The sequence below is a fragment of the Flavobacterium xueshanense genome (genome assembly GCF_900112975.1).
In the GTDB taxonomy this organism is placed as follows: domain Bacteria; phylum Bacteroidota; class Bacteroidia; order Flavobacteriales; family Flavobacteriaceae; genus Flavobacterium; species Flavobacterium xueshanense.
Map to the genome: position 1 here is coordinate 1 of NZ_FONQ01000021.1, position 54,090 is coordinate 54,090.

Consider the following 54,090-nt stretch of genomic DNA (forward strand, 5'->3'; position numbering starts at 1 on the left):
AAAAGGTCAATGAGCCTGATTTCGTTGTCTTTCCCTATGGCATCATCTATCGATGAGGCAAAAAGCGGGAGTTGGTTTCTGTTGGTTCCGTTGATAAATTTCATACTTAAATATACAAAAAATCAACGAGTTGCGCAAGTTGTTTGAGCGATTTTTAGTACAAATTATTTAACAGGAAGAAAGGAGGTTATTAGACAGTTTGACGTATCGTGGCTTTGCGAGGATTTTCGGCAAAGTATGCGGAAATCTTCGGATTCAAGACCTAAAAACAACAGACACAAACTATTAATTAAATTAATCACGATGCCGAAAATCTTGCAAAACCACTGTTATGCGTTCGGCTTTTTAATCACTACAAATTATGAAAGCAACATTAACTTATTTTAAGAACTCAAATACAGGAGAATTGATATTTAGACAAATATTTTCTGAAACTGATATTACTGGAATCCCTGATTATTTTTATGATAAAAATAGAAAATCAATAGACAGACAAGATTTAAACGGTTTTGTTGAGATTTCAGAAAAGAAATTTAATCGAGAATCTAAGTGTTCCAACGAAGCTGACGCATAACTTGTATATAGGTCTGACGACGTCCGACTTATCCACCCTAAATTGGGTTGATAGGTCTGATAAACGTCAAACTTTATTTATTTTCAAATATATAAATAAATCGCTGAAAATACTTATAAAAAAAAACAGTAATTCATTTATTTTCAAAGATATATTATTTCCATGCAGGATTATTACGGTAAACCGTAAGCGGAGTTATTTATTGCAAAATCCCTAGCCCCGACAGCAGTGGAAAGCCTATGCCGGTTGAAAACCGCTTTTTTCTGGTGGTGGCAGAGCGACCAAAGGAAGCTCCTGACAGCGGCTAGAAAAAGGGTTTGAAACCAAATAGCTTGCAGCGTAGGGCGGGAATTGCTCCTGAAAAAAGATCTTGAAATAAATTCAGGATAAAAAAAAATTCCCCAACTACTTTCGTAATTGGGGAATTTAATTTGAGGTATCGAAACGGTTATTAGTTCACAATAACCCATTGTCCAGAAGCGATTAGGCTTTCGGCTTTTTTGTATTTCATTTCTTGTGTTTGTCCGTTAGCCACGTTTTGAATCGTTACGTTGTCATTGCGATTGATTTTTGGCATATCTCTCACGATAGTTTCGGTAACTTGTCGTTGTTGCGTTTGACCAGCTTCACGATTTGCAGTTTCGCTACTGATGATTTCATCTTTCGAAGTAGTGTAATCTTCTACCGGAGCAACTTCTTTCGCTTCTTGAATTTGTTGGTTTTCCTGAGCCGGTAAATCACCTTTGAATAAGAATGAAATTACCTCTTTGTTGACATTGTCAATCATGGCTCTAAACAAATTGAAGGCTTCCAGTTTGTAAATTAGCAACGGATCTTTTTGTTCGTGAACTGCAAGTTGAACCGATTGTTTCAATTCGTCCATTTTACGCAAGTGTTTTTTCCAAGCTTCATCTACAATTGCCAAAGTGATGTTTTTCTCGAAATCAGCTACCAGTTGCGCACCTTTTGTGTCATAAGCTGTTTTTAAATCAGTAACCACATTCAACGATTTTATTCCATCCGTAAACGGAACAACGATGCGCTCAAATTGGTTGTTTTTATCTTCGTAAACGCTTTTTATGATTGGGAAAGCTTCTCTGGCACTTCTTTCCGTTTTCTCTGTATAATATTCTAATGTTGCTTTATACACTTTTCCTGTTAACTCCATTTCGCTCAGCTTAGTGAACTCACTTTCGGTAACCGGTGACGTGATTGAGAAATAGCGAATCAATTCAAATTCAAAGTTTTTGAAATTATTAGTTGCTTTATTATCATCAATGATTAGTTCGCAGGTATCATAAAGCATGTTGGCAATATCTAATTTCAAACGTTCTCCAAACAAAGCGTGACGACGACGTTTGTAAACTACTTCACGTTGTGCATTCATAACATCATCGTATTCCAATAAACGTTTACGAACGCCAAAGTTATTTTCTTCTACTTTTTTCTGAGCACGTTCGATAGATTTTGTCATCATCGAGTGCTGAATCACTTCACCTTCCTGTAATCCCATTCGGTCCATTACTTTAGCGACTCTTTCAGAACCAAACAAACGCATTAGGTTATCTTCAAGAGAAACGTAAAACTGAGAACTTCCGGGATCACCTTGACGTCCTGCACGACCACGTAACTGACGGTCAACACGACGTGAATCATGACGCTCTGTTCCTACAATTGCTAATCCACCAGCGGCTTTTACTTCGGCAGATAATTTAATATCGGTACCACGTCCCGCCATGTTCGTTGCAATAGTTACCACACCGGGTTTTCCGGCTTCTTCAACAATTTGCGCTTCTTGTTTGTGCATCTTTGCATTCAATACGTTGTGTGCAACGCCACGCATTTTCAACATTCGGCTTAATAATTCCGAAATCTCTACGGAAGTTGTACCAATAAGAACTGGTCTTCCTGCTTTAGATAATTCACTTACGTCTTCGATAACGGCATTGAATTTTTCACGAGTTGTTTTATAAATAAAATCCTCTTTGTCTTTTCTGGCCATTCCTCTGTTCGTAGGAATTTCTACAACGTCTAATTTATATATTTGCCACAACTCACCCGCTTCAGTTACTGCGGTTCCAGTCATTCCTCCCAGTTTGTTGTACATTCTGAAGTAATTCTGTAACGTAACGGTTGCAAATGTTTGAGTAGCCGCTTCGATTTTTACATTTTCTTTGGCTTCAATCGCTTGGTGCAATCCGTCAGAATAACGACGACCATCCATGATACGACCGGTTTGCTCATCAACAATCATGATTTTGTTGTCCATGATTACATATTCTACATCTTTTTCGAATAAAGCGTAGGCTTTCAAAAGTTGTGTCAAAGTGTGAATACGCTCGCTTTTTACACCGAAATCCTGAAACAATTTTTCTTTTTCTTCGGCTTCTGTGTCTTTATCTAATTTTTTCTTTTCGATAGCGGCAATTTCAGTTCCAATGTCCGGAAGTACAAAAAAGTCAGCATCAGTATCTCCGGAAAGGTATTGAATTCCGTTATCCGTCAATTCTACCTGATTGTTTTTTTCTTCAATAACAAAATACAATGCCTCATCAATCTTGTGCATTTCTCTTTTGTTATCCTGCATGTATTGATTTTCAGTTTTCTGAAGCAATTGTTTAATTCCTTCTTCACTCAAAAATTTAATTAAAGCTTTGTTTTTTGGCAACGCTCTGTAGGCTCTTAGTAATTGAACTCCACCCTCTTTAGTTTTTCCTTCCTTGATTAACTTTTTTGCTTCGGATAAGAAACCGTTTGCCAACTGTCTCTGGATACTTACTAAGTTTTCAATTTTCGGTTTCATTTCCATGAATTCATGACGATCTCCTTGTGGAACCGGACCTGAAATAATTAATGGAGTTCTGGCATCATCAATTAAAACTGAATCGACCTCATCGACAATCGCGAAATTGTGTTTTCGTTGCACTAAATCCTCTGGCGAATGTGCCATATTATCTCTTAAGTAGTCAAAACCAAATTCATTATTGGTTCCGTAAGTGATATCAGCGTCGTAAGCTTTTTTTCTGCCTTCTGAACTTGGTTGGTAATTGTCAATACATTCTACAGTCATGCCGTGGAATTCGAACAATGGCGCTTTCCAGGTGCTATCTCTTTTTGCCAAATAATCATTTACGGTTACTAAATGCACACCGTTTCCAGTCAATGCATTCAAGTAAAGCGGTAAAGTTGCCACCAATGTTTTTCCTTCACCTGTTTGCATTTCAGCTACTTTTCCTTCATGCAAAACCATTCCGCCAATTAATTGGACATCATAGTGAATCATGTCCCAAGTAATTTCTTTACCTGCAGCACTCCATGAATTTGCCCAAATAGAAGTATCACCATCTAATGTGATGTAGCTTTTTATTGCCGAAAGTTCACGGTCTTTTGGAGTTGCCGTCACCACTATTTGCGTGTTGTCTTTGAAACGTCTTGCTGTTTCTTTTACCACTGCAAAAGCTTCCGGAAGAATTTCCATCAATGTTTTTTCCGAAATATCGTAGGCTTCTTTCTCAAGTGCGTCAATAGCTACGTAGATATCTTCTCTTTTGTCAATATCTACAATGTTTTCCACTTCTTGTTTCAGAGCTTCAATTTTCGTGTCTTTTTCCGAACGAGCTTGTTTTATTTTGTCTTTAAAAAAGATCGTTCTCTCTCTAAGTTCATCATGTGATAATGTTTTTAGAGGTTCTTCGAAAGTTTTTATTTTGTTGAGATAAGGTTGTAAAGCTTTGACATCTTTTTGAGATTTATCCCCAACAAAGACTTTAATAATACTATTTATAAAACTCATGATATGTTTTTATTTCTAATTGTGTAATTCTGTAAATTTAAACCAAAAAAAAGCCTCTTTTGAGACTTTTTTATTGGTTTACCTTTTAATATTCATCCTCATTCCAAAGATAATCTTCGTCCGTAGGATAATCTGGCCATATTTCTTCCATTGATTCATATATTTCGCCTTCATCCTCGATAGATTGAAGGTTTTCTACCACCTCTAATGGAGCTCCTGCTCTAATAGCGTAGTCAATAAGTTCGTCTTTGTTAGCAGGCCACGGTGCATCACTAAGATAGGATGCTAATTCTAATGTCCAATACATCTGTTGTCGATTTAGTTTTGTGCAAAAATAAATTTTTTACTGAAAAATACAAGTAAAAAATGATTTATTTTTAGTTAAAGTTAAGAACGTTTTATTTAGTATTCAGTGTTCGGTCCCGACGCTTCGGGATTAGTGTTCAGCTTTAAACTGTAAACTTACAACTGTAAACTGCCAGCTACTTCCTCGGAATCCATTGAACTTCGGCAGCTTTCAAGTCATGAGACAACTTTCGTGCCAACACAAAAAGGTAGTCAGAAAGTCGGTTCAAGTACTTGATTGCGATTTCAGCAACGGGTTCATTGTGGCTTAAATGGACCGCTAAACGCTCTGCTCTTCGACAAACACAGCGTGCAATATGACAATATGACACGGTAGTATGTCCGCCAGGAAGTACAAAATGAGTCATTGGCGGTAATGCCTCTTCCATAGCGTCAATTTCATTTTCCAATAATTCAATATCAGATTCGATAATTCCCAAATTTTTCAAACGAAGTTCCCCGTTTTTCATCACTTCTTTTTCCGGAGGCGTTGCTAAAATAGCACCAACAGTAAACAAACGATCCTGAATTTCGATAAGAATTTCTTTGTAATGCGCATTCATTTCCTGATCGCGAATCAAACCAATATGAGAATTTAATTCGTCAACAGTTCCGTAACTTTCTATTCGGGCATGGTCTTTTGGAACTCTGGTTCCGCCAAAGAGTGCTGTTGTTCCTTTATCCCCGGTCTTTGTATATACTTTCATCCGTCGAAGGTTTATTTGATTTTTAAAAAAAACAAATTTAAGCTATTAATTTTATTATTGCTTCAACAAATCGTTCCAGTGAATTTTCACTTAGATCAAAATACAAATCGGGTTCTATGCATTCAATTTCCATTAAATAGAGTTCGTTTTCAATAAGGATTCCGTCAACTCTTGCGTACAGTAGATCCTTTGGTAAGGAATCAACAATTTTTTGTGCTTTTTCAATTAATTCCTTATTGGGTTGAACCAAAGTATATTTTCCTCCAAAGAGGGATTGTACCCTAAAATCGCCTTCAACGGGTTTTTTATTTACCGCGTGTGAGAATTTTTTATTGAAAAAGATAAAAGAAGTTTCACCCAATGTTTGAATCTCCGGCATGAATTCCTGCAAAAGCAACTCTTTCTCAGCCGCAATAGTTTTGTATTTCTCGCTTATGGCTTGAATTTCGGAAATTTCGAAAACTTCGGTAAGATAAGATCCTGCCGAAAATGCCGGTTTTATTACGGCTTTTTTCCAGTGTGGAGGAATCAGTTCAGCAAGATTGAGGTGTTCCGTCTTGTCAATGAAAACGGTTGGCAAAATGGTGATTCCTTGCTGTTCCATTTCACGCAAATAGAACTTATGGATGTTTTGCGTGATTATTTTAATTGGGTTCAGCGTTTTTATTTCCAGTTGCGCTATTTGGTCAAGCCAAATTTTAAACTCGGTTTCTTTTTCGAAATAGTCCCAAGTATTGCGAAAAATTAAATAATCAAAATCAGTCCAATTGATGGTTTTGTCACTCCAAATAGCGGCGGTGGCTTCTATATTATGTTTGGCCAAAGCCGGAATTATTTTTCGATCTTCGGGATTTAAATCGGGAAGTTTTTCGCAGGTGAGTAAAGCGATTTTCATTTTTGAGTAGGTATTATTTGGAATGTTAGATGGTATCGTGTTTGGGATTTCCTAGCCCGGATAAAAGTGGAATCCTCTTTCTTGACATTCAGACGAAGGAAGAATGGCAAGAGAGAGATAGAGCGGATAGCCGGAAAAAGCTCCCGAAAAAAAAACTATTTGGTTGTATCGCTTTCAATAAGTCCGTCACGCAAACGAATGACTCTGTGAGCATATTCAGCAATTTCCTCCTCGTGTGTTACCAGGATTACGGTGTTGCCATTGGCGTGAATGTCTCCAAAAAGTTTCATGATTTCGAGCGATGTTTTGCTGTCCAGATTTCCGGTTGGCTCATCGGCAAGGATGATAGAAGGTTTGTTGACCAAAGCGCGGGCAATGGCTACACGCTGGCGTTGTCCTCCCGACAGTTGATTGGGCTGGTGGTCCATTCTGTCGGCAAGATTTACCTGTTCCAAAACTTCAGTGGCGCGTTTGTTTCTTTCGGATTTAGAAAAACCGGCATAAATCATCGGTAAAGCCACGTTGTCTAAGGCGGTTGTTCGGGGTAAAAGGTTGAAAGTCTGGAAAACGAATCCGATTTCTTTGTTTCGAATTTCAGCTAACTCATCATCTTTCATCTGACTGACGTCTTTTCCGTTCAGAATATAAGTCCCGGAAGTTGGCGTGTCTAAGCAGCCTAATAAATTCATTAAAGTTGATTTTCCAGATCCTGAAGGTCCCATTAATGCTACATATTCGCCTTTATTTATTTCTAAATCAATGCCTTTAAGAACATAAACGATTTCATTTCCAAGTACAAAATCTCGTTTGATATTGGTTATTTTGATTAGCGGGTTTGCCATTAGAATATATGATTTTTGACCTTCGACTGTGCGCAGGCTGCTATTAAATTAGATTTTAAAAGTACAAAAACTTTTGAATTATTAATAAGTAGTCCTTTTTAAAATTTGTTACACAATCTGACTGCCGAAATTTCAGACTTTAGATTTGTTTTTTTTGACATGTTGCCGTGATAGTGGATTTTATAAGTTCATGTGTACATAAAATTTGGGTTTAACATTTTACATAATTTCAGACTCAATTTATAGAATTCACACTATTATAATTTTTATTTCACAATTAATTAAATAACTTACATAATTATTGGTTATATGTTGAATATAACACAATGTTATTTACATTTGTTTGATAAAAATTAATCAAATCGATATTATGAAAAATACTAAACTAGCATTAGGATTAGCGGTAATCGCTATTGGATTTACATCTTGCAAAGATGAAAAAGCGGAACAAGCAGAGAAAAAAGTTGACACGTATGTAATGTATGTAGATTCATTAGGTAATGTTACTGCTGAAGACGCTAAAAGTAACTGGGAAGGAATAGAAGCTGCTTACCTAATAAGAAGCGGAGAAGCTGAAGCAGCTATCGCAAACATGAAGGATAATGTGGAGGCGCAAGCACGTCTTGATGCAAGTAGAGCCAAATATGAAGCTTTGAGAGCTAAATATGAAGCTCAAAAAGCGGAGGCTGAAGTAGCTGTAGCAGCGGCAGCACCTAACCCAAAACAACAACTACGAAATGCATTGTTTGGTGAAGGAAAAATGGGTGAGGACATGAATTTTAATTGGGTAAATGCAGCTAACATTCACAATGTTTACCAACAATTTGTGCATACTGCTGAGGATAATAAAGACAGATATTCTCGTGAAGACTGGGATGAAATTAAAGTAATGTATGAGGCCCTTGACAGCAGAAAAAATACTGTTGAAAAAGAAGGACTTTCTTCTGAAGATAATAGAAAAATTGCTGGTTTGAAAGCAAAATTCGGCCCAATGTATACATTGAACAGAATGGGAGCTAAATCAGGAGAAATGAAAAGAGCTAAAGAATAGCGAATAATGAATTCAATATTAAAAATGACAGTCAGCGATGGCTGTCATTTTTTTTACGTTAAATTCTTATTATAAAATGTTCTTTGGGTTGTTCTCTTCTAAAAAACACCAATCCCCAATGAAACGTATCAATAGTTACTGTCACTTTGGGATGTTTTTTTATGATTTCCCACGCTTCTTCCATTTGTGATGACCAATGAATGTCATCGAATATCCAAACGGTTTCGTTCGTAATTGTCGGAAGTAATTCTTCGAAATAATCTAAAGTCGCTTTCTTGGAGTGATTTCCGTCGAAGTAAATTAAGGAAAAGTGTTCAGTGTTCAGTTTGAAGTGTTCAGTTGTATCTGGTGATGAATTCCGTTTCTCTAAATAAGAATTAAACGTAGTTACAATAGATTCTACATTGTTACAATTGAATTTTTGGAATTGTAATTGAGCAATTTTTGCAGTTTCTGGACAACCTTCTAAAGTGATTATTGTTGCTTCTCTTACAGAGCTTCGGGACCCTAAGGAAAGTGCTGAAGTCGCTAATCCCAGTGAAGTTCCGATTTCTAAAATAGTTGAAGGCCGAAAATAATTGGTGACTCTAAATAATAATTCGGCTCGCTTTGAAGTAATTCCCGCTGTTTTGGCAATTTTGGAAATAATTCTAGTATTCGATTTAAAAACTTTCGAACCCGCCCCAAAATCAGTGACTTTAATCAGATTGTTGTTTGCTAAAAGCGATTTTCTGTAATTCTTTAAAATCTTATATTCCGGTTTTGTCTTTTTGTCGTAAAAACATTTCGTCAATAAACTAAATACAAACGGAGAATGTACAGCATGCTCATTTTTTGAGTGCCAAAGGAATTGTAAATACGATTTTATTTGGAATAACATAAAGATAGTTGCAAAGTAGGCGCGAAGATAGTAAGATAATAGTCGAATGTCAAAAACGCAACAACATCATCTTCATGCTTGGATTTGCGAGTTTATGAGTTTAGAACTTTACGACGTTAAAAAGTCTATATTTGCGCCCTTAGAATTTGCACTAGAATAAGACCCATTTTTTACAATAATGATTGAACAGATAGAACATAAAAGTGCCATAAGCTCCGAAGAAATTGACCGATGCATCGCTATTTTGGCACAATTGAATACCGATACGGACCAAATATTTGATATTCCAAAAGAACAACGAACAGCTTTGATCAAAGCGGCGGGAATGTTTTCCAGACCCGATCGTGACGAGCTTTCCCGGAGAAAAAAAGACGGAAAAGTGGCTGCCAAACGCAAAATGGAAAAGCGGGACCGAACCGCCCGAAAGGAAACCGGAATTCGACATGCCCGTGAAGCTAGTATTTTTGTGGCACCCAAATTATTGGCTTCACATGACCTTGCCCACAAAGAACAATTAGAACTGGAAACGCCACGAAATTGTTACGTTTGTAAAACCGAGTTTACTAAAATGCACCATTTTTACGATACGATGTGTACCGAATGTGGTGATTTCAATTATGCCAAACGTTTTCAAACCGCAGATGTAAAAGGACAAGTCGCCGTTATTACAGGTTCTCGTCTGAAAATTGGATACCACATTACGTTGATGTTGTTGCGTGGTGGAGCCACAGTTATTGCAACAACTCGTTTTCCAGTGGATTCCGCTTTGCGTTTTTCTAAGGAAGTTGATTTTATCGATTGGGGACATCGTTTGAAAATTCACGGATTGGATTTGCGGCACATTCCCAGTGTAGAGATTTTTTGCAATTTTATTGAGCAAAAATACGAGCGTTTGGATATTCTGATTAATAATGCAGCGCAAACTGTGAGACGTCCAGCCGGATTTTATACGCATTTAATGGAAAACGAAGAACGTTCCATCGCCTCTTTGCCACAACAGGCTAAAGAATTATTACTGGATCATACCAATTGTCTGGATGAATTAAAAGTATTGACTTCAGGAGCTTCCTCCAATCAAAATATGCCAGTGACTTGGCACGGACCAGAACCTGGTATTGGGTTGCGGGCTTCCGCCAAATTATCCCAGATTCCGTATTCATTTGATAATGCCTTGGTGGCGAATGAAGTTTTCCCTGAAGGAGAACTCGATGCCGATTTGCAGCAAGTAGATTTGAGAAAAATCAACAGCTGGCGTTTGCGATTGGGACAAATAGAAACTACAGAAATGATCGAAGTGCAGCTTGTGAATTCGGTGGCGCCTTTTGTATTATGTAACCGCCTTTCGGAAGTAATGAAGAAAGACAATACTGGAAAAAAACACATCATCAATGTGTCGGCAATGGAAGGGAAGTTTCATCGCTTTTTTAAGGAAGACCGTCATCCGCATACCAATATGGCCAAAGCCGCTTTGAATATGCTGACGCACACTTCATCTGGAACTTTGGCAAAAGATGGGATTTTTATGAATGCGGTAGATACCGGTTGGGTAACCGACGAAGATCCCGCAGAATTGGCCAAAAGGAAACAGGAAGAAGAGGATTTTCAACCGCCATTGGATATTGTGGATGGAGCAGCACGAGTGATGGATCCGTTGTTTGACGGAATCAATACAGGAAAACATTGGTGCGGGAAGTTTTTGAAAGATTACAATCCAATTCCTTGGTAATTATTAGCTTTCAGTCGCAGTTTTCAGTTGAACAGTCGTAAGTTTTTAATTGAACAATCTTTTATCAGATAAAAATAATAGGATTGTTCTTAATTCTTACCAAGTCTTTTTTTTGCCACAGATTTTACAGATTCACACAGATTTTATAAGCATTTTTAAAAGAATCTGTGAAAATCTTATGTAATCTACGGCTAATTTTATCGCTTTGGTATTAGTCACGGAAAGACGTAAAAAACCAAACCCACAACAGAATGTAATTTTGTTGTGGGTTTTTGTTGATTGTTATTTGCGCAGTCAAAGACATTTACACACCTAACCAAGAACTATTGTAAGTTTTGAAGAGCGGGCGGAACTTAAAAAAGAACAATTGGCAGCTCATGTTGACGACTACCATCTTTAGCACTTGATTCAAATAAAACGAGGGTTAATTTAGAATTCTCTCGTTTTTTCTGGACAGCAATTGTAAAGTCAAAGTTGCCCCACTCGGGAGCTCCCGCATCAGTCATTTGAAAACCTTTCATTAACTCGTCGTGTCCGTCTTCAATAATCCAGTTAAAATTTGCCTCAAAGATTTGCCCTTTTCCGCGTACTCGAAATTTATTTTCGTCTATCCGTTCCACAGTTACTTCTTTGAAACGTTCATTAGAATATTGCTTAGGAATCAGATTTTCTGACTTTTCAGCCTTTACTACTTTCGTGGTTTCAGGAGTGGTTATTAAAGTGTCATTCACAACAATAGTGTGTTGAGTTTCGTTCTTCTTGCATGAGAATAAAAGTAATGCCGATAACAAAATTGTCCATCTCATAATTGTGTTTTTAGCTTTATTTTTCAGTGCCTTGAGTGTTTGTATAGCTTGCAGTCCGATTCCTTGGTAAAAACTTCACATTTGTAAAATAAAAAAACTTAGCAAATTAAATTCTGTTGTGGTTATTATTTGTGGCTGATGCTATAGACAAGGAAAAATTTTCAGCGCTATCGAAACATTAATATATCAGATATTATGATTAAAAATGCTAATTCTACTAAATCTTTAGAATCTCCAAATGCCTATTAATACGAGTCTTACTCCTTTTTATCTAATATTCTTTTAATCGGCGTCAGATATTTGGTTTGGAAATGCTCCTTTATTTTTTCATTTTCTTTGTATGAAAAATCTTTATTGACATCTTTCCAATTTCCAATATCTAAACCTTTATTTAATGCTACAAACGCTAATTTAGTATTAGTACTATTACCGCGTATGCAAATATTCAGAATTACATTTTGATCCGGGTTATAAAAATAAATCAAAAACCAATGATTTTTTGATTCTTTGTCAATCAATTCAAATTCTCCTTCATTGCGAACAGAAACTTTTGGCGTATTGAATTCGGAATATTCTTTTTTAAATTGTTTTATAGCATCTTTTACCTCTTCTACAGAATAATTTAACTGATAGATTTCTGCATCAGCATAACTACCCGCCGAAATTATATTCAATTTTTTCTTTACTTCATATAAAAAGGAATTATTCAGTATTAAAATTGTAGATAAACTAAATAAGACTGCTATGGTAATTACGAGTTTTTTTGTCATTATTATTTAGGGTTTCTGGTAACTTGTATTTAGGGTCTTACAAAATCATCCCACTCTTCCCAAAACTAGATGGCTTGGTCTGACAAACATAAGACTTTATTTCTCTCAAAATTATATAAATAAACTACAAACTGTTAAATGGACTTTAAATTATTTCTAATTTTTCTTACTAATTTAAAGTTGGTTTTTGCTAAAAAAACAAACCCACAACAAAATCAAAATTCTGTTGTGGGCGCAAAATAAATAGCACTAATGTTCGGTACTGCAAACTGTGACTGAACACTGAATACTAATTCTATCCTTCAATCTTCGCAGAAAGCTCAAACCAGCGTTCTTCTTTCTCTTCAATTTTATTGATGATGTTTCTCAATTCGTTCGCTTTCTTTTCAATGTCAGCTTCGGCAATTTTCCCTTCTGAGAATAATTGTTCAATATTCGCTTTCTGAATTTCTAAATCCTTGATTTCTTTCTCGGTTTTCTGGAATTCTTTTTGCTCGTTGAACGTCAAGTTTCCAGTTGGATTATTTTGTTTCCAGTCTTTCTTGTCGGCTTTGTTTTCCTCTTTTTGAGCAACATCAGCACTATCTTCATAAGCTCTAAAATCAGAATAGTTTCCAGGAAAATCTTCCACAACACCATTACCTCTGAAAATGAATAAGTGATCCACAATTTTATCCATGAAATACCTATCGTGAGAAACTACAACTAAACATCCAGGATAATCCAAAAGGAAACTTTCCAAAACATTCAGCGTCACAATATCCAAATCATTGGTAGGCTCATCCAGAATCAAGAAGTTTGGATTCTGAATCAAAACTGTACACAAGTACAAACGTTTCAATTCTCCACCGCTCAATCTATCGACAAAATCGTATTGTTTTTTAGCATCAAATAAGAAACGTTCTAACAATTGCGAAGCCGAAATCAATTTTCCTTTCATCAAAGGAATGAATTCTCCATATTCCTTAATCACATCAATCACGCGCTGTCCCGGTTTAGGGTTGATTCCACTTTGGGTGTAGTAACCCACTTTTATGGTTTCGCCAATCACCACTTTACCACTGTCAAGCGGAACGTTTCCGGTCAATAAATTTAAAAAAGTCGATTTTCCAGTTCCGTTTTTCCCAATGATTCCAATTCGTTCGCCACGTTGAAAATCAAAACTGAAATTATCCATGATCACATGATCCTTGAATTTTTTGGAAATTTTGTGAAGCTCGATAATCTTGCTTCCCATACGTTCCATGTTGATTTCCAGTTCTACTTTATTTTCACGACGGCGACTTTGTGCTTTTTCCTTAATGTCATAAAAATCATCCTGACGCGATTTTGACTTGGTTGTTCTCGCTTTTGGCTGGCGGCGCATCCATTCTAGTTCTTTCACAAAAAGATTCTGCGCTTTATCCACACTCGAGTTTTCGGATGCGATGCGTTCTTCTTTTTTCTCTAAATAATAGGAGTAGTTTCCTTTGTATTGGTATAATTTTCCGTTATCCAGTTCGATGATTTCATTACAAACACGCTCCAGAAAGAAACGGTCGTGTGTCACCATAAACAACGTAATATTTTCTTTGGTAAAATAACTTTCCAACCATTCAATCATCTCTAAATCCAAGTGATTCGTCGGTTCATCCAGAATCAATAAATCAGGACGATTGATTAAAATGATAGCCAATGACAACCTTTTTTTCTGTCCACCAGAGAGATTTTTTACTTTCAGTTTAAAATCTTCTAACTTTAGTTTGAACAAAATTTGCTTGTACTGCGTTTCAAAATCCCACGCATTGTGCTGATCCATTCCGTCAAAAGCTTTTTGGTAGGCTTCTTCATCTTCCGGATTTTCTAATGCTTTTTCATACGCTTCAATCACTTTCAAAGTCTCATTATCCGATGCGAATATGCTTTCTTCAATAGTCAGTTCTTCCTGCAAATTGTTATTTTGCGAAAGGAAGGCCATTTTTATGCCTTTTCTCAAAACAACTTGACCAGTATCGGATTCTTCAAGACCATTAATGATGCTCATAATAGTCGTTTTTCCAGAACCGTTTTTGGCTATGAAGGCAATTTTTTGATCTTTATTAATTCCAAACGAGATGTCTTTAAACAACGTACGTTCACCAAAAGATTTCGAGATATTTTCTACAGAAAGGTAATTCATGGGTTTAAATAGCTTGTAAACAGCGTTTTTGTATATTTAAAAAGGTCTAAGTCTTTAATTTAGTCTCTAATGCAAATTAGATGTTAATTATTAGTTTTTTGCAAATATAGCTTATTTAGAATAAACAAAAAAGATAGCTTTACGCTATCTTTTACATTGGGCTTTCAATAACTCACTTACCTTATATCTCTTCGGTTTGGACATGCTAACTTAGCCATCACAGAAAGTTAAGAAATAATCTTAATTTTAACCTATGAAACAAGTGCGCAAAATTTATGACAAAGCTTTCAAAGAAAAAGCGGTCCAATTGAGTTATGAGAGAACAAACATATCAGAACTGGCCAGAGAGCTGGGAGTAACAGCACCACAGTTGTACAAATGGCGCAAAGAGTTCGAGGAGTTTGGAGAGGGAAGTTTTCCTGGAAAAGGGAATTTAAAATTAAGTCCCGAACAAGAAAAGATTCACGAACTGGAGAAAAGACTTAAAGATGCCGAGTTAGAGCGAGATATATTAAAAAAAGCAATCGGCATTTTTTCCAAGAGCGGTCGATGATTTATAGTTTCATTAAAAACAATGAAGAATTATTTCCGATTGAAAAAATGTGCAAAGTTCTACAAGTGAGTAGTGGAAGTTATTACCGATGGAAAAAACAGACAATCACTGCAAGACAGCAACGAAAAATCGCCATAAAAGAAAAGATAACATTGATTTATTTTAAATCCAAACAACGATACGGAAGTCCTAGAATAATATTAGAACTTTGGAGTATTGGTTATAAAATTTCAAGAATTACAGTAGCAAAATATATGAAACAGCTAGGCTTACGAAGTAAATTAAGCAAAAAATTCAAATTAACAACCAACTCAAATCATAATTATTTAATCGTCGAAAACATATTAAACAGAGAGTTTACTGTAAAAATGCCCTCAAAAGCTTGGGTTTCGGATATTACCTACATCCAAACCAAAGAGGGATTTGTATACCTGACAAAGATTATGGATTTATATGACCGAAAAATTATAGGTTGGAGTTTGAGCGATGGAATGAGTACAGATGAAACTACGCTTGGAGCTTGGAAAATGGCGGTTAAAAACCGAAATATTGAGGAAGGTTTGATTTTTCATTCCGACAGAGGTGTTCAATATGCAAGCAAAAAGTTTGTAAATGTTCTTGATTCCTATAAAAAAATAAACCGTAGTATGAGTCGCAAAGGAAATTGTTGGGACAATGCAGTAGCGGAAAGCTTTTTTAAATCCTTGAAAACTGAATTAATTTATGGAAACAAACTGATTTCTAAGGAACAAATGAAACTAGAAATCTTTGAATACATTGAAATTTGGTACAACAGAAAAAGGAGACATTCAGCTTTGAATTATGCAACTATTGAAGAATTTAACAATCAAATTAATTACAAAAATGTAGCTTAACTTAATGTGCAGTTTTCGTTTGCATATCCAGGTCAATTCTTTTTTGATTTCGCAAACATCAGCGATTTCCTTAAGATAGGCATTCATTTTTTGGTTTGTCAAAATAGGGAGGAGGCGTTTCTCATTTTTGCAAACAGGATGCTCGGCATATTTGTCGATGATTTCTTGTGCCATTGGCAATAATGGAATTTTGGACGCGGTATCGGTTTTTTGCCGGTTTTTGAATATCCACTTATCGCCATCTATCCCCAAGGCAATATTGTCTAACGTTAATTGTTTCACGTCGATATATGCCAAGCCTGTAAAGCAGCTGAAAATAAAAATATCGCGAACGAGTTCCAATCGCTCAGAGAGAAATTCTTTGTTGATCATTTGCTCTATTTCGGCTTCAGACAGGAAATCGCGAACGACTTCTTTGACTTTTGCTTTGTAATTGGAGAAAGGATCCTTGTTGAGCCAACCATTGGCCAAACACTGGTTGATGATCTTGTGGAAGTTCTTGATGTATTTAACGGCGGTGTTATTGGCACATTTTCTCTCGCTGCGCAGATAGAATTCATATTCCATGATAAATGGATGATCAATTTTTTCGATATTGATGTCTGTAATATTGTATTTCCAGAAGAGGAAATTTTTGGTATGCTTTAACGAAGTTTCATAGCGCTCCAATGTTCCAGGTGCATATTCTTGACCCACTAATTCCTTAATTTTGCGGTTGTGTTCCTGGAAGATTGGGATTAACATTCGCGCCCGTTCTTTTTTGCCTTGAAACTCATTTTTGAAACTCTCAAAGGTAATTTCAATCTGGTTCATAAAAAGTTTTTTCTCGGTTTCGTAAACGATGGCTCTCATCATGTCAAGACGACCATTTATCAGCCGCGCTTCTTCGGTGTTGCCTTTCATTTTAGATGCTTCAGGAGACCATTTGCGTTCTTCTACAAACAATCCGGTACTCACGTCAAAGCGTTGGCCGTTGATAGTGATACGTTGGTAAATTGGCATTTGTGCCTGTGCGTTGACTTTAGATTTTCTTAAATAGTAAAGTACTGTGATTTTTGTTTTCATAGTGGCAACCTTTAAATTGATAATTAAATTAGTTTAAATGTCAATATAAGTCAAGATGTTCATTCTGTGAACGGCATGTTTTACTAGGGTTGAGCCAAAATTCGGTGCACTTTTTTTTACCAGAAGTACAAGTGCACCGATTGTGCACCGATTTTTTGAGAACTAATGAATAAATTGGTTATTCGGTGAAAAGAAAAAACCCCTTAAACAGTGATGTTTAAGGGGTTTTAGTTCATTTTGAGAATTCTCTCGCGGAGAAAGAGGTTCTTCCACCTACCTTAAAACGCTAACGTTTGCTATACTTCCCAGAGGTTACTTTTATAGGGTAATCCACAGAGTAACTCTCATTTTGTTTTACTATTAATTTATGTTAATATTTATTTTGTTTTACAAATATATAAATTAATCAATCACATATTAAATTAGTTTTAAAATTGTTCCAACGTGCTGTAGGGAATCCTTGGGAATCCCGTGCTAACTCTTATAAAAACTCAGAATTTTGCATTGTTAATTTAAAAATGTAAAAAAAAATGAGTAAGACAAGTATCGAGTGGACACAAGACAAATTGGATAGAGCACTATTTGAATATAGTAATTCAATAACCTATATTAACCAAGCAAAAGCTTATGGTTATAAGTTTTCGTTATCTATTTTTCAAGAACTTAGCAAAATGCACCAAAGAAAAACGGACAAAGTAGGTGTTTGTTTCCAAACCAATTTTCTAAACGAATTAATAAAAGACTTTTTAGAAAATGAAAGACCAATTGAAGCAACTTTTTTAAAGCTTCATAAATGGTTTAGAGAATTAATATTGACCAAAAAAGATGCAATCGACTGGGAAAAAGTAATGATGGCAAGCCCTGAAAATCTTATTGAAATATTACGAAGCCATTCGTATATATTACCTAATAAAATCTATTGGCAAATAGTAAGTGATTGTTATACCCGTTCGAATTTAGCTCACAGTCATATGCATATAATCTTGGATTATTTAAGTGATAAACGACCCGATAAAGATTATTTGATGGATGAAGAGGAAAGGGAGTTTTTTATTAACCTACCTGATGAAGTAACCATTTATCGAGGTTGCACTAAAAAAGAAATTAGATCAGGTAACTTCCGTATTAGCTGGACACTCGATAAAATAGTCGCTGAGTTTTTCGCGTACACTTATATAAATCCTATACATGAAGTTAGAAACGAAGAAAAAGACATATCAAAGTTTGATGTCATTGAAAAGACTGTAAGTAAAAAAGATTTACTTTGTTACTTTGGCGGTCGTGAAGAAGCCGAGGTTTTATATATACCAACTAAATAAGACATATATGAGTGAACTAATACATAAATTTATGTATTAGTTCACTCATATATGTCTTATTTAAATAACGTGGTTAATCTGTCTTAATCCATTTTTTTTCATAATTTCGATAATTCACAAACATTCATTCATTAAACTTTTGTGCTTAATCTGTGCTGTTGTATATGGCTTTACTGATGAAAGACTAGGTTGAAGTCTGTCAACTTCTCTTCCAGATTGCTTTTTTGGTAGATGCTCCAATTGGGTGGTCTGTAGTCGTTCTGATTTTATTTGACAACTCTTTTTTTCTATTATCATGTTTAGTCCAATTTTTTGCAAACACAAGCATTTTATCTAATATCTCAATTCTCTCTTCATCTTCATTATTAGATAACGAATTATGATTTGAAATTTCATTCATTAATAATTTAGAATTTTTTTCTTTTCATGAAAAAGTACCATGTAGAGCCGCAGGTAAAATATTATCTAATGTTTTTAATGTAATTATTACAATGATCGATAGCACAACTTTTTTAGATCCAATGTGCGTATCATTATTTGACAATTATTATGGCATTGAAATGTGTAGAAAAAGGAATTAATTTAGGACTTGATGATAATATAAATCATATGAAAATGTCAAATTATATTTTTAAAAAATTGGATCCAATTAACTATTAACTATGTTTTATATAAACAACTTAAACTTTTGAAACTCTTCTTTTCTATGGGTGTGGTTAAGTGAATAAATATGGGACTAAAATTGGTTTATCGCAGATTATGATACAGGAGTTGATTTGGGTATTTGCGTAATGTACCGTAGCTTTCAAGATGTTTGGGACTAAATTAAGCCATTATTCGAGTTTGCCAAATCATCCTAAAAACAAAAACGACTTCCCATTAAGGCAATTACCCAAATCCGTTGTAGTAGCTGCTATAGGCGGGTTTTAGATAAATTTTCTTTTTAAATGATGTCTAAATTCTCCAGTTAAATTTGCAAATGTCTAGAAATGTTTGTTGGCAGCTGGCATTAACTTAATATTAAATTATTTCCATTCATTAAGCATTGTCAACAATTTTTCCATTAATTCAAACCAAATGTTTTTTCTTAATTCTTGTTCCGATTTTTTATCAAGGTTTTGATTCTCGTTAATATATTCTGTAATTAAAGCATCAACTATAGCTTCTGAAGATGTGGTATAAGGGTCTTCTTTATTTATGTAATTTTCAATAGATAAATATGCTGTTCTACCTGAATTCCATGTTGTAGTTCGCCCTTCTATTTCTTGTAGATCATTATCTATTTTAGTTTGTAAGTCACTCCATTTATTGCTTTCTAAATCTTTTCCGTCAAGAGCATTTTTATGTAATTTAATTAAATCATGGAAATATTTTTTATCTCTTTCTTGCTTTGGAATCATATCGGTTAAAATCATAAGTTCCCATTTGTGAAACATTAAAGAGTAATCAATACCGACATTGCATGATTTTAAAAAGGCAGGATAAAAGTACTCTTCATAGTTTTCTCTAAAACCACTAAAATCATCTGAATTATGATGGTTGATAGTAAATAGTAGATTTCCTAACCAATTAGGTAAACCTAAATTATTAGGGAAATTTTCGTAATCTTCTAAAAAACAGTCAGGGTTGGTGTAAGTTCTATTTAGATTTAATATCTTTTCTGCTATTTCCTGTGCTGATTTCGGAGCTTTTTTCATATTCAACCAGCCATATATTGTAGCTAAATTTTTTTCTTTTATTTCGTGATTACTTTTAAATGACAATAGCATAGTTATGTTTAATAAATTAATTCCTAATTTTTTTAGTTCTTCAATGTTGGCAAAATTGCTTTAGATTCCTGAGTCTGCTAAGCGCTTGCTGCCAACATCAGTTTGTCTAAAAATCTAAAATAAGTCTCTGATAATTCCATATTTGAGATTTTTCAAAGATAGGAGTCCGAGAACAAAAACTCAAATTCGAGGTTATTAGACAGTTTGAAGTTCCCGCGCTACAAGCAGTTTGGGACTAAATAAAGCTCATTATTCGGATTCGCAGAATCTTCCAAATACAAACCAATTTTTCCATTAAGACTAATACCCAAATTGATTGTAGCGTGTGTTAGCTGTATTACCTTTAAGTATTATAGATACTCCATTATTTCAAAAGTATCATTTAATATTTCGTCTAATGATTTATCGTGTTCTTTTAATATTGATTCTTTGTTTATAGAATTACCAATACAAATTAAGTTTGTATCCGTTTTAAAAAATTTGTCTATGTAAAATTCAATTTTTGTGTCTTTGGATTTATTGTCAGCAACTGAAATTATTGTTTGAGTATCATTTGGGCGATTTTTACAGATAAAATCTAAAATTTTTTCTTTGTTATTTCCGTCTAAATCTTCTTTAAAAATACTATCTAAAATCAATGGAAGTCTATGAATATTTTCTGTTTCATTTATAACTTTATTGAATGCAAAATGATAGCTTAATACAGCTAAATGTAATTCTACTCCTTGAAATGGAAAACTAGATAATTCATAAACATAGTTAAATCTACTGTCTTCAGTTTTAGGGACATCAAGTTTTATGTTGTTTACATTATAGAATTCTTTGAATTTTTTATTTTTAATAAATCTTTCACTTTGAATGTCATCGTCGTCTTTAAAAGATTGTAGTTTTTCTTTTAACTCATTTATTTCTATGGCTAATTTTCCAATATTTTCATTTATTGATGTGTCTAATTTAATGTTAGCTTGAGTCTTTATCCATTCGTCAAGTGTAATGTTTTTGTCTGAATAGATAATATGTTTATGATAATCTTTCGCTAATAAACTTCTTAATTCCTCAATTTTTTTATTTGTAGAATTGAGGTCAGATTGAATTTTTTTATTTTCAGATTGAATTTTCGCTTTAATTTTTATTGTGTCATTTTCTTCTTGATAGTATTCATAAATCTGCTTTGTATCAATAGGTAATATTTGTTGACAAATTGGACAGTTGTCTTTACCAGGGAATTGATGATTATGATTTCTAGAAACTTTTGAAATGACTGATAATCTTTGGTTGTTATAAGTCAAGTGGTTTGATTGCTTAATATATTTGTTTTCAAGCTCTAGCAAACTTGCCTTTCTATTTGTTAGCTCATTTATAAATTTTTGTCCTTTGCCTTTAAAAGAATCATCAAGTAATCTTGAACTTTCAATAACGGTATCATTTTTTTCGAAATTTAAATAGAAATTATATTTTTGATTTTTATCTGCTAATTGAATTTCTAGTGCTTTTCTCTTTTCTTTATCTTCAAGTTTCGTAATACCTAGATAATAATCTAAAAAATCTTCCTTAAAATTTTTGTAGAAGTCTAAATTACTAAAAGATTTTCTTAAATAAACCCAACCAACATCCTGTGAAACATAATATGGTAAAAATATTGTTTCTATCGGTGCTTTTGATATCCCATTTTTAGTTTCAAGTAATAAATCGAAGTTTAGTAAATTATTGAAGAATTCCTTAAGTTTATAATGTTCTACTGAACTATTTCCACCTATTCCGCTGTATGTTGTAACTTTATTTGTTAATGAATCTTTAATAAATAAGGTTTCGTCTTTTCTAACAAATGTATATTCAATATTTTCGTTATCTTTTTTAATCGTAATATCAAGTCTTGTGAAGATATTTTCGGATAATATTTTTATGAGTTTAGTTTTGTTATCGTTAATGCCAAAAGTGAAAAATATTAATTGAATTAAAGTGCTTTTACCAGCAGTATTGGCTCCATATATTACATTTAGTTTTTTACCAAATTCGGCAAGAAAGCTTTTATTATTAACTTCACTATGAATAAAAATTTTATTTATGGTTAAATATGTTTTCATTTTTGCATAAGTATTAGAAAGTATCCCGCAGAAATAGATGCTTTAAGTTGAATTTGGTTTAGTGTTGAATTATGATCTTTTAAGAATACATTATACAATTCCTTAATACAAAGTACATCACTTGTAAACCTAGTGAAAATGCTTTTATTACTTTCTATAAAACGAATTATTTTTTGGTGTTCTCCCTGTTTTAAGTCTTTAAATTCGTCTAAACTATTTTCAAAATCAAGTTCAAATGACATTGCATCAAAGACATTTATTGAAAGTTCATCACAAATCTTATCAGCTCTTTTTCTACAAAATTCCAAAGCTAAATTTTTTGTTGTTAGTATGTTTAAAATGTTTTCTATTTCCGAAGAATCAATTTTTTTATGTTTATCACTTAATTTCGGAATATCACCTTGATTGTATGTGCTTTCTATTTTTTTTAAATGAAAAATTAGAGTGTCTCTAGCGGCTGTGTGGTCAATTATTTTATTTCCAAATACTGTTTTAAATTTTCCTGTAAGTAATTCTAGTTGGGATTTTGTATTTCTTCCTAAATCAATAAACGTAAAGTTTAAATTATCGAAATGCAAAACTTGATTTTTGTCAAAAGTAATTTTTGGATTTCCTTTTTTCAATGAATCTTGGCAATCTTTAACTAAATTTAAATAAGAAACTGTTTCTCTAGTTTCATTGATTAAAAATTTTTTGGTTTTGTTTTCAGATAAACATTTATAATCAAGAGAAATTGTATTATTTGTTATAAAGTGTTGTGATTGCGTGTAATCTTTACTTTTAGGAAAACTATCTTTAATTATTTCAATTCCTGATTTAGTAATTTTGTCAATTATTTCATAAACAGAATTTGTCGTCCAAATCGTTCCTGATTTTTTCGCTTGATATGTTGTGATTTCAGAAAGTTTTCCAGTAGAGTTTAGAAATCCAAAAACAATATCATCATAATGTTCGAGCATAATAAAATAGTCTTGGTTTTTCAAACTATTATATTTTTCTAAAAAAACATAAATGCAGGTGTTTCTTTGAAAGTCAAAACCAACATTTGCTTGGACTCCTGAATTACTATCTATTTTTCCTTTTGCCATTTAATTTTTTTTATTTGTTACATTATAATGCCGAATTTTCTCTTTTTGGCGCGGTATTAGAGCTAACGTTTCGCCATTTTGAGATGGCTGAAAATTCGTAAACACTTAATTTTCGTTTTAACGATAACTTGATGCGAAACAGTAATTCCACTAAATTCCAGCTAACTCAAAATGGCTGTTATGTGGGAGGTCAAGAAATTTTGATTAAAACGCTAACTTTTCACTCCACTTTTGCAAAATTCAACTTTCAAAGTTCTGTGTTTTGGTTCACAATTTTCAATTATCCAGTTGAGTTTAATTAATTTTTAAAAGATAAGTTAAGTATGAAATTGTTTGATTGATTTTTCTACTGAATATAAAATTATTGATAATGACTATTCCATGCATCAATATCACCTTCAAATGCTTGTCCAAAAGACAATTCATCCCAACTTCCAAACCCACCATAATCTTCAGAATTTTTTGGGGAATCATCTATTTCATTACAAGATTCATAATATTCTTTTTCTAATAATAGTTTAATACAATTAATTTCTAAAGCGATTACATAATTTGGAACTTCTTCGAAATCATTGAGAAGAAAACAAATTTCTGATAAACACAAATGATCTGTATTAATTATGAGGGAAAACAAATATTCGGGATCTGTTTTAAGGATATTCATTATTTTTAGATCTTTATATTTACCAAACCCTAAATAACTAAAATAAGTAATTGAACTAATCAATTTTACATCTTCTTTAAGTACATAGGAATTATCAGTTATAAGGTCATAACATTTTTCTAAAGTTTGTTCAAATTTTTCATAATAAGGATTTGTTTCAGAAATTTTTAATTTAAAATGAGAAATTAAAGTTCCTATATACATTTTTGAATCTGTATAAATACCAAGAGGGAATGCATTATTTATAGAAAAAATGCATGATCTGAAATACTCTTCATAATATACTTTAGACTTACTGAAATTTCCATTGCTATGTTCTTTTTTAGCTAAAACAAGCTTTGGATGATCCTCTATTAAGCTCACAAAACTATATGTATTATTTTTCCACAACTTGATTACAGCTTTAAATGTAAAACCAACTTTTATATTCTGAAAATATTTAAATTTTTTTTTAAAAACCATTATAGTATAGAAGTCAGATTTCAATTTCAAAGTGGTATAAGCAATATTATCATATCCGTTAATAATATCAATTTTACTATTCCCCCAAGTAATCTTGTTGACTGTAATTTCAACATCAAAATTTTCTAAATTATTATTTACCATAACGTCACTCATAAGGCGATGATAGTCAATATTTTCCATAATTATTTATTATTTGATTGATGTTATTAAATATAATTTTTTTAGTAAATATTGGTTATTTAAATCGAATTTTCCTCAGTAAGGCAAATTCTGCGGATTCAAGAGTACAACTCCCACATAACGCTCTGGCGCTTGGCGAGGTTGGGGAATAAAGATTCGGGATTTTTCGGTTAAACACAAAATTTCCAAATACAAGACAACTTTAAATCAAGCCTGAAACCCCAATCTTGCCAAACGGCTATTACCAGCAGTAATTATTATTTTGGTAGTATTTCATTTAACTTTTCAGTAAATTCTTTTGAATTTGTAACTCTTATTAGTCTAATATTTATCTGCTTGTTTTCTTTATTGAAATCACAAATTTGTTGTGCAACAAGTGGTGTCAAATCAGTATTGTAAACTAACCAAGCCTCTCCAATTTTGTCTTTAAGGAAATGTGCTAATTGATGAAATGTATTTAATCCAATTTTACTTCTGTTTAAATACTTTGCTTCAATAAAATACTGTTTATTGGCTTTAGAAAAAATAATATCAATTCCCTTGTCTATATTATCTTTGTCTAGGATAGTTATATCAGAACGTTTTCTCAATGCCTCTTCAATATTCTTTTCAAACTCATATCCATATTCACGAATCTCTTTGTCTGAAGTGATTTCTTGAATTTCATTTTGGATTTCAGCATCTTTGTCCTTGTCCGCTTTAAATTTTAAATAAGTGCTTATTATTCCTAAAATAACTGATACAATTGTTACGATTATTGATAACCATATTTTCCAAATATTTTCTTTTTTTTCTGCTTTTAGATTATCAATTTGTGTCTTGTTTTCTTTTGGTAGTTTGGATTTGATTTCTTCTATTTTGTTTATCAACTCTTTTCGTTTTGTCAATGGAATAAATTTGTCTTCCATGAAAGATTCTTCTGTTTTTGTCAGAATATCATTTAATGAAAGTGGAAATGGTTGCTTTAATGTAATTTCTTTGGCATGAACTAGTGTTGGCAGTTCTTTAAGTGTAAAAGTCGAGTCTGCATAAACAAGTTCTTTAACTGATTGTAAAATTTCGTTTTCAGCATTTTTAATTTTCTCATTTTGTGATTCTTGTAGCCAACTTGGAACATACCAAACACCCAAATATATGGTTACAAAAAAACCAAGTATACTAAAAACCGTTCCGAAGTTTGTAAACCAATCTTTTAGTGTCTTTGTATTCATATTTTGTCTATTTCTTGTGAGGTTTGTTATTATTGCTGGTAACTTGTATGTAGACGAAACAAACCTTCCCATAAACACCCGAATATGGGTAGATTGGCGAAGGTTTGTTTCGCTTTATTGATTTTCAAATATATTAAAAATTTCTTACAAATCATCAACTGGGTTTTTAGTAGCTGTATGTTTTTTATACTTTACCATACTTTATTTAATTCTGCTATACTCATCGAGTATTTAAAGCAATCAGAAATGTCAAAGAAATAATTGGTCTCTTTATAATTATTCGCAAAATCCCCATTTGTTGATATTCGAATTTTAAGCACATCAATATATTTTCCTTCGTGTATTGTTAATTCTTGCTTTAATAGAATCCATTCCATTTGAATAATACAACAATCATAATTTATGCAAATTTTCTCCAGGCTTACATAGTTGTATTTTTGTGTATTATCAATTATAATTGGGCTCTCAATGCAGGTTCCATTTCCTCCTTTAATAGGTACTTTAACATTATAAGCTTCTAAGATTTTCTCTCTGAATTCCATATGTTTATAATTAAATCATCTTCCTAAGAACCAACACCTTTTTTACTTTAATAATAGTAGCGGAACTGGCTCCTGTAATTTCTGAAATCTCCCTAACGGTTAATCCTTTTTGCAATTTTTTCTGAATTAAAATATGTCTTTGAAGTAATTTTTCATCAGATTGAGTACTGCCATACTTTCTGCCAGAATATTTCCCCAGAGATTTTGCGATTGATACCCCTTCAGCAGTTCTATGCCTAATTCGATTTCGTTCCATTTCCCCGATGCTAGCCATAACACTTATTACTAAGTTTGCCATTGGGTTTTCTTCACCATTATCTAAAAATGTAGAAAACCCTTCTTTTATCGATTTCAAATTGATTTTGTTATTTTTAAATACAGATATTGTATTTAATATATCCAACAGACTGCGACCCAAACGATCTGTGCTATCCACCACCACGGTGCAGCGTGAATGAGAATTGGTTATTTCATCAAACATTTTAACAGCTTCTGGACGCTCCATAAAAGGAACGTTACCTTGAATTTTTTCAACAAATAATCTAGATGAATCAAATCCTTCATGAATTTTAAAATTAAAAATTTGCCTAGCGGAATTCTGAGTTTTTGCCGTGGAAATTCTGGAATAAAAATAATAGGTCATGATTTTGTGTTTTAGGGTGGTTTCTGTTTTAAAATTAGACTCTGAGTTATTTTAAAACATTTGAATGATTATATAGGACTTTAGAAAAAATGAATCGTTTTAATTTAGGGTTATAGTCTAAATCTAAAACGCAAAATTATTTTCCTTCAATATAATCTAGTATCGAAATTAATTCATCACAATAAACATCTTCAACTTCTTTAATCACTTCCTCCGTTTTGTTTATGAATGTGATTGAATAAGTATCAATCCATTTTAATTGAATTCTGACAGTTCCTTTAAGTTGGAAACCGTTAACTTGAAATTGTAAACCGCCTTGATATTCTTTTGATTCTGGTAATGCAATAAAATTACTGGAGCCATATGCCATCAAAGCCCATTTATCAGCATATCTTATTTGTTCAATTATTGTTTTAGCGATTTCCATATTGTTGTGATTATAAAGTGACACTTTATTAATATAATACAAAGTAAAGTAATCTTTAATTAAAAAGCAAGTTTTGTTTTATGTTTTATTATAATAATTAAGCTGAACTTGATTAATTTATTATATTTGTAAAAAAAATGATCTAATGGCTATACTTCGATTAAAAGAAATAATAAATATTAAAGGAATCTCAAGAGATGAACTAGCTAATAAGGTAGGAGTTTCTGCAACGACTATATCAAATATTTCAAGTGAAAAAAATTTACCAACGATTCAACTTCTTTTAAAGATTGCGGAAGCACTTGATGTCGATGTTAGAGAAATGTTTATGCCAACCAAAGGCAATGCAATAACACAGATGGAAGTCGAGGAAGCTAAAGTACTACTAGAAAAGAGTCTAAATATTTTGGAAGGTAAAAGATAATTAGACAATAATTAATAACTTTTGAAAATTGGTATTTAAAAAAATATTGAAAAATCGTAATATAAAGTTAGCGGCTGGAAACTCAGCTTAGATAAGTGCTAAACCGATTAATGACAGAGAAAAGCAATTTGACGGAAGCTCTATTATTGTTATTTGGTATGGTGATAAAGAACTAAATAAATCAATTATAGGAATTATTGTTGATGGGTTAGTAAAGTTTGACTGGAACAAACATGCAGAAAACTTCAATATATAATTTCATTCATTTACACACTTGTGTAAATGGAATTAATGTTTCTATTCAAAAATTTTACCACTAGTCAATATCGAAAGTTTTTTAAGAAAGGTATCGAAATTTTTTGGAAATTCTTCAAGTCCATTTGATTTCAATCTAAAATCATCGATCCAAATATCACATTCCCATGATGTTCCATCACAAACTATATTGTTGGAATATTCTTTTTCCCAAGATTTGCAGTAACGGGTAATATACTTGAAAAAATTAAGTTTTCTTTCCTCTGAAATTACTAAATCCTCATCAAATGAATCGGATTGAAAAATGGCAATATGTTCAAATTGATAATCGTTTTTAAATATTGGATTTATATTAGAAATAGTATTTTCACCCGCTGTTTGAGTTCTATATAAAAACAATCCTTTTATATATTCTATCGAGTAACTTGATCCAAAATAACTCCCAATACTAAATTCAAATTTTCTAATTTTCATTATACTTCTTTTAGTTTTTCCAATATTTTGACCATTGCATAAGTATCCAATTTGCAATACTCCAGTAAATCAAATTTAGTTTTATCAATATCACCTTCAAATTCACCAGTGACCATTTGAGTAAATATAGAACTTGCAGTTCCACCTTCTTTTATCTCTAAATCTTGGTATGAGAGTTCTGGAACCAATGCTGGTAATATATATTTAATCGAGTAACTACCTTTCATCGCTGGAGTGTAATACCATTTTTTTTGAAATGGAATCATCAGATCTTTTAGACGACCAATTATATTATGAATCTCAGCGGTATAGATTGGAAAAATTGTTATTAAATCTTTTAGCTTACCCCTTTCAAATCCAATATTATAGACCAAAATATCACCAGTACTGCCACAATCGCTTATCAATTGTTTAACAAAGTTAATTCTGGGGTCAATATTAGGACTGGCTTCAGCTAAATATTCTTTATGCTCTAATTCACCAGGTTCCGTTTGCATGTGCAAAGAATATTGGAAAACTAACTGTTGATATGGTCTGGTGTTATCAAAGATTGGAACAGCTGATGTCATTGTCTCAAAGTCGAGATAATACAATGGATATTCAAAGTCTTTTAGGAATTCTATGATATTATTTCTATCAATATAAGTGGTATTGTTTAGCTCACTTGTAACTTGTAAAAGTTGATTTGGATTTAGTTTGGAGTTTTTTAAGTCAATTTGTTCAAAGGAAACGATACCATTTTCATAAAGTTCAAACTTTTTTGTAGTGTATAAATTAGAAATATTAAAAATGGAATATTCTGGAATATGTTTCCAACAATGACTCATAAAATCACAACCGTAAGGTGTGGAACAATGAATTCCAATATCAATATTAGGTACAGAATCTTGGGAAATTAATCTTTTAAAAGACTCAATTTGATTGGGAATTGTTGGAACAACTGTTTTAACTCTTTCCAATACAGATTCAACTGTAAACAGTTCATTTACATCTATATCACCGTTTTTTACATATTGATTATTAATAAAAACAATAGAAATATCTTTGAGTTCAATTCCAGAATTGGTAATTGCATAATACTGAATTGCGGCATCATTTATGTAAGTTTCAGAAATACTTGTTGAGCTTTTCACTTCAAAAGCTTTCCAACCTTCTTCATCCTTTACCAATATATCCAAAGCAACCAACACACCATTATATTGAAAAGTAGCTTCATAAATAATTGATTCACCATTGTCGATAAATTCCTTTGTTTTTAAAACTGATTCTTGAATTTTGAAATGGTCTGAAGGTGTCGCATCTACTCCATTTGGGAATAACCGTTGTGATAATATCCCAACATTAGTACCTTGATTAAAGATTGCTTGTAATTGAGAAGAAATCCCATCTCTTAAATTGTAATTATGCTTGTATAAATACAATGACTTCTCACATTGTAAGCCTCTAATATAAGTTGATTTAGAAAGGATTGTTTTTTCCATAAATAATTTGGACTATAGAAATTAGTATTGTTTTTTATAGTTCTACTTTAATTATTATAATGATGCTGAAAATTTCTAAATGTAAAATATTTTTTTTATAACTTTTCTTAACAGGATAAATATTCTATTGTTCAAAAAATCTATCCTTACGCACGTTGATATTTTAATCATTGATAATTTTTAAGAAAAAAATTAAAAAAAAATTTAAATAACAATCAGATATACTGTATTCCAAGCACAGGGGGGGGTATATTATAAGAGCGGTAACGGGAGGAAGGAAGGGGGAGCTCCCGTGCCTACTTCATTGAGTTTAATGATTTTTATAATTAAAAAAACAGTCATTTATATGTAAGAAAATACTTATTTTAAAAGGTGCTAACGCTGCACGTTATTAAGTGGTATATATGCCTTTAAAACATTCTATAATGGGGTTATAAGGGGGTTTTGACGAGGCTACGAGGGTATAATTTATGTAATAAAGGATTTATTCATAATTTTTTTCTTCTTTCTTCACATAGATTAGCATATTCATCACTAAGCAACCAGTCGATCATTTCTGGACTATAAACATCCGAAACTGTATCTTCAACTGGTTCCTCGTAAATTTCTTCACCTGATCGTTTTGCTCTAAAAATTAATCTAAACAACCATGCTATGAGCATACCGATTAACAGCAACGCTCCAGCGGCCAAACAAGCCGCTAAGTTTAAAATAGCGAAAAAGAAACCGAAGATGCTAACATCTCCAGGGACACTTTTGCTAGCACTTGCACGAAATCCTTCAGCTAAATAGCCAGCGAATAACTGGTATTGTGTGCTCGATCGCATTGTACCATCGACAGGCCATCCATTGATATTATGATTACTTACATTAGCCATAATTCGGGTTTTACGATAAAAAATTAAAAACTATATAGATATAATATTTGCAAACTCACCTTTTTCATTTATTGCACAAATATTTTCTGGTTTTATACCTTCTTGAACACATCTTTTCACATAACCGCTAGGATTATCTGTTGAGTAAAACAAATTTTTAGTTTCAACAAATATTAGATGTTTACCATTTTTATTATGTTCAGCTTGAAAATCGGGGTGAACCAATAGGGAGCTAAATCCTTCCTGTTCAGTTCTCTTTTTGAGCCTTAAGAAACACTCTTTATGTTTGTTCAAGTTTCCGTACATTGCATTAACTATGTCCGTAACATCAATTCCGTTTTCCATTTCTTTAATATTGTTGATTTTATATAATTTATTATTCAATCAAATTTAAATTAAAATTGATTATAAAACACTTTTATTTTATAATTTATTGCCTTGAATAATTACGATATAACATCCTTAATTTACCCAGATAATAGTTAAATTAACTCTTCACGAAAGTAATCTCACAGGCTTTACAAATCCTTTTTTCTTGGATGTATTCATTTATATCATACCAGCCACCAGTTTTTTGCCAGATATCTAATCCTCTCCCTAATATGACCTTCCAGCCATTGTCTAATTCTATTGAGCGGTCATGTATAAAATCATCAAATTCATAAGAAAACAGTATCCCTATCGATTCAAGTGAATAAGTCATTTGTTCGAAAGCATCTTTTGCTCCCTCAATATAATCTTCGTTATTACTGGTCACTAAATGCAATCTCACCTCAGCTTCTGGGTCTTTTTTCTCCGAAATTAGACGGGCTAATTCCATGAAATTTCTTAATTGATATGGAAGCCTTACATAAGGGTCAATTACTTTTATATCTGTTGCTCCAATAAGATATGCCCCAAATAATTTATCGTAGGATATCCCTGTTTGATTATCTCTGATGATTTTTTGACCACCTATTAACTCAATTTTTAAAGGTTCTTTTTTTGTTGCAATTTCTGGGGTTTCTGTATCAGAATTTTGCTCCATTGATAAATCAAATGATGGTGGAGAGCTATGTTCTAGCACTTCCAATGTTTCGATTGACGTTACTTTACCTGTACTCTTATTAGTATAGCTGAAATCGACTTCTTCGAACGTTTCATCCATTTTTTGAAGCTGTTGCTTAACACGTTTTCTGCATTCAATAGCGAAGTCTAGCAGCTCCCTTACATCGTCTTCAGTCATTTCACTATGCGGATAGATTATTTTAGCCAATCCAGCAAATGTTTTGATAATTGAAGTCTTATCTCTTGTAGTAATAGTATCTGATAACTCAAAGTATTTCGCATACTCATTTGTTCTGTCTTCTTTACGGAGCTCTTTAAGTATTTCAGCTAGGTAATCCACAATAAATCCATAATCGGATGTAAACATGTCATTCCTTAACTTCTGAACTTCCCAGCCAGGTAAATAAGCATGAATCCTGTCAAGAAATGCAGTATCATAGTAGGCTTTAGGCAAAGCATCAAATAGATTACTGTGCTTCAACATATAGGATACGGGGTGGTCTGTATTTCCAACAAAAGCCATAGAAGCTGAAGCTCCATAAACTTGTGTCCCTCTGGAAAAGGATTTATTAGCCATATAGTTTTTCATGATGTCAACCAATCCACGGTCGGTGTTTTTGGTTTTACCAGCAAACTCATCATAGGCAACTACATCCCAATATCCCACTAAACCAATTTCACCAGAACTATTATTTACAAATAGTTTTGCCTTAGAAACTTCACCGCCCGAAATCAACATTCCATGTGGTGACAATTCTGAAAATATATGGGATTTTCCTGTTCCTTTTGGACCTAATTCAATCAAGTTATAATTGTTTTCGACAAATGGAACTAATCGGGTTAGTTGTAATAATTTAGAACGAAAAGTAAATTCCTCTGGATTTAACCCCATGGTTTGTAATAGCACGTCAATCCATTCTTCTTTATTGAAAGCTTGTCTTCCTTCCTTGTATTCTTCAAGGCTTGTTAAAGAAACTTGTATGGGTTTAATTGATTCTATTACCCATGGTGTAGTTCCTTTTTCATCAGTAGAAACATAAGCCAATGTAAGAATACACCAAACACCACTTGACAAAAGTTTTTGATGTTCACGTATTACAGCATCAGCAATTGGAATACGACTCAAGCCAAGGTTAGCGAAATAAGCTTCATATTGGTCTTCTTTATCGTTTAGTTTTACTGATATTTTATCAATAATCCTGTGCGAACCTTTCTCTCTTACATTTGATTTAATAATTTGGGCCTCATCACGATGTACAAAGTGTTGAGCAATTATTTTTTTAACGGTTTCAACACCTTCGTTGATGGTTTCTTCATCATCTGTTGCACAATATTGTCCAAGAAGATATTCTAATACATATATAGGAACAATAGCATTTCCTTTCACTAATTTGGTTAGGTCCTTACGAACTACCTTACCACCAAAATGTTCGTTTAGTTTGATATCTAGTGCTTTCATATGTTATAGTTCGTCAAAATCGTTTGTAAATGATATGTTTAAAGTATAAAAATATTCCTTGTAAACTCTCCATTTATTAGCTCCGTCAACAGGTTCTTCCAACAATAGTTTTACACGTTGATTCTTGTATTTCCCACTTGCTTTAGAGCTTAATTGGAAACGATGTTTTACTTCTCGTTGGCGTTCACTTCCATCGATAATATCATAAATATATTTAAACTGGTCACTCAGTAATTCTCCATCTTCAGCACAGATACTTGCTCTGATGGTTCTTGGTAACACTTGCTCACTCACTGCATCAGTTTGAATGAAGGAAACAGCCAAAATATTGGTAGTGATTCTGTCGGTTGACTTAATAATATCAATATCTACTTGAGAGGTGGTATCCTGTCTTGTTTTTACTATTTTAATCAGAGGGATAACGACTTCTTGTAGTGAAGCTCCACCATGAATAAATCGAGAACCAGCCCCTTTTACACGAAGGCGGTTGATTGATTTAGTAATTAGAAAGTCTACATCTGATTGAATCCCTAAATCAGCTCCTTTAAAAGCTTTCGTTGAATTATCATTAGTAATGTTTTCTCCGATGACGAATCTTCTGTTTTCCTTCCAAATTTCACCTGTGTGTTTCGAAGTACTAAAATCACTTTCATCTAATTCATTATGCTGATAAATAAAACCATGGTCAGAAGTAATAAACATATTAGTCCCGTTCATGTTGGCAATCTTTTTCATCATTTCCATCAAAAACTGTAGTTCATCTTCTACTGCTTCAAACACTTTTTCTTCAGTCGTTTTATCGTCACCTGTTTTATCAATCCTATTGTGATAGATATAAATAAGGTCATTCATTTTTACAAACTCTCTTCCTTCTTTAGCAGAATTCAAATTCATGAAATCTTCTGCTTTTATAGCTGTTGCTCTTACTCCAGAGTTCTTTTCTAAAATTTTAGTTCTGTTTGCGGTTCCACTACTTGACATACCATCAGCAAAAATAATATCAGATTTATCTTGAATGCTTAACGCCTTATGTGGCAGCAACGAAGCCATTCCAAGTTGCGTATAAGAAGGCAAACTACTTATCATATGATTTAAAGTGGCTTCATAACGATTTTCTGATTGAAGGCGTTTTGCTAACTCAGCTCCACATTCATATCGGAAGGCATCAGATATTATTACAAACAATCGCTGTTTCTTATCAAGTACTGGCTTAACATGAGTATCAAAGAAGCTCTGTTGATTTGTTCTGGTGTCATTTGGCCAACTAGTCAATTTATCAATGATACTTTGCCAGTTGTTATTGTATATCAACAACCAGTCATTAGAATATACCTTCTCTACCTTATTTGATAAATCAGCTAATATTTTGTTCTGAGTTGTTTTTCTGTAGTTATAAATAAACTTTCTATAAACTTGGTCCACTTCGTATAAAGTAGCGGCATAATTACCAGTTCCTTCTTCAAATGAGGTGTATTTAGTTTGGCCAAATTTACGGACCAATGCTATTAATTGTGCCCCATAAATGATGCTTTGGTAAAACGCTTCAAGTTCAGCAAACCAAAATTTATTCTCTCGTTGTTTAACGTATTGAATAACCTTTTCGTTTGAGATGCTTTCTGAGTCTATTAGATTAACTAGTTCATGGATAACTTTTATATCAGTTAATTTAAACAAATCATCGCTTATGATGTCATCAATAGCAACTCGATTCAATTTTCCTTCTACATCAATATCTTGGGCTATCTTATCTGAAATTTTTCCAAAATATTCTCTAAATAAAATAGTATCCTTCCATAAAGAAAGTAACAATCTGCTTTCTTTTTTAATTCCTGTATTCGTACCTAACGCAAAATTAGTGTTGAATACTTCCAACAAGAAATCATAGATGGAAGGGCTTTCGTTTTCATAGTTATACTTTCTCTTTATTTCACTCCAATAGTAATCAGCTAAGTTATACCGTTGTAAATCTTTTTCATACTTCTCGTTCCCATCGGAGAAAGAAGAACCATGGGCATGAATATAAGTTACTAAACTGATGTTTTCTGTACCGAAAACTACTGCCAGCATTTTACCTCTTATTTCTTTATGTTCATCTCCATCGCCTAAAAACTCTTTAAGTTTTGCTCTTCGTTCTTTAGCTTTAAAAAACTCAAGATGTTCCGTTACTAAATCTTTAAAATGATACCCTAATCCCATTTCTTGAAGGAACATAGCTTCTTGGTCCGTACGAAATACATGGTGAGCTAATTCAATATCTAATAGCCAATTGTCTTCATTGGCGGGTATCTCTCCCGTAAAATAGAGTAAAAATTTTCCTTCTGGGGCTTGTTTAGATACACGATGTTTTACCTCAAACTCATTACCTTCTACATAGATTTTCTCCACTTCAGAAAGGTTTAATTCTTGGTATTGGTCTACAAATTCTTCTTTTTCATCATACCAAAAAATGATTCGATGAGTTTCGAATCGTTTTATGAGTGCTTCTGCTATTTTATTCATTTACTATTTTTAATTCAATTCCTCTATCTGAAACTTTTTCTACTCTTACTTTAATATTTTGACCATTATGGTAGACTTCTTTGAAAGTATTTTTAATATTAGATGGCAAATAATTTTTATGAATTAAACCATCCTTATGACCATTTAGCTTTACAAATATCCCAAAATCAGTAAAGTTTTTTATTGTTCCAGATAGCACCGTTCCAACTAATAAATTTTCACTACGACTAACTACTTTTTCAAGTATTTTAATATTTTCAGCAACAGTTCTACCATCAAAAGACCTCATTTCTACAAAAGATACTTTTGAATCGTTTAATTGACTAATATTTCTTTGTTTTTCATTAAAATCCCTTTTGTTAAAATTAAACACTCTATTATCTAGAGTTTTTATTTTACCTAATTTCCCGTTTTGATGAATAAAGACTATTTTCCCACTTATTTCATTTAAACCTTTATACTTTTCTTTTAGCCATAAATTTTGTGCATTTTTATATGTAAGAATGAACTCTTTACAATTTTGAAATTCTATATCGAAATACTTATACAAACTCTCATAATCTTGTTTGTTTTTCAGTTCATATTTTTTCACTATTGAAGCTATCAATTCAGCAATTATTTTACCATCATCGGGTCTGTTTAACTTTACAAATACTCTTGCCTGTAATAAAAACAAACTATTCATTTTATCAAGGTCTATTCTATAAAATGTTGCGTCTACGGAATATTTTAATGCCTTTTCAAAATTGTTTTGATTATAATATAAACTAGATATATCATAATACAAAAACCATTTGTCGTTTCCAGCCTTAGTTGAAAGTAAAGCTTGAAATAATTCCTCGCTTTTCTCTAATTCTCCTAATTTTTCATAGCACAGTGCTATCCTCATTTTAAACCATAAATCATTACTGTAATGAAATTCATTGATTTCATTTAAGGCTACTTCACAAAGGGATTTACATTCTTCATACAACTCGGTTTTCAGTAATGCTTTAGTTTTTAAAGCATAGTATGTTTCAAGGTCCGAAGCAACCTTTATTTCTTCCCCTTCTTTAATATAATTCTTGTTTTTTTTAGAAAGATAAGATGAATCTAATTTATCTAAATACTCATTTACTTTTCTACCGTTAAATAAATTTTTAGAATGACCTTTTGATAGTTCAATTGCGGCAATTGTATATGGGCAAGGATAAGTATTATCTAATCGTAAATTTGATTGTGAAATTACTTGAAGCATTTTATTAATATTTACTTCATCTGGTAGAACATCAATACCTTTCTTCCCTTTTAAATATTTATTAAAAGCAAACCATTTAAATCTATTGATGATTTCTTCCTTATCAGAGTATTTTTTTACAACCTCGTAAACAAAATCAAATTCTACTCCCGAATCATTTTTTGCTGCTTTAAGGACTTGTAAGGCATCGTATAAATTAAATACATCATCACCTTCAAATTCGTTCCATATTCTTTTGCCAATAGCAATTGATTCTTTAGGAGAGCTATCTAATAAACCCTTTGCTTTATTTTGTAATTCAATTTTAGTTTCCATAAAACAATAAATTTTTAAGTCTAACACTAATATCCTTATCGGTTTTCTCCATTATTAAAATTTTAGAGAAGAATCCAGCTCCATTGTAATATATTTTGAATTTAATTTTACTATTCTTGTCTATGAACTGGAAAGTATCTTGATAGGAGTGGCTATCTATTAAGCACATTTCACCACCAAGCTCAATACTTTCAGTTTTCCATTTTTCATAAATTTTTTTTCTGAAGTCAATCGGGTTTTTTACCGCTTCAATTTTTTTACTCGATTTTGACCATACTTCTAAGGTACATTCTTCGACTATATCAGCATGTACAATATCATTTTTCTCAGAACGAATTGATGTAATTATTCCTTTTCCATTATTATTAAATAACAATATAAGTTTAGAAGAAGTAGGTGTTGAAAAATAAGCTTTGGATAAATAATCTCCTGTACGTGCTGTTTTCTCTAATATATAGCCTTTTTTGTGTATAGCTTTTGAAAGTATACAAATTGCAGCTTTTGAATTTTCAATCAAGCTAGAATCAATGACATCTAAAAATTCTTTGAGAATTTCAAAGTCGATTGTTTCAAAACTATTTTTTTGCTGAACTATTGTATCTGTCCAATTTTCACCAACCAAATCTTCAAATTGACAATCTTTAAACGGATTTATTTCCTCTGGATTGACAACAAAAACTTTTGATTGAGAACTTGATATTCCAGAGTACAACCATTTAAAATAACTTTCATTAGTAATGCCGTTACTTTCTCCTTGTCTAGCATTAATGATTACATTTTCGAAAAGGGAACCAACTGATTTGTGAACAGTAATACACCAACCATAATTAGCAATAATAGCATTCAAAAAAGAATCCGTTTTTGATACATGATATAAGATTCTTTGGTGATGTTTTTTTCGATACTTTCTTTCTAATTTTCGTAATTCACGTTCTAATTCTTCTAATTTTGTTTTGACACGTTCTCCATTTTCAAATTTAATAGTATAGTCCTTGATTTCTTTATTTAATAAAACATATTGATTGTCTTGTCTTAATTGTGTGAATTCAGCGGACGACTCAAAATCATTTTCTTTTTTATAGGTATTAATCCTGTTGGTTGTAGATATTTTGAAAGCTAATTGTTCTTCTTTTGATAACTTACCATTTCCCTTAAAATAATTGTTGTAAAACCAAATATTTGTTTCGGGTTTATTATCTATACTTAAGCATTGTACTTTGAGTTTAATGAACTCCAAAATAACTGTTGTATTTATGTTTTTGATAAAGATTTGTTCTGAATGAGATTCAAGTTTTTCTTTAACTGTCAAATACATTCCATTATATAATCTTGTAACTCCTCCAAATCCCGTTTCATCAGCAATGTTTACATTATTGTTAATTAATAATAAATCCCCCGTGGAAAGTTCTTTAGTGTTCTTAAGACAATTTTCTTTAATCCATAAATTGATGGTTTTCGCATCATCGTTTTTATATACCAGAACAGCATTACTTGGCTCTGCGGTTAGAACACCACTAAACCACATGCGAAGTGAATTCGATACTTCATGTTTATCTAATAGAGCCAAATCGCCTTCGTCCCAGTTGTATTTTAGCTGATTGTAGTTTTTATTGTGAATTGAGTTTGCTAAATCAGTCCTCAGCATTTGTTTCCCTATTTTATTAACCTCTTTAGGAATAGGTCGGTGATGTTTAATCGAACCATCAAAGAGTTGATTTAATGTGTCTACTATAATCGCAGATTCATCCTCTTTTCCATAGGAAAGAAAATAGGGGTCGCCTATGCAAATCAATTTTCGTTTTGTTTTTCCTAGTGATAAATACTTTAACAAATCCTCTAACAATCTACCAGAGCCAAAACGAATAAGTTCTGACTGATTCAAACTTCTTGATACTAAATGAGCTTCGTGAAGTATAATAACCGCATTCTCATCAAGACTAAAATCAGAACTTATGGGAATAATTACTTGTATTCCATCTTCAATGTCGCTACTTTCTATATCGTCAGTTTCTTTAGCATCCTCCATTTTAGCTGGTCCTCCGTAAATGGTGTTATATAGACTATGAGAGGTAATGCCGCTTCTTTTTTTAATTTTTTCTCTAATTCTCGTAGAATGGGTCCACGTTTCCGTTTGCGGTATATTATGATTGCTGACTTCTCTTAAAATATAGTTTACCCAGCCATCTCTTTGAGTGACATCCATTGATTCTAATACTAAAATCTCGGATTCTTCATTTTGTAAAAATAAATTGATTTCGGTTTCTAAGTCAGAATCAATTTCATTAACCTTATTTTCAAACGTTTTATGTTCAGAAATCTTGATTTTTTCTTCCCAAGCTAATGCTGGAAAAATGTGCTTTAAAGCATTAGCTGATTCATCTGAAAAAGTATTTGGGCTATTATAATCATACAAGAAATTAGAAAACTCTGATTCTTGTGAAATTATATAATAAGGAATATTCCTTGGAGTATCTCTATTCAACTTTATGGGGCCAGAAAATAAATTAACAGCACCAACTCTGGAAGGGTCGATATTAGACCTTAGAATTATATCGTTATTTATAACATCATAGAAAATTTGCCTGTACGACTTAAGTTGAATAAATGGATTTCCAAAACTAGCTCCTTTTACTTCTAATAGAAATTTGTCTTTTTCTGCTTCTATGTACCATTTATCTTTAGCGAATTCATCATCTTCTATCGGAAGATTGATAGTTCCTTGATAATCTTTTAAATCTATAACTAGTAATCCATGATTGTATAGTAATATAGCATCAGCTCTAAAGCGGCTACAGTTTTCAGATTCGGGATTCCCAATTAGCAAGCCGTCCCAGCCTTTTTGAATGAATAGCTTATTAAGTTCAATAGCAATTCTTCTAAACTGAGTGTTTTCATGAAAATTTGGTGCCCTGTTATGTGTTATTTCTAGTCCCATATTTAATTACTCATTAGCTTCTTTATACAAATAGTAATCTAAAATGGCTAAATCATCAATGCCAGTTTCCTCACATATTTCTATCAAAAATTTATTTGTTGCTTTGTATTTTTCTCCTAAAGATATTCTTTTTGGTAATTCAATCCCGTATCGTTTTAATGTAGAATCAATCTTACTATTTTTTACAAAATACTTTTTTGGGTCATGAGCGGTTAGTATTTTGGTAATTAAAGCTTCACCAACACCTCTTATTTTTAAATCTCCTTTTAAGGCCCTATCGACACGAACTGCAATATCTATAGTATCATCAGTCAAGACACGAAGTAAGCTTTTAAAACGACTAATTTCAGCTTTTATAGTTGGTTTAGGAATTGATATCAAATGTCCCAATTCCCAAATTTTAAAAAACTCATCTACATCAATATTTCTGAAATTTGGATAGTCAATGCTTTTTTTGATATCTGCGACATCTTTTTTTCGAATTTGTTTGGTAAACGCATAATCTATACTTTTTCGATATTTTGTTAAAGCAGTAATCAATGCTTTTTTGGAAACCATTGTTACTTCATATTCCTCTTTAAGTTTTTCTTTAAATTTCTTAGCTAGTTTTTCATCCTCTTTTTTTCTTTCTAATCTAGCTTTGTAAATTAAATGGTATTCACTTATGAATGATTGAGTTAAAGGAGCTGCTTTGGACTCTATAGATTGAAACCAATTCAATAATTCAACACATTCTGTTTGGTCTTTTAAAATATAAGAAAGCTCAATATTAGAGAACAATCCATTTGAAGTACAATTTGCAGAACCTACAAAAGCCGTATAAACCTGTTTTGACCTTATAATGTAAACCTTAGGATGATAAAATTCTTGATTATAAAACATCTTCACGGTAACATCTAGTAAAAGTCGCTGCTTGTATAACACATCGAGGGCAACGGGGTCAGTAGGTAAATCAATTCCTAAAATATAATTTTGTTTTGCTTTTTCTGGAAGATTATCTTGGATAAATTCCAGCCCTTTATTGGTCAGTAAAGCAACTGCAACCCAAATCTCATCCGCACTTTTTAGTTTGGACTTCAATTCATTTTTAAGATTTTGAGTTATTGTTTTCATTGTTTTATCGTTGTTGTATAAATGCAATCAAAACCAACTATTTCTTTGATGGCGTAACTGATGACTACCATCTCAGTTTGTTAGTGTTTTTTACTATTTTATTCATCCTTCGCCTGTTTCAAATCTAGATTCAATAAGCTCCATTTGGCTAATAATTTCATCTGGTTTGATTTCTTCTTGTTTGTGCTTGTCTTTTGCAAAATAAAGGCATAAAAGGCCTGTCAATAAAGAAACTGAAAAAAAGGACCAAGTAATGTATTTTGCATTATAATCATTTTTAAAATCAGTAACAATAATTGTTATTAAACAAGAAGCACAAGCTCCAAGTAGAAGAAAACCAATCCAATAAAAATTATTTATTTCAATATTAATTCCTTTAATTTTAGACTTTATAAAAACCCATTCGTTTACACTAATTGGATATGCTTTTCCTTTTTGATGAGGGACTATTTCAAATTGTTGCGATACATTAAATTTATTTCCTGTGCCAGCCATTACTGATTGTTGGTTTTAGGTTCAACATTGGGTTTTTCAATTGCTCCAGATAATAATGCATTTATAAACACAGAGTTACCACAATTATTACAGCTTACAGGTACGACTGGAAAAATAGTTCCACTTCCAATAACAAGATTTCCATCATGAAATTCTCTCAATTCATAAATTTTATCTGAAATATTCCAACTATTTGACCCGCACATTGGGCATGGTTGGTTTTTCCATTTATCATTCAAATGATTAATTAGTTTATCAGTATTCATTTTAAAATGTTTTTATTTATCTTATTTGTTCTTTATCAATCCAATCAAACGCTCTTACTTTTTTCTTAGTCACTTTGTCATTAAGTCCTTTTACTTCCTTGATGGCATTACCAAATTTATTGTAGTTCACCAAAACCCCTTCATCTAAATCAATGTTGATTCGGTCTGTCGCCATTGGATATAAAATATCACGTTCGTATTCTTTGAGTTCCAGTAATGCCAGTTTGAGTTTTTCTGTCTCTTTGATGGCTTTAGTTTGCTCTATAGAGGTTCCAGATACAGTTAAATGGGCTAGATGTTCCAAGTGAGTATTTAGTTTTTCTCGGTACTGGATTAAATAACTATTTAGAATTTTGTTCAATGTATCTGGTGTGTAACGGTGCATGTAAATCATTACATTAAAAGCTCCTTTTGGTGAAGAGAACATCCAGTAGATAGGTCTTTTCTTGTAGCGTTTGATGTGGTCATTATAAAAATCTTTCACAAAGTATTTACGAACATCTTTACCCAAACATTCCTCTACAAATGCCAAGTTTTTATCAAAGTTTTCTTTACCAAAACTCGCTTTCAAGAACGCATAAAAACGTCCTGTAATATCATCCTCGAACCATTCGTCATCCAGAACTGGAATAATATTGTCTTCGTCTGGGGTGAAGCTTAGTTCGTCCTCAGATAATTCAACTTTAGCTAAATAATCTTCTAGAGTTTCTCCTTGATTGGCAAGAATTAAACCTTCCTTATCTAGTGAGTAACGACCAAACATACAACCCACTGCATAACTCATGAACTGAGCAAAAACTTCGGTTTGTTTAAAAACTAATTGACCATTTTTAATAATAGTTTCTTCTTTAAGAATAGTTATTTCTTCTAATGGAACCTCGGGTTTTAATTCATCCTCCAAACCATATATTTCAATGAATTGTCTGTTTAGTTCTTCTTCATTTTCATGAAGTTGAAAGAATTTGTTATTCCAGTATTGTTTGAATAAGTCATAAATTTCTCCAAGGTCTTGGCCTGTTATCCTAATTAGTTCACTTTTATTGAAATCCCAAGATGTTTCTCTTGAATCCCATTCTTGTTTTGAAAATAGTTTTATTTCTTTTACTTTATTTTTAATTATTTCTTTAAATGCTATGTTTTGTATTAGTGGTAAATTTTTCACATCCGAACCTTGGATATTCAAAGTTGGATTTATTGTGGAAATAAATTTTTCAGCAACACAGCTGTTCAAGAACCCTAACAAATAATCTAAATCCTCAATGTTTTTTGGAAAACATGAGGACCCAGCCACATCAAATATTGCACCTTCACGAGCCCACCTTACATTAAATTTATTTGAGCTAATAAATGACCAAGTTATTCCTTCCTTTAAACAGTAATTTAAACTTACGATATACCTTGAATAACCTTTACCTTTATTTCTGAAATTTGAATAATCTTTGACTTCTTTCCCGTTGTTTTCCCAATTTAGACAATACTCTTCATTTCCAGCCCATTTTCTGAAATTCCCACCTTTTCTATAAGGTACCCACTTTAGAGTTGCATCTAAATTTGATTCATTTAATAGTTTGTTGTCAAATTTTTCATCTATTATTTCAAACCAATTTCGAAGAAATCGATTATTATCTCCTGTATTTTGTCCAATTTTTGTTTCTGAATAATTACTAAATGTTTTATTTTTTTCATATATATCAAATAATTTTTCAGTTGCCCAATATCCAATTGGAGTTCCTGGGATTTTATTGAAATCTATCTGGTTAGCAGAATAAGATATTTGCAAACCATTTTCATCAACTAATTCATCAACAGAAGTTATCCCATCTCCTTCTCGATATTTATCAAAATTTATTTTTGTTGATGAGTCATCTTTAGCTTTTAAGAAGATTTGTTGAATATCTTCTGGATACAAATGTTGGAAATTTCGTTTATGAAGTTTAAAATATCTAGAATATACGTCAAGTTGCTGGTTTTGAATTATAAATGCAGTTGAACCCCAATCAACTCCAAAAATACCTCTCCCCATGTGAAGTAAAGAGTCAATATGTTTTTCTTTGATTAATTTCTTCCTTAATTTTTCAAAGGAAGAAAGGAACAACCATGAAGGAAGATTTATCATGCCTAAAATTCCTTTTGGTAAAAGCATGTTCCAACCAGCTTCCATGAAACAAGTCATCAAATCGGCTTTACTATCGGGATAATTAGCTTTAACATAATCACCAAGAACTTTGTTCATGTTACCACCACCCATGTAAGGTGGATTATCTACGATACAATAGTATTTATTACTTAAAAACAGTAATTGTTCTAGAGTGATTTTTAGTTCCTCTAGCTGGTATTTTAGAAACGCATCACCAGTATTTACTTTACTTTTTATTTTGTCTAATGCATGTTGTAAGTCACTTTTTGAAGCAAGCGGAATTATCAACGAACCAAAGTTGGTGGCCTGTTGCATGGTTAACAAATCGTGATTCAATTCCTTAGAAAGTTTAAATCCAATTTGGATAAAAGCTTCGTTTATTTCTTCACTTGTTAAAACAAGGTCTTTATAACAAAGAATGTTTGGGTCCACATCTTTTCTAAAGAATCTACGGTTATAACTTCTTGCTTTCATCATCAATGCCATTCCAGCTAATTGTGAGGCACGTTCATCTATTTCAAAACCAAATAAATTCTTAGTTATAATTAATTCTGGGATTTCGTTTGGGTTGTATCCTTCTTCTTCATAGATTTTGGCTAACAATTCAAAACCGTATACCAGTATGTGTCCGCTTCCACAAGCTTGGTCTAATAGTGTAATCTCCTCAACAGAATTTATTTTTAAAAACTCTTCACTCGTTACTGATGGAGATTCAATAAAATAAGGCATGTATTCCCGTAACTTGGAGTTGGGTTTGTTTTGCAACCATAATTTACCAACTGTATTTTGCACCATATATTCCACAATCCATCGTGGTGTAAATAATTGCGTTGCTGCTGGAATATCTTCTTTTTTCACAGCACCTTTTGAGGCAAATACTTCATCTTTTTTTTCAGATATATAGAATTGATATAACCATCCGATAACTTCTACTTCAGCACAATCTTCAATACTCATTCCATCACGAATATCTTGAACAATAGATAGTTCTGAGGTAAGGTCATCTGGAAGCAATAGTTCTGTGTAATCGTTGATACGTTCAAACAGGAATGGAAGCACTTTGTTGAGATGGTTGCAAGCTCCAATCAACAATTCCTTATATGCTTCATTTTGTGCGTTTGCACTTGGTATTTTACCATCCAACAAGTCAAAGATTTTCTTGTTCTTTACTGCAAGTGCTTCTGGAATATTACCTTGTTTGGCCTCATCTAATAATTCGGGAAGCGTATATCCGTTCTTTGGTGTCAACACACGAATACCAATGGGTTGGTAATCGTTCGCATCCATGAAGCGTAACGCCATAAAACGGTTGAACCAAGTATATGTTACTTTGTCTATTACTTGTTCCTTAGAAGTGCTCTGAATGGCTTCTTTAAGTTTGTTTATCTGGTCAGCTTTCTCACGAAGTTCTGGAGTATCAGTATTTAGAACATATTCTAATTTAGAACTTACTTGCTCAATTAACTTTCTACGGGCTTCTTGAGCGAATTTTTTTAGTGCATTGGTATTCATATTTATTTCCAGATAGATTTTAATTTTATTTTATTAGCAATCAAAAAGATATCATTTGCTATTTTTTGAAGTCTAATTTCTTCCCATGGTTTAATCTTGTTCTTTGAACTTACTGTAAATTCGGCTATAATTTCAGTGATGGTTATGCTATGAAATGTAAACTGAAGATTATAAATAAAAATGTAAGCACAATTGTTTTCTTCTGGATTTATCCAAAAATCATCAACTAAATTTTCGTTTTGAATTAAAAAATCAATCAATCTGGTGACATTAAGTTTGATACCTCCGTAATGAATGATTTTTTTATTCGATTTATCTTTTATCGAAGCGTTAAGTAGATTTAAACTTGCAATTAATAAAAAACAGTCTTCCTTAGTTTTTATTTTTAAATTTCTATTTTTCCAAGCAATTTCAATATTCTCAACAGTACTAATTTGCTTTTCTAATAAACTGTTCGCTACATTTTTTTTATTTTCTAACTCCTTAAGTAATAATTCCATTGTTGATAGTTATAAGGAGATTCTTCTGGTTTCTTTAATTTGTTCTAAAAAAGATTTTCGCAAGGCTTCTACATATTCATTGACATCAGCTTCAGTACGTAATTCTGATTTGGTAAAATTCACCTTGATAGAAGTTCTGCTGATGTAATGTGGTGTTGGTTCACTTACTTTGTCTTCATCGGGCTCTCCATTAGGTATAGCGACAACTGGAATAATTAAACGCATCATCTCGTTCAGTTGTTTGGTAAGTAGATTGTCTAATATTTTAGCCCTTACATCTCGAATTACCGCAATATAGCGTTGGCCTTGTAGTTTGGTTATTTCCTCTTGAAAAGGACGAATTATTTTATTTTGATTTGAATTCTCCAGCTCATTAAATTCTTCTTTGCTTTTTATATCGTCAATAGCTTTTTCAATAGCAGTTATGGATTTCAGTTTCTCCTCGTCAATTCTAGCCAGTACTTTTTTGGTTAATTCATCCTGTGCTGATTTAGCCTCTTTGATTTGGTTGCCTTGATAGGGCTTAGAATTTTCTAACAATGCTTTTAAAATTCCAAATTCCTCCCCATCAACATAATCTATGTTGGAAACATCACTATTAACAAAAGAACGAATTGATTCATAAATTTTAACTTGGTCCCCATTCATGAAGCGTTTAATAGGGTCAATTAAATTCTCCTTGATATCCAATAAAGCATCTTCAAAATCCTTTAAGTTGGTCAAGAAATACCCATATTCTTTATTACTCAAGCGGTCTAACGTTTCGCTAAATTCTTGTAAGTTTTTAAGAAAAGGGAATTGGCTTTTTCTAACTAAAAGCTGTCCCACTTCTTGATTCATTTGCTTAATCTTATTCTTGAATGCAGTTGCAACTTCCTTGGCATCATTTAAAGAACAGCTTTCGTCAAAAGCCTCAGAATACACTTGTTTTAAATCTTTTACTAATTTTGGGTCAATAATAGTTTGTGGTTCTACTAAAGTGGTTCCATGATTGGCCGAATTCAATAATGCATTAAGAACGTTATTGTCTTCTAATATGTTTGAGCCCGCTTTGAGTTCTATTTTTCCTCGCTTGTATAATTTAGCCACAACGGTCCAGATGGCATTGGGATACCAACCATATGGTCTTCTGGAGAAATGGTTTTTTATATCATTTAATGACGTTCTATCTGATTGTTTTTTTCTTCGGTTGATTAGTGTCAATATTTCCGATTCAGCTTCCGAAATGGTTTCATCATCAGCACCAAATAAATCGTCTTGTGGAGTCTTAATCGTTATTTTTATAGTGTCTTCGCTGTATTGAATAGCACCAATCATTCGTAAACTTGAATATACGGATTTAATCAAATTCTGGAAACCGTTTATCACATGAGTTTTCCCATCCGTAGTTTGGCTCATTTCCTGTTTAGCTCCATTTAAAAATACCGATGCAGAATACAATCCCTTATTGGCCATCATCACCAAATTTCTTCTTCGCTCTACATTCAGTTGACTTTTTTCTTGAAGGATTCGTTTTACTTCAACACGATTTGATGTAGATTGGTTTTGTTTTACATATTTATCAGTTCTAAGATACATTCTTAAATCCCTCATAAATAAAGCATCCGATGGCATTAATAATTTCATGCTGGAACTCCCCATAGTTTGTGACTGAATAAACAATTCATTCCCATGGTCATGAAAGTTCTCTGTAATGATTTCTATTTCCAGTTCTTTTTCTCGTCCAAGTGCAATCCCGTCAATTTTGCTGGTAAACTCGTAATCCTGTTTGTTTTCAAGATTTTTTATTTTATTGTCACGAATGATTTCATCAAAAAGTAAGTCTTTCAGTAATTGCGTAATATTTTGGTCGTCTAAATCAGTGGCTTTGATTTCTTGTTCAACATCCTTTTCGTCATCCGTCAAGAATTCATAAACCTCACCATTACGTTGCACATAACTTTGAAGCTCCAAAAGATTTAAGGCTTCATCAATATGCTTTTCATGTACTTTTAAGTCAACGTTGACATCATCTATCATCAACACCGAAATGTTTCTTTTGTTAGTTTTAAAATTGCCATAATACTTCACCAAGAACAATGTTTTTAAAACCTTCTTTGCAAAATTATTGTCTAAGTTACGTTCTGCTAGTATAATGGAACTTTGGATTTCGCCACGTAATTCGTTACGAATACCATCAAACATCATATCAAAACTTACAATAGCGGTGTCCTTTTTTTGTTCTATGTTTTGAATAACTTGTTGAAAAACCCCTAACATAGACCTTTCTCCTACAGAAGCATGCTTTCCTTGAAAAGCATTATGCGTAGAAAGTGCTCTACGACATTGCTGGAATAAGTCAAACTGGTAAGGAGCAAACGGATATTTATTAGCAAAATCAGTATCACTTTTATATCCTTTAAATTGGACACCAGCATCCGAAAAACTTAAAAGTGTTTCTAGATGAGCTTTGTCTTTCTTATAGGTTGAAACCAAATGTTTTTGTGCAACTTCATCTTTTTTCAATAATCTTTTCTCAATTACCTCGTCTACATTAGCAGAAGTAAGTGGGATTTTAATACTGAATCGAGCTTGGATTCTGGAAAAGTCATTTTGTTGGCTTTTGTTCATGTCACCTACAACCTTTTCCATGTCTTCTTGAGAAGTAACTAGTATCCAAGAATGTCCTTTGGTTCTGGTAGCTAAAGTTTCAGCTACCGTCTGAAGGTTTAACATTAATTTGGTGTTGTCACTAATATACTGGCCCACTTCATCGACAAAGAAATTCAATCTGAAACCAGCTGGTTTCATTTTAATGTAATCATGCACTTTCTCGCAAAAATCTTCAATAGACTGTTTTTGTCTGTCTTCTATATCATCTAGGATAGTTTCGTACTTAGCAGCATCAGTATTATTCATTTCACCTAAGGCAGAAGCTACATCTTCAGTCACTAACGGGTCAAAATAATCACTACGTGCTTCTTCCCATGTTAGTCTGTTTTTCTCTTTGAACTTGGTTTTAAATTCCCCATATTTTCCTTGTTTATCAAGCCACATTTCGAACTCGGCAACGTGTGGTTGAAAACCATAGTATCCTAAATGGTCAAAGAACACTTTATAAAAAACGGATAAAATAGCATTCTCATCAGCCTTACTTGTTATCTGGGCCTGTTGGTCAATGTTGAACAATATGGATTCAGACGGGATTCTGGTAGCCGATATTACGTCACCTTTAAGCATCGCATCTTCTTCGATTTTTTCAGCAAACAACTCACCACTTTTATATCCATCGAATTCCTTATTTTCCATTACATAAGATAAAATCTTTAGTAGGTGCGATTTACCAGAACCGAAAAAACCAGAAATCCAGACACCGTTGGCACTACCATAGTTGTTGTAGGCATGGAAAAAATCTCTAATTTTCTTAGAGATTTCTTTGGTTACTACATATTCTGCAACTTCATCTGAAATGTGGTCACGGTCATCAGCTTTTATAACCGTTTCGATATTTCTATTTATATCTTTTTCAAAAAAATCTTTAATTATCATCCTTTTGCTTCTATTTTTTCAATGTTAAACGCTCTGTAATAATTGTCATCCTTTAATAATCCAAATAGATTTAAAGTATGGCCGTTATAATCACCAGGGAAAAATGTTACGGTTGGTGCTTCTTTTGCAATGTTCTGAAGGTTATTCAAAATATTGTGAGAACGAATATAGGGAAATACCTTACCAATACCTGTTAAAAAGTAAACTTTTGCATTAGCTGTATCAATTTTCTCTTTAATTTTTGGCATTAATACTTGATGGATGTTCAACGTAGATTGAAGTGCTCTCAAAAATTTTTCTTTCGACTTCACTTTTTCTACTTGAAACATTCGTTCCATTCCGCCTTTATCCTCTAAAATTTCACAGACAATGTCGTACAGGTTTATCTCTAAAACGTGTATTCCAGATGACTCAAGTTTATTTATTAAAAGCTTTATACTTTCATTAACCTTTAATTCTTGTTTGGCATTATAAGCTGAAATAAAGAACGGTATTTCTCCACCCAACGCTTCTTTGTTCAAGAAGCTATTAGAGGATATAACGTTATATAGATGTGTGAATTTAGTAGTAATGTCTTCCATAGTTATTTTCTCATTGTTGTAATGTCCATATCACTTATAAATAAAACTTTTAGCCAGTTGGGGTTGTCTGAAACAATTGCATCAGTCACCTTTCTATCAATAATTTGCGGTTGAATGACTTTAGATTTGATTGAATCAATAATACCAGCTTGTTCTAAAATTTTAAAAGTTACTTGTTTTATTTTCTTCTGGGTTATATCGGTAAGGCTATCCATTTCTGGATGTAAGTCTAATTTTCTTCTATAAAACGAAATATAATCACCCTCTGTTATCTGATAATCAAACACAAGTATCTTTTCTCTGAGCACTTCAACTACAAAGTCCCTAATAAATAAATACGTTTTGCAGATAGACAAAAAAGCAATCTGTTTTTGAGATAAAAAGTCCCCATTTACAAGAATATCAGTTTGTCTGGGTGTGAGATTAGAAATTCTTTTCTCAAATTCCGACAGCATCTTTCTTCCAGTTTTAGAATTACCACCACCTAGTTCATTAATGTAGTCAATCTCTCTTTTTTCGGTAATCGCAATCGCAACCAATATCATCTTATTAAGCCTTAGTGATGAGGTCGTGAAAGAAAAACTATATTTTTCGGTCTCTATCATAAATTTAATTTGACAATTCTTTAATAGGTATATTTAGTACTTCACTAAGTTTTAATAAGTGTTTTTGACTAGGTATGCTTTTTTCTTTCACCCAATTACTAACCGTCACTTCGCTCACGCCTAACTTTAAAGCCAGCCATTTTTGTTTTATTCCTTTGGATTTTATTAGTTCTTTTAGCATCACCAGTTTAAAAAAAATTAAAGTTTCCCTTCGGTATAAATTTAGTACATTATTTTAGATTCCAAATAGAATATGATTTTTTAATACGAATTCGAGATAATTACTATTTTGAAAGGAAGTATATAAACTTATAAATTCTTTAATTATTCATGCTGTAGTACCGTCAATAAAATTAGAACCAATTCTATTGATAATGAAGGAAGAAAAATATTAACCTTAAATAAATAGGGAAGACAGTTATGACGTTTTTCACAAAGGGTAGTCATAACAAATGAAATAGTTTCAAACTTAAATATCTTCAAAAGGCTGGTTAAATATAGCGTAGCTTAATTGAGTTGCCATGGCTGGCTTATCATTAGGATATTAAAAAGAAAAAAGATCGCTGACGCTTATTGAGATATTATTTTCATTGCTGTGGCGAAAGCCAAATAAAGCGATTTAAGCTATTGTTTTTATTTAATCACAAATTTGTTGCTTTTTAGCATATTGATCTATCTATAGGCGTGCTAGGTATAAAATAATAGATGTAAAAGATTAAATTAAAAACTGCTAACGCTAATTGAGATATTATTTTTATTTTATGTGGCTGAAGCCAAATTGAATTAATTGGATATTTTTTTTACAATTAACTGAATGTTGATTAATGTAAATTAAAAGAATTATTTATTGATTCGAAACTTCGTTTATATAAAGAAAATATAATAAAGAGAAATCTCTAACTATTAAATTTAAATTTTCTATTATATATTATATTAATTCTTTATTATTATAATTTATATAGTTTTATAGATTATTAATATTAGTTTAATTGAATATGTTAGTAATATGGGGGTTAGTTGACTGTTTTATTAGCAGTTATATAACTGTTACATTAGCAGTTAAACTACTGTTAAATATACAGCCATCTAACTATTAAAGGTTAAGTAAAATAAAATCTCAATTACCTTTCCTTATAAAGTAAAAACTTTCTATTAATCATTAGCAACTTTAATAGAGCTACTGAAGAAATAGTAAATATAATTAGAATAAACAACTATCAAATATAAATATAGGGAAATATTAAAAAAATTATAGAATAAGTATTGACTTTTTTGTTGCTTTTCGTTATACTATGTTATACTTCAAAAAAATTGAAACCAATTTAAAGTTTCATTTTTAAAATTTATAATTAGAGAAAATAAACTCATTAAAAATTCTGTTGCTGGAGGGTTGCTCCTCCAGCGTGGGTTACAGACTTAACCACTTAAAATAAAGAATACCCAATAAAAAAAACAAATGAAACAAAAATTATCAATTAAACAGACTTACCATGATGTCTTATTTATGGCATCTTCTCATCAAAATAAAGAAAAAAAATTTCACATCAACCCTACACAATTTAAGATTATTCTTAAATTAATCCAATATGAAAAAACGGATAAAAATATTACCTATCAAAACAAACATATAGCTAAACACATATATCAGGCTGAATCAACCGTTAAAGACGCTATCGAAGAAATAAGAAATAAGGGATACATAACTTCCGAATTAAAAAAATATAATAATCGATTAGGGTTTAAAACAAAACGCACTATTAATTTAGATTGGGATTTTATTCAAAGATTATTTGACGAACATGTTTTAAAGGATTCAAATATAGAGACCACTTCATCAACTCCTAAAGAAATTATAAGTAAAACTTCAATAATAGATACTGATGAGATTGATCCAGTAATCATAGAAGATATAATTGATCCATTAAAATTTGAAAAAGTTCCCTCTACTATAGTTAAAATTTTAAGGACTAAGGAAGAAATCACAACTACTACGGAAGTTGCTCCAGTTACTATTAATAAAATATTGATTGAAGAAACACTACTTATGACGGAAGTTAATAGTGATAAAAAAATTAGAGAAGAATTAGAAGAAAGATTTGATATAGTAAAACGCAAGATGGCTAAAAATAATCAATTCGAACGATACAATGAAATTATAGACTTAGAAAAAATATCAGATCAATATACTTCAGATGAAATAAATTATTTCCTTGATAATTATGAAAATAAAAAAGAAGACAATTAGTCTAGATATGGATTCATCAACATTAAGATAAATTTTATCAAAAATTAAATTTTTAATAAACTAATCCTTAATTAGAAACTGTAAAATAGAAAATATAATTTTTTACGATTTTTTTACGATGGTAATTATACTATACTTATTTTCATCCAATCCCTAAAAAAGAGGTGGAGCGAATTTTCGTCCCACCTCAGCCCATTACAGTTCAGTTTGTTACTTTTAAAACAATATGGCAAGCAATAATAACCGATTCACATTAATTCTGGACTACCTTAATCACCTCTCTCAATATATACATATATATATATATATATATGCCAACTGATCTAATATATATTGACGTTAATGATACTGGACTTGCTAACTTTACCTGCATAAAAAGTTAAGAATAAAACCTTAATTTTAACATATGAAACAAGTGCGTAAAATTTATGACCGAGCTTTTAAAGAGAAAGCCGTTCAATTGAGTTATGAGAGACATAACATCTCAGAACTGGCCAGAGAATTAGGAGTTACAGCTCCACAATTGTATAAATGGAGAAAAGAGTACGAAGAGTTTGGACAAGGAAGTTTTCCAGGTAATGGCAATTTAAAGCAAACGCCAGAACAGGAGCTAATTTCTGAGCTTGAAAGAAAACTCAAAGATGCTGAACTAGAGCGAGATATATTAAAAAA

Annotated in this window: 43 protein-coding genes and 1 pseudogene; 8 read left to right on the forward strand and 36 right to left on the reverse strand. The window is 32.1% G+C overall.

Going from position 1 to position 54,090, the window contains the following annotated elements:
* The first annotated feature begins 361 nt into the window (after positions 1 to 361).
* Positions 362 to 574 carry a hypothetical protein gene (locus BMZ76_RS14635; protein WP_091208638.1) on the forward strand — a complete coding sequence of 71 codons (213 nt, stop codon included), beginning with the start codon at positions 362 to 364 and terminating at the stop codon, positions 572 to 574.
* Between the two features lie 451 nt (positions 575 to 1,025).
* Here BMZ76_RS14635 and secA read toward each other — a convergent pair whose 3' ends face one another.
* The 5 genes from secA to BMZ76_RS14660 all read right to left on the reverse strand — a co-directional run bounded on the left by secA (position 1,026) and on the right by BMZ76_RS14660 (position 7,156).
* Complete coding sequence (gene secA / locus BMZ76_RS14640; RefSeq protein WP_091208641.1) at positions 1,026 to 4,367, reverse strand: preprotein translocase subunit SecA; 3,342 nt, start codon at positions 4,365 to 4,367, stop codon at positions 1,026 to 1,028.
* An 85-nt stretch (positions 4,368 to 4,452) separates the two neighbouring features.
* Positions 4,453 to 4,674, reverse strand: a complete 222-nt coding sequence (locus BMZ76_RS14645; RefSeq protein ID WP_007138072.1) for a DUF2795 domain-containing protein — start codon at positions 4,672 to 4,674, stop codon at positions 4,453 to 4,455.
* A gap of 175 nt (positions 4,675 to 4,849) precedes the next feature.
* Positions 4,850 to 5,419 carry a cob(I)yrinic acid a,c-diamide adenosyltransferase gene (locus BMZ76_RS14650; protein WP_091208645.1) on the reverse strand — a complete coding sequence of 190 codons (570 nt, stop codon included), beginning with the start codon at positions 5,417 to 5,419 and terminating at the stop codon, positions 4,850 to 4,852.
* 37 nt (positions 5,420 to 5,456) lie between these two features.
* Positions 5,457 to 6,314, reverse strand: a complete 858-nt coding sequence (locus BMZ76_RS14655; protein ID WP_091208649.1) for an ATP-grasp domain-containing protein — start codon at positions 6,312 to 6,314, stop codon at positions 5,457 to 5,459.
* Between the two features lie 155 nt (positions 6,315 to 6,469).
* Entirely contained in the window at positions 6,470 to 7,156 is a 687-nt protein-coding gene (locus tag BMZ76_RS14660) for an ABC transporter ATP-binding protein (RefSeq protein ID WP_091208652.1), read from the reverse strand.
* Positions 7,157 to 7,526: 370 nt separating this feature from the next.
* Here BMZ76_RS14660 and BMZ76_RS14665 point away from each other — a divergent pair, with 370 nt between their 5' ends.
* Positions 7,527 to 8,207 (forward strand): hypothetical protein, encoded by a 681-nt coding sequence (locus BMZ76_RS14665; protein ID WP_091208655.1) that lies wholly within the window; start codon positions 7,527 to 7,529, stop codon positions 8,205 to 8,207.
* 58 nt (positions 8,208 to 8,265) lie between these two features.
* Here the strand turns inward: BMZ76_RS14665 and BMZ76_RS14670 are convergent, their stop codons facing one another.
* Positions 8,266 to 9,087, reverse strand: a complete 822-nt coding sequence (locus tag BMZ76_RS14670; protein WP_091208658.1) for an O-methyltransferase — start codon at positions 9,085 to 9,087, stop codon at positions 8,266 to 8,268.
* 178 nt (positions 9,088 to 9,265) lie between these two features.
* Between BMZ76_RS14670 and BMZ76_RS14675 the strand changes: the two genes are divergently transcribed.
* On the forward strand, positions 9,266 to 10,813 hold the full coding sequence (locus tag BMZ76_RS14675; RefSeq protein WP_091208661.1) for an SDR family NAD(P)-dependent oxidoreductase: 1,548 nt from the start codon (positions 9,266 to 9,268) through the stop codon (positions 10,811 to 10,813).
* A gap of 353 nt (positions 10,814 to 11,166) precedes the next feature.
* Here BMZ76_RS14675 and BMZ76_RS14680 read toward each other — a convergent pair whose 3' ends face one another.
* From BMZ76_RS14680 to BMZ76_RS14690, 3 genes are all read right to left on the reverse strand, one after another.
* A complete protein-coding gene (locus BMZ76_RS14680) occupies positions 11,167 to 11,619 on the reverse strand; it encodes a Gmad2 immunoglobulin-like domain-containing protein (RefSeq protein WP_091208664.1) in 453 nt (150 codons plus the stop codon).
* 257 nt (positions 11,620 to 11,876) lie between these two features.
* Complete coding sequence (locus BMZ76_RS14685; protein WP_091208667.1) at positions 11,877 to 12,389, reverse strand: hypothetical protein; 513 nt, start codon at positions 12,387 to 12,389, stop codon at positions 11,877 to 11,879.
* Positions 12,390 to 12,684: 295 nt separating this feature from the next.
* Complete coding sequence (locus BMZ76_RS14690; RefSeq protein ID WP_091208671.1) at positions 12,685 to 14,547, reverse strand: ABC-F family ATP-binding cassette domain-containing protein; 1,863 nt, start codon at positions 14,545 to 14,547, stop codon at positions 12,685 to 12,687.
* A 253-nt stretch (positions 14,548 to 14,800) separates the two neighbouring features.
* Between BMZ76_RS14690 and BMZ76_RS14695 the strand changes: the two are divergent.
* Positions 14,801 to 15,975: pseudogene (locus tag BMZ76_RS14695) on the forward strand (IS3 family transposase).
* On the opposite strand, the gene BMZ76_RS14700 reads toward BMZ76_RS14695, so the two are convergent.
* Complete coding sequence (locus BMZ76_RS14700; RefSeq protein ID WP_244281834.1) at positions 15,910 to 17,040, reverse strand: site-specific integrase; 1,131 nt, start codon at positions 17,038 to 17,040, stop codon at positions 15,910 to 15,912. The pseudogene BMZ76_RS14695 and the gene BMZ76_RS14700 sit on opposite strands and share 66 nt — an antisense overlap.
* A gap of 530 nt (positions 17,041 to 17,570) precedes the next feature.
* On the opposite strand from BMZ76_RS14700, the gene BMZ76_RS14705 reads away from it, so the two are divergent.
* The gene (locus tag BMZ76_RS14705) at positions 17,571 to 18,359 is read left to right on the forward strand and encodes a hypothetical protein (protein ID WP_091208674.1); all 789 of its coding nucleotides are present in this window, start codon (positions 17,571 to 17,573) and stop codon (positions 18,357 to 18,359) included.
* A gap of 199 nt (positions 18,360 to 18,558) precedes the next feature.
* Here the strand turns inward: BMZ76_RS14705 and BMZ76_RS14710 are convergent, their stop codons facing one another.
* From BMZ76_RS14710 to BMZ76_RS14750, 9 genes are all read right to left on the reverse strand, one after another.
* Positions 18,559 to 18,759, reverse strand: coding sequence for a hypothetical protein (locus tag BMZ76_RS14710; RefSeq protein WP_091208679.1), 201 nt, complete (start codon positions 18,757 to 18,759; stop codon positions 18,559 to 18,561).
* A gap of 625 nt (positions 18,760 to 19,384) precedes the next feature.
* Positions 19,385 to 20,056, reverse strand: coding sequence for a hypothetical protein (locus BMZ76_RS14715; RefSeq protein ID WP_143071105.1), 672 nt, complete (start codon positions 20,054 to 20,056; stop codon positions 19,385 to 19,387).
* 422 nt (positions 20,057 to 20,478) lie between these two features.
* Positions 20,479 to 22,212 (reverse strand): hypothetical protein, encoded by a 1,734-nt coding sequence (locus BMZ76_RS14720; protein ID WP_091208686.1) that lies wholly within the window; start codon positions 22,210 to 22,212, stop codon positions 20,479 to 20,481.
* A complete protein-coding gene (locus BMZ76_RS14725; protein WP_091208691.1) occupies positions 22,209 to 23,300 on the reverse strand; it encodes a hypothetical protein in 1,092 nt (363 codons plus the stop codon). Before BMZ76_RS14725 ends, BMZ76_RS14720 begins: the two co-directional genes overlap by 4 nt.
* A 361-nt stretch (positions 23,301 to 23,661) precedes the next feature.
* Positions 23,662 to 24,609 carry a hypothetical protein gene (locus tag BMZ76_RS14730; RefSeq protein ID WP_091208694.1) on the reverse strand — a complete coding sequence of 316 codons (948 nt, stop codon included), beginning with the start codon at positions 24,607 to 24,609 and terminating at the stop codon, positions 23,662 to 23,664.
* Between the two features lie 257 nt (positions 24,610 to 24,866).
* A complete protein-coding gene (locus BMZ76_RS14735) occupies positions 24,867 to 25,892 on the reverse strand; it encodes a hypothetical protein (protein WP_091208697.1) in 1,026 nt (341 codons plus the stop codon).
* 119 nt (positions 25,893 to 26,011) lie between these two features.
* Positions 26,012 to 26,362 (reverse strand): hypothetical protein, encoded by a 351-nt coding sequence (locus tag BMZ76_RS14740; RefSeq protein WP_091208701.1) that lies wholly within the window; start codon positions 26,360 to 26,362, stop codon positions 26,012 to 26,014.
* Between the two features lie 10 nt (positions 26,363 to 26,372).
* The gene (locus tag BMZ76_RS14745) at positions 26,373 to 27,005 is read right to left on the reverse strand and encodes a recombinase family protein (protein WP_091208705.1); all 633 of its coding nucleotides are present in this window, start codon (positions 27,003 to 27,005) and stop codon (positions 26,373 to 26,375) included.
* A 136-nt stretch (positions 27,006 to 27,141) separates the two neighbouring features.
* The gene (locus BMZ76_RS14750) at positions 27,142 to 27,432 is read right to left on the reverse strand and encodes a hypothetical protein (protein WP_091208709.1); all 291 of its coding nucleotides are present in this window, start codon (positions 27,430 to 27,432) and stop codon (positions 27,142 to 27,144) included.
* A 145-nt stretch (positions 27,433 to 27,577) separates the two neighbouring features.
* On the opposite strand from BMZ76_RS14750, the gene BMZ76_RS14755 reads away from it, so the two are divergent.
* Entirely contained in the window at positions 27,578 to 27,856 is a 279-nt protein-coding gene (locus BMZ76_RS14755; protein ID WP_091208712.1) for a helix-turn-helix domain-containing protein, read from the forward strand.
* Positions 27,857 to 28,153: 297 nt separating this feature from the next.
* Here BMZ76_RS14755 and BMZ76_RS14760 read toward each other — a convergent pair whose 3' ends face one another.
* The 17 genes from BMZ76_RS14760 to BMZ76_RS14840 all read right to left on the reverse strand — a co-directional run bounded on the left by BMZ76_RS14760 (position 28,154) and on the right by BMZ76_RS14840 (position 51,354).
* Positions 28,154 to 28,585: a hypothetical protein gene (locus BMZ76_RS14760; protein ID WP_091208715.1), complete on the reverse strand. Its 432-nt coding sequence runs from the start codon at positions 28,583 to 28,585 to the stop codon at positions 28,154 to 28,156.
* Positions 28,585 to 30,066 carry a DUF2779 domain-containing protein gene (locus BMZ76_RS14765; protein WP_091208720.1) on the reverse strand — a complete coding sequence of 494 codons (1,482 nt, stop codon included), beginning with the start codon at positions 30,064 to 30,066 and terminating at the stop codon, positions 28,585 to 28,587. The genes BMZ76_RS14760 and BMZ76_RS14765 overlap by 1 nt, the downstream gene beginning before the upstream one ends.
* Positions 30,067 to 30,554: 488 nt before the next feature.
* Positions 30,555 to 30,944 carry a hypothetical protein gene (locus BMZ76_RS14770; protein ID WP_091208725.1) on the reverse strand — a complete coding sequence of 130 codons (390 nt, stop codon included), beginning with the start codon at positions 30,942 to 30,944 and terminating at the stop codon, positions 30,555 to 30,557.
* A gap of 30 nt (positions 30,945 to 30,974) precedes the next feature.
* Positions 30,975 to 31,328, reverse strand: a complete 354-nt coding sequence (locus BMZ76_RS14775) for a hypothetical protein (RefSeq protein ID WP_091208728.1) — start codon at positions 31,326 to 31,328, stop codon at positions 30,975 to 30,977.
* Positions 31,329 to 31,431: 103 nt separating this feature from the next.
* Positions 31,432 to 33,450 (reverse strand): BREX system Lon protease-like protein BrxL, encoded by a 2,019-nt coding sequence (gene brxL, locus BMZ76_RS14780; protein ID WP_091208731.1) that lies wholly within the window; start codon positions 33,448 to 33,450, stop codon positions 31,432 to 31,434.
* 3 nt (positions 33,451 to 33,453) lie between these two features.
* Positions 33,454 to 35,949, reverse strand: a complete 2,496-nt coding sequence (gene pglZ / locus BMZ76_RS14785; RefSeq protein WP_091208735.1) for a BREX-1 system phosphatase PglZ type A — start codon at positions 35,947 to 35,949, stop codon at positions 33,454 to 33,456.
* Positions 35,942 to 37,501 carry a S1 RNA-binding domain-containing protein gene (locus BMZ76_RS14790; RefSeq protein WP_143071106.1) on the reverse strand — a complete coding sequence of 520 codons (1,560 nt, stop codon included), beginning with the start codon at positions 37,499 to 37,501 and terminating at the stop codon, positions 35,942 to 35,944. Before BMZ76_RS14790 ends, pglZ begins: the two co-directional genes overlap by 8 nt.
* The gene (locus tag BMZ76_RS14795) at positions 37,491 to 40,436 is read right to left on the reverse strand and encodes a hypothetical protein (RefSeq protein WP_091208742.1); all 2,946 of its coding nucleotides are present in this window, start codon (positions 40,434 to 40,436) and stop codon (positions 37,491 to 37,493) included. The genes BMZ76_RS14790 and BMZ76_RS14795 overlap by 11 nt, the downstream gene beginning before the upstream one ends.
* Before the next feature lie 6 nt (positions 40,437 to 40,442).
* On the reverse strand, positions 40,443 to 41,549 hold the full coding sequence (locus tag BMZ76_RS14800; protein WP_091208746.1) for a phospholipase D family protein: 1,107 nt from the start codon (positions 41,547 to 41,549) through the stop codon (positions 40,443 to 40,445).
* 102 nt (positions 41,550 to 41,651) lie between these two features.
* On the reverse strand, positions 41,652 to 42,044 hold the full coding sequence (locus BMZ76_RS14805) for a hypothetical protein (protein WP_091208749.1): 393 nt from the start codon (positions 42,042 to 42,044) through the stop codon (positions 41,652 to 41,654).
* The gene (locus tag BMZ76_RS14810; protein WP_091208753.1) at positions 42,044 to 42,310 is read right to left on the reverse strand and encodes a hypothetical protein; all 267 of its coding nucleotides are present in this window, start codon (positions 42,308 to 42,310) and stop codon (positions 42,044 to 42,046) included. Before BMZ76_RS14810 ends, BMZ76_RS14805 begins: the two co-directional genes overlap by 1 nt.
* 16 nt (positions 42,311 to 42,326) lie before the next feature.
* Positions 42,327 to 45,959 (reverse strand): BREX-1 system adenine-specific DNA-methyltransferase PglX, encoded by a 3,633-nt coding sequence (pglX, locus tag BMZ76_RS14815; protein ID WP_091208757.1) that lies wholly within the window; start codon positions 45,957 to 45,959, stop codon positions 42,327 to 42,329.
* A 2-nt stretch (positions 45,960 to 45,961) separates the two neighbouring features.
* Complete coding sequence (locus tag BMZ76_RS14820) at positions 45,962 to 46,459, reverse strand: hypothetical protein (protein ID WP_091208760.1); 498 nt, start codon at positions 46,457 to 46,459, stop codon at positions 45,962 to 45,964.
* Between the two features lie 9 nt (positions 46,460 to 46,468).
* Positions 46,469 to 49,987 (reverse strand): BREX system P-loop protein BrxC, encoded by a 3,519-nt coding sequence (brxC, locus tag BMZ76_RS14825; RefSeq protein ID WP_091208763.1) that lies wholly within the window; start codon positions 49,985 to 49,987, stop codon positions 46,469 to 46,471.
* Complete coding sequence (locus BMZ76_RS14830; protein WP_091208766.1) at positions 49,984 to 50,568, reverse strand: DUF1788 domain-containing protein; 585 nt, start codon at positions 50,566 to 50,568, stop codon at positions 49,984 to 49,986. Before BMZ76_RS14830 ends, brxC begins: the two co-directional genes overlap by 4 nt.
* Positions 50,569 to 50,570: 2 nt before the next feature.
* Positions 50,571 to 51,173 carry a DUF1819 family protein gene (locus tag BMZ76_RS14835; RefSeq protein ID WP_091208770.1) on the reverse strand — a complete coding sequence of 201 codons (603 nt, stop codon included), beginning with the start codon at positions 51,171 to 51,173 and terminating at the stop codon, positions 50,571 to 50,573.
* A 4-nt stretch (positions 51,174 to 51,177) separates the two neighbouring features.
* Positions 51,178 to 51,354, reverse strand: a complete 177-nt coding sequence (locus BMZ76_RS14840) for a helix-turn-helix transcriptional regulator (protein ID WP_091208774.1) — start codon at positions 51,352 to 51,354, stop codon at positions 51,178 to 51,180.
* Positions 51,355 to 52,629: 1,275 nt separating this feature from the next.
* Here BMZ76_RS14840 and BMZ76_RS14845 point away from each other — a divergent pair.
* Both BMZ76_RS14845 and BMZ76_RS14850 read left to right on the forward strand, forming a co-directional pair.
* A complete protein-coding gene (locus BMZ76_RS14845; RefSeq protein WP_091208778.1) occupies positions 52,630 to 53,418 on the forward strand; it encodes a hypothetical protein in 789 nt (262 codons plus the stop codon).
* Positions 53,419 to 53,824: 406 nt separating this feature from the next.
* On the forward strand, positions 53,825 to 54,090 hold a 266-nt coding region (locus BMZ76_RS14850), incomplete at its 3' end, for a transposase (RefSeq protein ID WP_143071107.1).

What these genes read in the sequence shown, in the direction of transcription:
- BMZ76_RS14635 (WP_091208638.1), top strand. Translation starts at nt 362, where the DNA reads ATGAAAGCAACATTAACTTATTTTAAGAACTCAAATACAGGAGAATTG.
- secA (WP_091208641.1), bottom strand. Translation starts at nt 4,367, where the DNA reads ATGAGTTTTATAAATAGTATTATTAAAGTCTTTGTTGGGGATAAATCT.
- BMZ76_RS14645 (WP_007138072.1), bottom strand. Translation starts at nt 4,674, where the DNA reads ATGTATTGGACATTAGAATTAGCATCCTATCTTAGTGATGCACCGTGG.
- BMZ76_RS14650 (WP_091208645.1), bottom strand. Translation starts at nt 5,419, where the DNA reads ATGAAAGTATATACAAAGACCGGGGATAAAGGAACAACAGCACTCTTT.
- BMZ76_RS14655 (WP_091208649.1), bottom strand. Translation starts at nt 6,314, where the DNA reads ATGAAAATCGCTTTACTCACCTGCGAAAAACTTCCCGATTTAAATCCC.
- BMZ76_RS14660 (WP_091208652.1), bottom strand. Translation starts at nt 7,156, where the DNA reads ATGGCAAACCCGCTAATCAAAATAACCAATATCAAACGAGATTTTGTA.
- BMZ76_RS14665 (WP_091208655.1), top strand. Translation starts at nt 7,527, where the DNA reads ATGAAAAATACTAAACTAGCATTAGGATTAGCGGTAATCGCTATTGGA.
- BMZ76_RS14670 (WP_091208658.1), bottom strand. Translation starts at nt 9,087, where the DNA reads ATGTTATTCCAAATAAAATCGTATTTACAATTCCTTTGGCACTCAAAA.
- BMZ76_RS14675 (WP_091208661.1), top strand. Translation starts at nt 9,266, where the DNA reads ATGATTGAACAGATAGAACATAAAAGTGCCATAAGCTCCGAAGAAATT.
- BMZ76_RS14680 (WP_091208664.1), bottom strand. Translation starts at nt 11,619, where the DNA reads ATGAGATGGACAATTTTGTTATCGGCATTACTTTTATTCTCATGCAAG.
- BMZ76_RS14685 (WP_091208667.1), bottom strand. Translation starts at nt 12,389, where the DNA reads ATGACAAAAAAACTCGTAATTACCATAGCAGTCTTATTTAGTTTATCT.
- BMZ76_RS14690 (WP_091208671.1), bottom strand. Translation starts at nt 14,547, where the DNA reads ATGAATTACCTTTCTGTAGAAAATATCTCGAAATCTTTTGGTGAACGT.
- BMZ76_RS14700 (WP_244281834.1), bottom strand. Translation starts at nt 17,040, where the DNA reads ATGAAAACAAAAATCACAGTACTTTACTATTTAAGAAAATCTAAAGTC.
- BMZ76_RS14705 (WP_091208674.1), top strand. Translation starts at nt 17,571, where the DNA reads ATGAGTAAGACAAGTATCGAGTGGACACAAGACAAATTGGATAGAGCA.
- BMZ76_RS14710 (WP_091208679.1), bottom strand. Translation starts at nt 18,759, where the DNA reads ATGAATGAAATTTCAAATCATAATTCGTTATCTAATAATGAAGATGAA.
- BMZ76_RS14715 (WP_143071105.1), bottom strand. Translation starts at nt 20,056, where the DNA reads ATGAAAAAAGCTCCGAAATCAGCACAGGAAATAGCAGAAAAGATATTA.
- BMZ76_RS14720 (WP_091208686.1), bottom strand. Translation starts at nt 22,212, where the DNA reads ATGAAAACATATTTAACCATAAATAAAATTTTTATTCATAGTGAAGTT.
- BMZ76_RS14725 (WP_091208691.1), bottom strand. Translation starts at nt 23,300, where the DNA reads ATGGCAAAAGGAAAAATAGATAGTAATTCAGGAGTCCAAGCAAATGTT.
- BMZ76_RS14730 (WP_091208694.1), bottom strand. Translation starts at nt 24,609, where the DNA reads ATGGAAAATATTGACTATCATCGCCTTATGAGTGACGTTATGGTAAAT.
- BMZ76_RS14735 (WP_091208697.1), bottom strand. Translation starts at nt 25,892, where the DNA reads ATGGGAAGGTTTGTTTCGTCTACATACAAGTTACCAGCAATAATAACA.
- BMZ76_RS14740 (WP_091208701.1), bottom strand. Translation starts at nt 26,362, where the DNA reads ATGGAATTCAGAGAGAAAATCTTAGAAGCTTATAATGTTAAAGTACCT.
- BMZ76_RS14745 (WP_091208705.1), bottom strand. Translation starts at nt 27,005, where the DNA reads ATGACCTATTATTTTTATTCCAGAATTTCCACGGCAAAAACTCAGAAT.
- BMZ76_RS14750 (WP_091208709.1), bottom strand. Translation starts at nt 27,432, where the DNA reads ATGGAAATCGCTAAAACAATAATTGAACAAATAAGATATGCTGATAAA.
- BMZ76_RS14755 (WP_091208712.1), top strand. Translation starts at nt 27,578, where the DNA reads ATGGCTATACTTCGATTAAAAGAAATAATAAATATTAAAGGAATCTCA.
- BMZ76_RS14760 (WP_091208715.1), bottom strand. Translation starts at nt 28,585, where the DNA reads ATGAAAATTAGAAAATTTGAATTTAGTATTGGGAGTTATTTTGGATCA.
- BMZ76_RS14765 (WP_091208720.1), bottom strand. Translation starts at nt 30,066, where the DNA reads ATGGAAAAAACAATCCTTTCTAAATCAACTTATATTAGAGGCTTACAA.
- BMZ76_RS14770 (WP_091208725.1), bottom strand. Translation starts at nt 30,944, where the DNA reads ATGGCTAATGTAAGTAATCATAATATCAATGGATGGCCTGTCGATGGT.
- brxL (WP_091208731.1), bottom strand. Translation starts at nt 33,450, where the DNA reads ATGAAAGCACTAGATATCAAACTAAACGAACATTTTGGTGGTAAGGTA.
- pglZ (WP_091208735.1), bottom strand. Translation starts at nt 35,949, where the DNA reads ATGAATAAAATAGCAGAAGCACTCATAAAACGATTCGAAACTCATCGA.
- BMZ76_RS14790 (WP_143071106.1), bottom strand. Translation starts at nt 37,501, where the DNA reads ATGGAAACTAAAATTGAATTACAAAATAAAGCAAAGGGTTTATTAGAT.
- BMZ76_RS14795 (WP_091208742.1), bottom strand. Translation starts at nt 40,436, where the DNA reads ATGGGACTAGAAATAACACATAACAGGGCACCAAATTTTCATGAAAAC.
- BMZ76_RS14800 (WP_091208746.1), bottom strand. Translation starts at nt 41,549, where the DNA reads ATGAAAACAATAACTCAAAATCTTAAAAATGAATTGAAGTCCAAACTA.
- BMZ76_RS14805 (WP_091208749.1), bottom strand. Translation starts at nt 42,044, where the DNA reads ATGGCTGGCACAGGAAATAAATTTAATGTATCGCAACAATTTGAAATA.
- BMZ76_RS14810 (WP_091208753.1), bottom strand. Translation starts at nt 42,310, where the DNA reads ATGAATACTGATAAACTAATTAATCATTTGAATGATAAATGGAAAAAC.
- pglX (WP_091208757.1), bottom strand. Translation starts at nt 45,959, where the DNA reads ATGAATACCAATGCACTAAAAAAATTCGCTCAAGAAGCCCGTAGAAAG.
- BMZ76_RS14820 (WP_091208760.1), bottom strand. Translation starts at nt 46,459, where the DNA reads ATGGAATTATTACTTAAGGAGTTAGAAAATAAAAAAAATGTAGCGAAC.
- brxC (WP_091208763.1), bottom strand. Translation starts at nt 49,987, where the DNA reads ATGATAATTAAAGATTTTTTTGAAAAAGATATAAATAGAAATATCGAA.
- BMZ76_RS14830 (WP_091208766.1), bottom strand. Translation starts at nt 50,568, where the DNA reads ATGGAAGACATTACTACTAAATTCACACATCTATATAACGTTATATCC.
- BMZ76_RS14835 (WP_091208770.1), bottom strand. Translation starts at nt 51,173, where the DNA reads ATGATAGAGACCGAAAAATATAGTTTTTCTTTCACGACCTCATCACTA.
- BMZ76_RS14840 (WP_091208774.1), bottom strand. Translation starts at nt 51,354, where the DNA reads ATGCTAAAAGAACTAATAAAATCCAAAGGAATAAAACAAAAATGGCTG.
- BMZ76_RS14845 (WP_091208778.1), top strand. Translation starts at nt 52,630, where the DNA reads ATGAAACAAAAATTATCAATTAAACAGACTTACCATGATGTCTTATTT.